The following is a 57,671-nucleotide window of genomic DNA, read 5'->3' as shown; positions in this document are numbered from 1 at the left end:
TCAGGTGGAAGCACAGGAACACCGAAACTGATTCCACGTACACATAATGACTATGATTATAGTGTGAGAGCCAGTGCTGAGATATGTAGTTTAAGCTCAGCTACTCGGTTACTGTGTGCACTGCCTGCACCTCATAATTTTATGTTGAGTTCACCTGGTGCATTGGGTGTTTTACATGCAGGAGGATGTGTTGTGATGGCACCTAATCCTGAACCGTTAAATTGCTTTGCACTGATCCAACAACATCAAGTCAATATGGCATCTTTAGTCCCTAGTGCTGTCATTATGTGGTTGGAAAAAGCACCTCAGTATCAGGCTCAAATCCAATCTTTGGCTTTGCTTCAGGTTGGTGGTGCAAGTTTTCCAGAATCTTTAGCACGTCAAGTGCCTAAGGTTTTGGGCTGTCAATTACAACAAGTCTTCGGAATGGCAGAGGGCTTGGTTAATTACACCCGATTAGATGATACAGATGAACAAGTTTTCACCACGCAAGGACGTCCAATCAGTCCTGATGATGAAATCAAAATTGTTGATGATCAGTATAGGGAGGTTCCAGAGGGAGAGGTTGGCATGCTTGCAACTCGTGGACCTTATACTTTTTGTGGTTATTATCAAAGTCCTGAGCACAATCGGCAGGTGTTCGATCAAGACGGATATTACTATTCAGGTGATCTTGTTCAACGTACTCCTGATGGTAATTTGCGTGTAGTAGGGCGGATTAAAGACCAGATCAATCGCGGTGGTGAAAAGATTGCATCAGAAGAAGTAGAAGAATTGATGCTTTTACATCCCGATGTTGTTCATGCAGCACTGGTCGCAATCAGCGATGAGAAATTTGGTGAAAAGAGCTGTGCATTCATCGTTTCTCGTGCTCCTGAACTCAAAGCCGTCATGCTTAGGCGTCATCTCATGGAGCTGGGTATTGCACAATATAAGCTTCCAGACCAGATCCAATTCATTGAAAGTTTGCCACTTACCGCCGTAGGTAAGGTGGATAAAAAACAACTTCGCACTATTTTAAATACATCTATAACATCTTAAATCAATATTGAGCAGCATATGGCTATTTCAAAAATTTCGACCTATCTCATGCCTCAACCAGAGAGTTATCCAAACAACAAAACAGATTGGCAATTAGATCCAGCTAGAGCGGTTTTATTAATTCATGACATGCAACGTTACTTTTTGAATTTTTATGATGCTGAAAGTGAGTTGATTAAAACAGTGATTGATAATCTGGTTCAATTAAAAAATTGGGCACATCAGCACAATATTCCAGTTGTTTACACCGCACAGCCTTATGAGCAACCAGCTGAAGATCGCGCATTACTGAATGCAATGTGGGGACCTGGTTTGCCAGCCTCGACAATTGATCAGCAGAAAATTATTGATCAACTCTCTCCAGATCAACAAGACATTGTCTTAACCAAGTGGCGTTACAGTGCTTTTAAACGCTCAGACTTGCTTGAGCGAATGCAACATTGGAACCGTGATCAGCTCATTATTGGTGGTGTGTATGCACATATTGGTTGCATGATCACAGCTGTTGAAGCTTTCATGAGTGATATACAACCATTTTTAGTCGGAGATGCAGTTGCCGATTTTTCAGAAGAAGAACACCGTTTGGCATTGCAATATGTATCTTCACGTTGTGGTCAAGTCATGGATACCGAATCTGTAGTGGGGCATGTGGCAACAGGTATTACACGACCTTGGTTAGAGCAAAAAGTCCAGCAGCTCATTGAAGAAGATGAATTAGATCCAGAAGAAAATCTGATTCTTTATGGATTGGACTCATTACGAATTATGCAGTTTTCTTCGGAACTCAAAGCACAGGGAATCAATATTAGTTTTGAAGAATTAGGACGCACACCCACCTTATCAAATTGGTGGTCATTGGTTGATGCAAGGCAAAGGATTGCGGGATAAATGATTGGATTTATGTGGTACGAGGCAAATCCTAGTCGCTAAATTTATATACAAAATTTACATCTTTGATAGCGACTCCTTAGACGACTTGTAATCGTCATAGCAACGGAGCAAAAAATGATTTTATCGCCTGCTGATCAAGACCGAATCGAAAACTTTTGGAATTATTGTTTGAAGCATCAATATTTTAATATTGGCTATCCTGAGTCTGCAGATTTCGATTATTCCTCATTATTTCGGTTTTTCAAATTCTCTATCAATAATTGTGGTGATTGGAAAGATGACAGTAACTATGCCCTAAATTCCTTTGATTTTGAAAAGGATGTTATGCGCTATTTTGCTGAGTTTTTTCAAATTCCATTTGAAGAAAGCTGGGGATATGTAACCAATGGGGGGACTGAGGGCAATATGTTTGGGTGCTATCTGGCACGAGAGTTATTCCCAGATGCCACATTGTACTATTCAAAAGATACGCATTATTCAGTTTTGAAAATTGCTAAATTATTGCAAATGAAATCTTGTGTGATCGAGTCATTAGATAATGGTGAAATGAATTATGATGATTTGATCAACAAAATCCAAACCTCAAAAGAAAAGCACCCCATTATTTTTGCCAATATTGGAACAACCATGACAGGTGCTATCGATGATATTGGGCTGATTCAAACGCGATTAGAGCAAATTGGATTTTTGCGGCAAGATTATTATATCCATGCTGATGCTGCACTTAGTGGCATGATTTTACCTTTTGTTGATCATCCTCAGGCGTTTTCTTTTGCTGATGGAGTCGACTCGATTTGTGTTTCTGGTCATAAAATGATTGGTTCACCTATCCCTTGCGGCATTGTCGTGGCAAAACGTCAAAATGTAGGACGTATTGCAGTAGATGTCGACTATATCTCCACTCGTGATCAAACGATTAGTGGTTCGCGTAATGGACACACGGTTTTACTTATGTGGGCTGCAATCCGAAGCCAAACATTTTTACAGAGACGGCAAAGAGTTCAACATTGCTTGAAAATGGCACAGTATGCAGTTGATCGCTTCCGAGCTGTGGGCATCCAAGCTTGGCGAAATCCCAATTCAATCACTGTGGTTTTTCCATGTCCTTCAGAGCGCGTATGGAAGAAGCATTATCTGGCCACTTCTGGAAATGTAGCTCATTTAATTACCACAGCACACCATCGTGATACTCGACAGATTGATCGCTTAATTGACGACGTCATTTTTGATCTTCAAGGCGCATCGAAACGTACTGTTGGTTTTTAATCGTCTCTACGAATATGTTCTGATCGAATCAATCTTTATTTTTAGCTAGAGCCAATCATCTAATAATACGCGGATAGCACCGCTAGGAAATAATTTATGCAATTAAATCTTCTAAAAAAACAGTTATTCAATGACGTTTTAATATCTTTATTATTCAGGATGAAAATAGGAATGCATAAGGATGGAGGCAACGACAAGCTCATTCAGAATGCGGTTATTTTATTCAGTACCAAGCGAGCTGAATATGTGTGATTTAAAATTATCTCAGGTGATGACAGAGCCATCTTTAGCCCCTGCACTAAAACCTGCATTTCCTAAACTATTGATCGGAACTTTAATTGCTGTGCTTTCAGGTTTAGCGATGCTAACTGCACTATGGGGAATGGTGCAACTCATTGGTAATTTGTCTGCTTATTGGGTCATTTTTTCTGTTACGTTTTGGGGTGTTGGTGCAGTATTCGCAGGACTTTCTTCTTGGCTAGTACACGATGCTGAAGCTGGATTTTCAGCTCGTTTACGCCGTCAAGTGGTTCATCATCTTACTCGTTTGCCTGCAACGACACTTGCTAAGCAAGGTGATCAAAAATTAAAGCGTTTAGTTTCAGATGATATTGCGACCTTACATCATATGGTGGCACATTTACCTTCAGAGATTGCAATTTTTGTTGTGATTCCTGTGGCTTCAATTGTTTTGCTGTTGCTATTGGTTGGTCCAATGGCACTTTGGGTGTTGTTACCCGGTGCTATAGCGTCCCTGTATTATTTGATCGTGGTACCCCATGTATCGAAACGAGATGGTGCTGCGCGGATGCAAGTTATGCTCGATATTATCGTCGCTGCTGATGATTATGCGCGTGGTATACGGGATAATCGAATCTATGGTCAACAGTCTGGTGCCTTAACCGCCTATACTCAGTCTGCACAACATTTTACTCAGAATATGGTTTCTTGGGTAAGCAAAGTGGCAACACTTGCTGCTGTCGCAATTGCCTTATTACAGGCCGTTGCAACTTTTGCAATTGCATATCTTGTAGCTTATCAATATGACAGCATGACATTGGCTGCAACGCTTTTTTTTAGTCTAGCGATCGTGACACCATCATTGCGCTTAGGGCATGGACTGGATTATGTGGCTGCTGGACGAGCAGCGGCTACTCGGTTAGCTCTATTTCTAAAGGAACCAATGCTCCCATCGGGACATATTCAACAGCTTAAAGACAATGCCCCTCTTGAAATTGTAGAGGCAAGCTTTGTTATTGATGGTCAATCAGTGTTTGAGCAAATGAGTTATTCATTCCCACCTCAATCAATCACGGCAATTACAGGACCTAGTGGTGTTGGAAAAACAACACTTCTGAGAGCACTTGCTGGTTTAGCGGTATTAGAAAAAGGTGTTGTCCGAGTTGCAGAAACGGATTTATCTGAATTACATGAAACGTTGCGACATCAAAAGATTTTATTTATCCCTCAAGGTGGCGATGTATTAGCAACTACAGTCAGACAAAACTTGGTCTTATCTGCAGTTGATGCAATTGATGAACAGCTTGAACAGGCGTTGTTCAAGGCTCAATTAAAAGTCGATCTGGATGCAGATGCAAGTTTACTTTCAGGTGGTGAAAAACAGCGTGTTGGCATTGCTCGTGCATTTTTATCATCAGCATCGGTTATTTTGTTAGATGAACCAACAAGTGCACTGGATGATGCCAATACTGAGAGGTTAATGCTTGAATTAAATGATCTCGCCAAAAAACAAAATAAAACGATTGTCATTGTCACACATGATTTAGCTTTGGCTGCTGGTGTAGACAGTAGGTTAGTGCTTGATGCAATCAATGATGCAGGGAGAACTCTATGAATACTGTAGCTAAATTAAACCATGAACAGATTTTTTCAAAGCTCCCACCTGCTGCCAGACATAAATTAATTGCTGTTGGAATGGGATGGGTTTTTGTTGCAGCAATTGAAGCAATTGCTTATACCGTACTTGCATTTGCTATGGTGTATCACTGGTCTCCTATAGGCGTTGTAATTAGTGCAATTGTCGCTATTTTGGTGACAGTGATGGTTACTCGTGCAGGTTTTCTTACTGGTGTTCGTTTGGCTGGAGATTTATTTGAAGAATTGGGTCGATCTTTAGCTCGTGCCAAACTTTCTTGGTTTAGCAATAAACAGCGAACTCAAGTTGCGGCGATGGCAGGTCAGGGAATACCTGGATTTATGAGCGTTCCTGCACATCAACTGCAAACATTTTTACATGCGCCATTTATGCCGTTGTTCTTATTGGTTGGAATCGCATTACTTGCGGGGTTACGAACTGCGCTGGTTGCTTTGGTTTTGGTTTTGCTCTCGTTATTGGCACAATTCCTTGCGCAACGTTCACTGATGCGTACCGATGAAAAACGTAATCGTGTTGATTTAGCTGCTTCGCAAGCAACTTTAGAGTTGGTGGATCATATTGAGTTATTGCGAACAGCAGCAGGTCCAGTCGGTGCGGTTCAACGAATTGAGCATCGTTGGCAAGAACAAGAAGAGACGTTATTTCGTATTAATCGTGCTGCAGCATTTGCAAATTTTGTTGCAACCTTTGCAAGTGTTTTACCTATTGCTGGGATGGCAATCTTTCTCGTACTGACAGGTAGTCTTAATGCTGCGCTAGTGCTGGCACTGTTGATATTGATCGGACGTGCGTCAGCCCCTTTAGCTGAACTCACCGTGGCAGGATTGCATATCAACGATTTGCTTTCGTCCTTACGAAATTTTAATCAGATCACACATCCACCCGAGTTACCTAAGCCATTGCAAGCTCAAACTCCTGTTGGTTTTGATATTTCGATAAAAAGCATCAGTTATGCGCCTGCACTTAAACATATTACTTTTGATATTCCATTCGGGAGTAGAGTATGGGTAACAGGGCCAAGTGGGAGTGGTAAAAGTTCATTATTAGAATTGTTGATGCGGTTCGATGATCCACAAAAAGGAAAAATTACATTTGGTGGAATAGCTTTAGATCAAATGAATGATGAGGATTTGGTCGCAAACATTGCTTATGTCACGCAAGAGCCGATTCTATTCACGGGAAGCCTCGCGGAAAATATTAGGCTGGGAAAACCTGACGCCAGCCCAGAAGAAGTGGAAACTGTGGCGAGAAGGGTGGAATTGGGAACGGTTATTGATCGTAGTTCAGAAGGGATCAATCAATCAGTTGGACAACAAGGTGCAGCATTGTCAGGAGGAGAGCGTCAACGTGTCGCGATTGCCCGCGCATTACTCAAAGATGCGCCAATTTTAATACTAGATGAAGCGACCTCTGCTTTAGATGAAAAGACTGAGCAAGCAATTGTTGCCGAAATTCGTAGTCTGTCTTCTACCGTTATTTTCGTTACCCATCGTGATGCAACGATTTGGCAACCAACCGAAACCCTAACTTTAACCGACCTGACTTAATTAATGTTCAACCCCTGAGTCTTGTGCAGCGCTTAGGGGCTGTAGGATCATTAAAATGAATAAAGATCAATATAATATGTTCTGCTTACCGCCTGCAGGGAGTAGTGCGAGTATTTATTATCCATGGAAGAAGCAGATATCTGACAATATTCGTATTATTCCTATTGAATATTCGGGTCATGGACTAAAAATAAATGAACCCTTGATGGATGATCCTGATCTATTGGCGATGCAAATTGCCAATGAAATACAAGCTTACCCCGAAAAAGCGTTTATTTTATTTGGACATAGTGTGGGAGGCGGTTTGATCTGGAAAGTACTCAATTATCTGAATGAAAAACCAGTAATTGATCAGTTGAAATTGATTGCAATCAGTAGTCGTCCAGAACATAGTTATATCCAACATATGCGTTATAAGCATGCGTTGACGGATAAAGAAATTATAAATGAATTGAAGCGATATAATAATTTCCCCGATGAAATCCTAAATAATCCTGAGGCATTGACTTTTTTCCTCAGAATTATTCGTAATGATTTTTATCTAAGTAGTCAATTGTTGGGTGAAAAACTGAGTAAAACGAAGGTTCCTGTCATCGCATTTTATGGTAAAGATGATCCTGATATTCCAAACAAAATAATGATGGATGCATGGCAGCAACACACAGACAATTGGTTAGGTAGTGTTGAGTTGGACGGAGATCATTTTTATTTTTTAGATCCCGAGACACGAATAAAAATGCTTAAAAAAATTTCACAAACAGTAGAAAAACTGACGTTGAATGTTGCTTGATATGCACGCAATTCCTGACATAACAGATTGGAATACACAGTCCATACAATCCTTGGATCATTTCAATATTCAACATGAAAAAATAACGTGCTTCGGATTAGAAATACATAATATTCAAGTTGAGCCATTAACAACGCTAGCTCAGCTTGATGATCTTTATCAGCATTTTAATATCTTTTTTCCTCTTAATATAAAGAATGCAGGGTTAATTCGACAGTTAGAGTTTTTTACGGGACGTCTGGCTGCGAAATATGCCTTACATGATTTGAATTTGCAGGATTATATTATTCATCAAGGTCACCAAGGTGAACCAATATGGCCTGACGCTGTTATTGGAAGTATTAGTCATGTCAGTCATCAGCGTTTATGTTGTGCTATTGCATATGCTCAAAATCATAATTGTGCTGATAAGACATTTGGAATCGACATAGAATCGAAAAAGTGCCAAACATTTTTTCAACAGAATGATGAAATTTACCATGTTTTTCTAAGTGAAGATGAGCAAGCAGCACTTGCAAATACAGGCTTTAAAAAACCTGATTTATATTTGCTCGTATTTTCTGCAAAAGAAAGTGTGATCAAAGCCTTTTATATTAAATATAAGCAAATAATTGATTTTAAATCAATTTGTTTTGATGGGATAGTAGATGATTTTATCTGGTTTCGTATTCATCTCGGTTCCTCACTAAAGAATACCATAGTTACCAAAGTTCATTTTTTCGATACAGATAACGAGATAATTACAATTTCTTGCATTTAAAACATCACACATTATTGATAATGATAATCATTTGTATTAATGTGTTTAAGCACTAATACATTTCCTATATTTAGAAGAAGCAACACTAAATCCGCTTGAAAATATCAATGCGAGAGGCAACTTAAACATGATGCAAACTACAACATCCGCAGAGCAAAACTTAGAGCATAATGATCAACATAAATTTTCATGTTTTTCTACGAAAAATTATCATTTAACGGTGAAAGACTTTGTTAAGACAATCAATACACCTGCTGCAAATATCACATTGTTTAATGATGAAATTGCCAAGTGTTTTGATGAGATGAAAAAACAGGGTAGTCGCAATCCGATTCTGATCGGCGCAATCCCTTTTGATATTACAAAGAAAAGTAGCCTGAATTTTTACGCTGATTATCAAAAAAAGCCACAGAAAACATCGGATTTTCATCCGTTGCGAGATCGTGATCAAGTTGAAGTTGTAAATAAATCACTATTAATTCAACGTCAAAAGTTTGAAGGAGCAGTGCAGCTCGCTTTAAATGCTTTTGAGGCAAAAAAGGTTGAGAAAGTAGTTCTTTCTCAAGCTGTTGAGTATGAATTTGATCATCAGCAAAAACCTGAAAATTTGTTAAGTGCGCTATTAAAACAAAATCCAAATGCCTATAATTTTGTGATTCCCGTAGAGCATAATCATTATATTTTAGGTGCCAGCCCAGAATTACTTTTATCGAAACAGGATCGCATTGTAAGTAGTAACCCTCTGGCAGGATCCAGACCTAAATCCAATATTTCAGAAAAAAATTTGTGTAGTAAACAAGAATTACATCATTCGGAAAAAGATCAGAATGAGCATCGAATCGTGGTCGAAAACATACTTAAAAATCTAGTGAGTTACTGTGTTGAGCTTAAAGTTTCTGAATTTCCCGATATCTTAGAAACCTCAACCATGTTGCATTTATCATCTGAGTTTCAAGGTGTTCTCAAAAGACAAGCACCCAATGCACTCAATCTTGCATTAGAGTTGCATCCGACACCCGCAGTATGCGGTTCGCCAACAGATGTGGCTAAGCAATTTATCTTAGATCATGAAGGTTATGATCGGCATTATTACACCGGTTTGGTGGGATGGATGGATGCAGATGGTAACGGAGAGTGGGTTGTCACTATTCGTTGTGGTTTGCTCAGTGAAAATAAAATGCGCGTGTATGCAGGTGCAGGAATTGTTAAGGGATCTGATGCTGAAGAAGAATGGTTTGAAACCGAAGCAAAAATGCAAACGATGTTAAATATTTTTAATGCAAACAGTACTGTTTGATGATGAGTCCTGATCAGTACACGCTGGGTGTAAAATTTATAATGAGAATTTGATTGTGAATATGACTGAGAAAAAGATTGCATGGGTTGTTGGAGTAAACCAAGGAATTGGACTAGAAGTCATGCAGCGTTTATATGCTGAAAATATACAGGTGGTCGGTATAGATAAAGCAAAAGATCAAGTCCCTGAGCATTTTAAGGAAATGATACATGTTTGTGATATACGTGATGAACAGCAAATCGCTAAACTCTGTCGTACCTTATTGTTAGAGAGTCCTCCAGACTATTTTATTCATGTCGCTGGGGTTTTACATTTAGGTGAACATGATGAAATTTCGTTTGCACAATGGAGAGAAACATTTGAGGTCAATCTGTTTTCACCATTTCATTTTTTTCGCCATTTAAGCCCATATTTTAAAAAGAAAAAAATGGGAAATGTAGTCATCATCTCCTCTAACTCAACAAAAGTACCCCGCATGAATATGTCCGCATATGGCGCATCAAAATCGGCACTCACATATTTCACCAAAACAGTGGCACTTGAGCTCGCTCAGTATGGTGTACGCGTTAATATTATTTCCCCAGGTTCAACAGCGACGGCTATGCAATATCAATTATGGGAAAATGCTCAGGGTGAACAGAATACAATTCTGGGTAATCTTTCGCAGTTTAAGGTGGGGATACCGTTAAAGAAAATTGCGAAAGTGAGTGATATTGCCAATGCAGTTCTGTTTTTTATTGGTGAACAATCATCGCATATTACAATGCACGATTTGGTCATTGATGGTGGAGCAACATTGGGCAGTTGATTTTATAGTAGCTTTTCCATTCAATCTCTCAACTATCTTATCGATGGTTGAGAGATTTTTTTGATGTTGTAGAAAAATCACAACTGCTTTAACTCTATATTGTGTTAATAAATAAACTTAGAAATTTTATCTGCCGTCTGAATGACTAGATCTGCGATTTCATTTTTAAAGTAATGTTCGTCATAGGTGCCTAATGGACAACTGACAGATAAAACAGCGGTCATTTTTCCAGTCGATTGTTTAAAAATAGGCGCAGCACAAGCAGCCATATCATGATTGAAATGTCCCCAACTGACCATTGATCGTTGTGTTTTTACAAAGCCTAGTCTTTGAAGCAGTTCTTTCATATTTTTCGGTGTTAATTCGGAAAAAGTATCCCATTGATTAAAGTGTTTGTATCGCTCACGAATTTCACTTTCACTTAAGTCAGCGAGCATCATTTGCCCAATCACTGTGGCGTGTGCAGGCCAGCGCGTTCCTAAACCAATGTTACTGGTGAATGTTCCATTGGATTGCACATTGTTGATAAAGACGATATGCGTACCTTCTAAAATGGATAAATGTACCGCAAGTTTGGTTTGATCACGCAGTTCTTTCATCAAAGGAGTGGCGAGATCTAATAAAGATTGTTTCGACAAGCTATTAAAGCCAAGCTCCATCACTTTTGAATCAAGCGCATAGGTTTTTTGAGAAGCTTTTCTCAGGAAGCCACATGATTCTAATGTGTAAATCAGACGGAAAGCACTAGAACGGTTTACATCTAAAATTTCGGCGATTTCCGTGATGGTCATTTCTTGGGTTTGCTGATTAAAAGCTTGCAAAATTGCCAAGCCACGTACCAAACCGGGTACTAAATAACGGTCGTCATTTTTTATGAGTTCAGATTCTTGAGAGTCTGTTTCAACACTAGAATTCATCGACTTAATTTTCCTATAAAACGCTAATTACTAAATTTCATTTTCTTAATAAGCCTATTGTAACTGCAAAACAGATGTAGATGATAGTTTTATATATAAAACTTAATTTTTTAAGTAAAACGTAAAATAATGTGTAATAAAATCAAGTTGCTGAAATTTAATGATTTATATAGTTTGACAAAAAAATAAGCATAGGAGTATTCTTAATTAAAGTTTGTTATATCAAATAATGTTTTATATATAAAACAAATGAGGATGCAAGGATGAGTTGGATCTCAGTTTGTCAGCAAGATGACGTAACCGAAGACGAGCCAAAAGCCATAGAAGTTGACGGTAAGAAAATTGGCGTATTTTTCATCGATGAAAAATATTTTGCTATCGAGAATGTTTGCCCACATGCCTACGCATTATTAACAGAAGGCTTTATTGAAGATCAGACCGTTGAATGTCCTTTGCATGAGGCGATTTTTGATATTCAAACAGGTGAGCTAAAGAGTGGACCAGGATGTCGTGATCTATGCACTTATCCTGTACGTGTTGAAGGGGAAGAAGTTCAAATTCAACTCTAGGTCTTAATGAGAAGGAAGGAATCGCGTGAAAACATTTAATGAGAAGCTAGCTAACTGGATCCATGCAGTGCCAGCAACCGAAGCAGGAATTAACAATATCCAAGTTCCAGGACAGCCAGAATTATTGATTTGGCAAACTCGTTATAAAGAACCAACGGTTTATGAGCAAGACTTTGTACAACATTTAATCAAAGCATTTTCAGCGGGTGTAACTGAGCTGAATGATCTCGTACAGACTTTAAATCAGCAAGGTTTCCGTTGTGAGTCTGGTGAGCTTTGGACTTCTGAAAGTTTTTCAGAAGAAATGCAACGTTTAGGTTATTGATTCAAGGAAGAACGATTATGAACGCAGCAGTATCAGCTACGCCGAGTGTCGAAGAATATTTAGATTTAGGTTTACGTGATCAATGGCATCCAGTGCTTGCAAGCTGGGAAGTCGCCGCAAATCCAGTGGGTATCACTCGTTTGGGTGAGAATATTGTGGTTTGGCGTGATGACCAAGGTCAAGTTCATGCTTTAGAAGATCGTTGTCCGCATCGTGGTGCACGTCTTTCTTTAGGTTGGAATCTTGGAAATCGTGTGGCTTGTTGGTATCACGGTGTTGAGGTTCGCCATGACGGTGTGGTTGAAGATGTACCAGCGGTACATGAATGTCCAATGAAAGGCACAAAATGTATTAAAAGCTATCCAGTGATCGAAGCACATGGTGCAATTTTCCTTTGGTTTGGGATCGACCCAAATGAAGAACCGAAAGCACTCGATTTTCCTGAACAACTTGCGAGTGAAGATTGGAGTGCATTTCTTTGCCAAGCAGATTGGAAAGTGAATCATCAATATGCGATTGATAATGTCATGGACCCAATGCATGGTAGCTATTTGCATTGTACTTCGCACTCAATGGCTGAAGGTGATCGTACCGCAGAAATGAAGCACCGTTCAACTGAACATGGTTTTGTTTTTGAGAAAGAAGGTCAAATTGGTGTCAATTTTGACTGGGTTGAATATGCCAATACAGGTGCAAGCTGGTTACGTCTCTCGATTCCTTATCGCAAAGATTTTGGGCCGGGTGGTGAGTTCTGGATCGTGGGCTATGCAACACCAATTGATGCTAACAATACCCGTGTATTCTTCTGGCGTTGCCGTAAAGTTAGTGGTTGGCAACGTAATGTGTGGCGCTTCCTTTACCGCAATCATTTAGAAAAATTGCATTGGGATGTATTGGAACAAGATCGCATTATTTTAGAAAACCTTGCACCGAATGCTCGTCAACAAGAATTCCTCTATCAACATGATGTCGGTTTGTCTCGTTTACGCCGTTTAATGAAAAAAGAAGCAGAAAAGCAGTTAAAGAAAATTGCAGCTTTGAATACCTCAAACCGTATTGAAATGCAGGAAGAAGCGCATGGCTAATGTTGCATTGTTACAAGGCAAAAGAGTCCTTGTCACAGGCGCGGCAAGAGGCTTGGGACGTGACTTTGCACAAGCAATTGCTGAGGCCGGTGCTCAAGTCGTCATGGCGGATATTTTAGATGAACTTGTTCAGAAAGAAGCGATTGAACTTCAACAACGAGGTTTAAAAGTTGAGGCTGTAAAAATTGATTTGTCTGATGCTGTTTCAATTCAGCAGGCTGTAGAACAGGCTGTTGAATATTTAGGTGGAGTAGACGGTTTAGTCAATTGTGCTGCACTTGCAACCAATGTGGGTGGTAAAAGTTTGATGGACTATGACGCTGATCTTTGGGATCGGGTCATGAACATTAATGTCAAAGGTACCTGGTTGGTCACTAAGGCATGTGTTCCATATCTCAAACAGGCGAATGCTGGAAAAGTGATTAATGTCGCCTCTGATACAGCGTTGTGGGGTGCACCAAATCTGATGGCTTATGTTGCGAGTAAAGGTGCATTGGTTGCCATGACACGCTCGATGGCGAGAGAGCTTGGGCAATTCAATATTTGTGTCAATACGCTTTCACCGGGTTTAACACTGGTAGAGGCGACTGAATATGTACCGCAAGAACGTCATGATTTATATGTGAATGGTCGTGCGATTCAGCGTCAGCAACTACCACAGGATTTAAACGGAACAGCGCTGTATTTACTGTCGGATTTGTCTTCATTTGTGACAGGTCAAAATATTCCAGTGAATGGCGGTTTTGTCTTTAATTAAGGAGTTTATCTCATGATTACAGGGATTGAGATTTTAAAGTTTGGTGTTGAGGACAGGGCTGCTTCCAATAAGTTTTTGGCAGACTTTGGATTAACTCAGAGAAGTTCAGATATTGAAGGTACTGATCTTTATCAAACCCAAAATGGTAGCAAGATTTATTTGTTTGATTGTGATGATACACGTCTACCTCAGGCCATTGAATCAGGCTCTACCTTGCGTGAAGTGACGTGGGGGCTTGATGACGCCGAACAAGATTTAGCAGATTTAGCAGATCGTTTGGCTGATGTGGATGGATACCAAGCCACCACTGATCTGGTGCAATGTATAGATCCAAATGGAATGACGATTCGTTTTCAACAAAGTTTCACGCATGAGTTACCTGCACTAAGAACTGAAGGGATCAATCAATATGGCAGTGTAAATCGTATTAATGCTGCTAGTCCTGTATACGAGAAAGGTCAACCTGTGGCGATTGGTCATGTAGTGTTCTTTACTCCAGATTTAGAAAAAACTGAGAAATTCTATATTGAAAAACTAGGTTTCTATCTATCTGATGCCTATCGTAATCGTGGTGCATTCTTACGCTGTCGTGGCAAGGGTTTTCATCATGACCTGTTTTTATTGTCGATCCCAAATAAACCTGCTGGTCTAAACCATGTTGCTTTTGTGGTACGTGATATTCACGAAGTGATTGGTGGCGGTTTGAATATGAACCGTTCTGAGTGGTCAACTTTTATAGGTCCTGGTCGGCATCCAATTTCTTCGGCTTATTTCTGGTATGTCAATTCACCATTGGGTGGTGCATTTGAGTATTACACCAATGATGATTATTTGACTGAAGAATGGCAGCCGCGTGTTGAAGAGCATCGCTTGGAACTATTCACTGAATGGGCGATCGAGGGTGGTTTAGATGACCATACCCGCCGTCAGGTTAAACCTGCATAAAGCGTGATGAAGCAGGGAGAAATGCTATGGAAAGAATCGTGATCGTTGGGGCGGGACAAGCCGCAGGTTGGGCTGTTAGTACGCTGCGTCAAAATGGTTTCTTAGGTGAAATCCATGTGGTTTCCAATGAGGATCAGGTGTTTTACGAACGTCCACCACTTTCAAAACAAGTACTTTCGAAAGAGGCGAGTTATGAAAGCTTAAATTTGTTTTCAACAGAGCAGATGCAAGAATTTAATATTCAATGGCATAAGCCTGCTGTGGCAGCCCAAGTCGACCGTCAGCAGAAGCAAGTGGTTTTAGAAAGTGGCCAAATATTGCCTTATGACAAGTTATTGATTGCAACGGGAAGTCGTGCTCGTGTGCCAGTTAACACATGGCAGTTTATTCCAAATGTCGTGACACTACGCAATGTACAAGACTGTGAACGCCTTGCAGAAATTTTACAACATGCTCAAAAGTTGGCAGTTGTTGGTGGTGGTTGGATCGGTTTAGAAATTGCAGCAACTGCTCGTAAACAGGGCAAAGAGGTTCATATTTTTGAATATGGTGATCGTCTTTGTGCTCGAAGTGTCAGTCCCGATGTATCTGATTTTTTGAAAGCGATGCATCAGCAACAAGGTACGCAAATTCATTTGAATAGTAAAAACTTACATTTGATTGAAGCAGGTCATCACAAAGTTGAAGTGGTAAATCATCCTAATACGAGTGAACTATTTGATTGTGTGGTGGTTGGTGCAGGTGCTGATATTGCAAAAGAGCTGGGTGTCAATGCCGGCTTGGATGTCAAAGACGGTATCGTAGTGAATTGTTTTGGTCAAACCTCTGATCAAGATATTTATGCTGCAGGTGATGTGGCGATCCATCCTAGTTTAGGTTATTGCATTCAGTCATGGGCAAATGCGCAGAACCAAGCAATTGCAGCCGCTAAATCGATGCTGGGTATTGAAACTGAATATACCGATATTCCATGGTTATGGTCGGATCAATATCACTTCAATATTCAGATATTAGGGACTTATCAACCAGAAAGAACCAAGCAGACAGTGGTACGTAGAAGTACGGATGATCAATGTAGTTATCTGTATCTGGATGATCAAAATTGTTTAATCAATATGATCGCAATCAATGACTCAAAATTGGTCAAATTGGCAAAACGTTGGATGCAGTCCAATACCGTATTAGACCCAAAACTATTAGCAGACCCTGAATTTAATGTCATGAAATTAAAACCATAAACATTAAATTCTGGTTCATGACTCAATCGAAGGAATGAAGTATGAGTAATGAAGAAAAAAGTGGATTTAAGCATTGGGTGCCTGCTTTTGTCCTGATGGTGTGTGTTGTACTCGCATTTTTTGACAAGATTAGTATTGCGGTTTTATTTGCTGATCCACATTTCCAAGGTGCAATGGAGATTGCGGAGAACAAAGCGAAGCTAGGATGGTTGATGACCAGTTTCTTGCTGGCTTACGGTTTTTCATCTGTATTTCTCAGTTTCCTAGGTGATATTTTCGACCCAAAGAAAATGCTGTTTTGGAGTGTTGCATCTTGGGGGGTGCTGATGCTGTGCATGGGCTTTACCACCAGTTATGCAGGAATGTTGTTTTTACGCGTTTTACTGGGTTTGGCTGAAGGTCCATTGTTTGCACTCGCATATACCATTGTTAAACAGACCTATACCGATCGTCAGCAAGCACGTGCGTCAACGATGTTTTTATTAGGCACGCCGATTGGTGCTTTTCTAGGCTTCCCGATTACAGCTGCTGTATTAGCAAAATATGATTGGCATACCACATTCTTTGTTATGGCTGCGCTAACACTTGTTGCTTTGGTTGCGATAGTCATTGGTTTGCGTGATTTGCAGCTGAAGAAAACCATTGAATTGGAATCGACCAGCAAACGCGTCAATTTCAAAGGTCATATTCTGAATACCAAAGTCTTATTACAAAACCGTTCATTCTGGTTGGTATGTATTTTTAATATCGCTTTGATGACGTATTTGTGGGGATTAAACAGTTGGGTTCCATCGTATCTAATCCAAGACAAAGGCTTCAATCTTAAAGAGTTTGGTATTTATTCAAGTTTTCCATTCATTGCGATGCTTATTGGTGAAATCATCGGCGCATTCTTATCTGACAAGACCGGACGCCGTGCGATCCAAGTTTTTGGTGGCTTATTGGTGGCAGGTATTTTCATGTACGTCATGGTGATTATGACCAATCCATTTTTGGTCATTGCTGCGATGTCTTTAAGTGCAATGGCTTGGGGATTTGGTGTGGCAGCAGTATTTGCCTTACTTGCTCGAGTTACGACGGCGGATGTCGGTGCAACAGCGGGAGGGATTTTCAATGGAATGGGCAATTTTGCCAGTGCAATTGCACCTGTTCTGATTGGTTACATCGTGATGCAAACAAACAGTTTTAATTTAGGAATTACCTTCTTAGCAGCAATCGCCGTGATTGGGTCGTTCTTCTTGCTTCCTTTATTGAAACGTTATTAATCAAACTATTCATCAAAAATCTAGGAGTTAAACATGTCTACTCAACAATTTGAATCATGGAAACAGCCTGAAGGCGCTAGTTTGGAAGATTGGTTAAACACACGTATCGCGCGTTTCGAAACACGTAAATATGATTTCGATGCGTTGAAATTCCAAGCGGATTATGACCCGAAATATCGTCGTGCTCAAATGCGTTATATGGGAACAGGGGCAACAGGTGTGGTTAATGATGGTAATACAGTTCCAGCTGAAAACTTTACTTTCTCAACCATGGTATTACCTGCGCAATGCGAAGGTCCATTGCATATCCACCACGATGTGGAAGAAGTGTTCTTCATGTTACGTGGCGAGATTGACCTGTTTATTGAACATAACGGCGAAAAATTTCAAACCAAATTGAAAGAGCGCGATCTGATTTCAATTCCACCGGGTATTTATCGTGGTTTGTTTAATCCTGGTCAGGAAGATGCCTTGATGTGTGTGATGTTGGGCGCTGGAAAACCAACCATTCCAAACTACCCACCTGAGCATCCATTGTCTCAAATCAAACGTTAATCAACGCGATTAATTGTAAAAAGGAATGAAATGATGACTTTGATTGACACATTAGCCAAATACCCAGTGAAAACCATTGAGATCAATGGTCGGGTACAAGCCTATCGCGAAGCTGGGCAAGGACAAGCACTGATTCTTTTACATGGTATCAGCTCTGGTTCTGCATCATGGGTCAATCAGCTTGATGTGCTTAGTCATCATTTTCATGTCCTTGCTTGGGATGCGCCAGGTTATGGCTTATCTGAGAACTTAGATACGGAACAGCCAAATGCAACCAATTATGCTCAGCGTGTGCTGGCGATCATGGATGCATTGGCGATTTCTAAAGCCATCATAGTCGGTCATTCATTAGGTGCATTACAGGCAAGTGCTTTTGCCCATCTATATCCTGAACGTGTTGAAACCTTAATCATTGCCAATGCAGCGCAGGGTTATCAACGATCGGATGAAGACACCAAAGCACAGGTTTATCAGAAACGCCCAAATCTATTGAAAAGCTTGGGCAATGCGGGGATGGCGGCAAGCCGTGGTCCACATTTAATTTATAAACAAGACCCTCAAGCACTGGCATTGGTTGGTGAAGTGATGGGGCAGCTCACTTTAGACGGTTTTACGCGAGCATCGTATTTGTTGGCGTATGACGAGATTAGAAATTATTTAACAGATATCAAAGTTCCATGTGTGGTGATTGCTGGTGACAAGGATGAAATAACGCCTGCTCAAGCCATCATGGAATTGGCGATGGAAATGCAATTGAGCCGATGTCATCTCATTACAGATGCAGGTCATCTGAGTTATGTCGATCAACCTGATCAGTTTAACGACATTGTTTTATCGGCAAATTAATTAAACGAGAGATATGGATATGAGCTTCCAAGTTGAAGGAAAAGTAGCAGTTGTAACAGGTGGCTCGTCAGGCATTGGTTTGGCTGCTGTGGAAATTTTAGTTGCAGAAGGTGCAAAGGTCGCGTGGTGTGGTCGAGATGAAGCGCGTCTAGCGGTATCAAAACTTTATATTTTAGAGAAATATCCTCATGCCAATATTTACACCAGTATCTGCAATGTTTTGGACAAAGAAGATGTCAAACGATTTGCACAAGATGTGAAGCAAAACTTAGGCAATGTTGACATGTTGATCAATAACGCGGGTCAAGGTCGTGTGTCAAATTTTGAAAATACCCAAGATGAAGATTGGATGAAAGAGATTGAGCTGAAGTATTTCAGTGTATTACATCCCGTTCGTGCATTTTTAGATGATTTAAAACAGTCTGCATGTGGCTCAATCACCAATGTGAACTCATTGTTAGCGTTGCAACCTGAACCGCACATGATTGCAACCTCATCTGCACGTGCGGCATTGCTGAATCTTACTCATTCACTGGCACATGAATTTACTCAATATGGTGTCCGTGTGAACTCCATTTTACTGGGTATGGTGGAGTCAGCACAGTGGAAACGCCGTTTTGAAACGCGTTCTGATCCAAATGCAACGTGGGAACAGTGGACCGGCAATATTGCTAAAAATCGTGGTATCCCGATGCAACGTTTAGGTAAGCCTGAAGAACCTGCACGGGCCTTGGTATTTCTCGCATCGCCTTTAGCATCCTATACCACAGGTTCAACTCTCGATGTCTCTGGCGGATTCAATAAGCATTTATAAGGTGTGCACATGAAACAGTTGATGATGATTGGTTTTGGCGCGATGGCAGCAGAAGTGTATGCCCATATGCCGCAAGACTTACAACTTAAATGGATTGTGGTACCAGCACGGAGTGTTGAAAAAGTTCAAGCGCAAGTTGCTCCTGATGTGCAAGTGATTAGCTCGATTGATCAATGTCGGGGCACACCTGATTACGTTATTGAAGTCGCTGGTCAGGCTGCGGTGAAAGAGCATGCGCAAAAGGTTTTGGAAAAGGGTTGGACTATTGGGCTCATCTCAGTTGGAACTTTGGCGGATAACGAGTTTCTGATCCAGTTAAAAAATACCGCTGAACAGCATGATGCCCATTTACATCTTTTGGCAGGTGCGATTGCCGGAATTGATGGGATATCAGCGGCGAAAGAAGGTGGCTTGGAAAAGGTCACATACAAAGGATGCAAGAGTCCAAGAAGTTGGCGTGGCAGTTATGCAGAGCAATTGGTTGATTTAGATCAGGTGAGTGAAGCAACCGTTTTTTTCCGTGGTACAGCCCGTGAAGCTGCATTGAAGTTTCCAGCCAATGCCAATGTTGCGGCGACGATTGCGCTTGCAGGTTTGGGAATGGATGAAACCATGGTGGAACTGACGGTTGACCCAAACATCAATAAAAACAAGCACACGATTGTGGCGGAAGGTGTGTTCGGTGAAATGACGATTGAGTTGGTCGGTGTGCCTTTGGCGAGTAACCCGAAAACTTCGACATTGGCTGCACTCAGTGTGATTCGTGCCTGTCGCAATAGTGTTCAAGCAATTCAGATTTAAAGGATTTGATCATGGTAAAGGAAATTTATATCGCTGGTGAATGGCGATTAGGTCGAGGTGACACGATTCAAAGTTTGTTTCCAGCAGATCAATCTGTGAATGCTGAGATTTCAACGGCGAGTTTGGATGATGTCAATGAAGCGATTGAAAAGGCGGATTTGGCATGGCGTCAGGCGGATTGGCGCAACAGCATGCCACACGAGCGTGCGCGCATTTTGTATAAAGTGGCTGACATTATTGAAGCACGTGTGGATGAGCTATCCAAGCTACAAACCAGAGACAACGGTAAACCACTGGCTGAGACGCGTGCTTTAACCTTGAGTGCGGCTGCAACAGCACGTTATGTCGCAGCGGCGTGTGAAACCTTAAATGATGAGTTAACCACACAACGTGCGCCAGATTATATGACCATGAGTGTGCATGAACCTGTTGGGGTTGTGGCAGCGATTACACCATGGAATTCACCGATAGCCAGTGAAGTGCAGAAGTTAGCACCTGCAATAGCAGGTGGTAATGCAGTCATTCTAAAACCAGCGGAAGTGACTTCTTTGATCGCGCTTGAATTAGCAAAAATCTTTGAAGAAGCCGGTTTACCTAAAGGTTTATTGAGTGTACTGGTTGGACGTGGTTCGGTGATTGGTGATGCAATCGTAAAGCATCCATTAGTACGCAAAATTTCATTTACAGGTGGAACAAGTACAGGGCGTCATCTAGCGCATATTGCTGCTGACAAGTTGATCACCACATCTTTAGAACTTGGCGGAAAATCACCAACGATCGTCATGCAAGATGCTGATATTGAGCTTGCCGCTAAAGGTGTGGCTTATGGCATTTTCAGTTCTGCAGGACAGGCATGTATTGCAGGATCACGTTTATTTGTACATCGCAGTATTTATGATCAATTCTTAACGCGTCTGGTTGAAATTACTAAAGGCTTGCGCGTTGGACATCCTGAAACCGCAGGCGTGCATTTAGGGTCTTTGATCAATCCTAAGCATTTAGCTTCTGTGGATGCTTATGTTCAATTGGCCAAAAAAGAAGGTGGACAAGTTCTAGTTGGTGGTCAGGCATTGACGGATGGTGAATTGGCAAAAGGTAGTTTCTATTTACCGACCATTATCACAGGCCTCGATAACTCAGCTCAAACCTGTCAGGAAGAAATCTTTGGTCCTGTATTAGTGGTGATGAGATATGACGATGAAGCAGATTTAATTGCACAAGCCAATGACAGTTGTTTTGGTTTAGCCGCAGGGATTTGGACTGAAAACTACCGTAAAGCTTGGCAACTTGCACGTGCTTTGGAAGTAGGAACAGTCTGGATCAATACCTACAAAAAATTCTCGATTTCTGCACCTTTTGGTGGTTTCAAAGAAAGTGGAATTGGACGTGAAAAAGGTCGTTTAGGCATCTTGGCGTATATGCAACAGAAAAGCATTTATATGGGATTAAGCGAACAGCCAAATCCTTGGTGCGATTAATAAATTCATGGAAAGAAAAAGTTTTTGAGGAATAAGACAATGACAGAACGTGTAAATGTAGGCGAAGCAATCGCTCGGGTTTTAGAGGCGCACCAAGTTGATAGTATCTACGGTGTTATTTCAATTCATAATTTACCAATTGCTGATGCAGTGGGTCGTCGTGAAAAAATCCGTTTTGTGGCGGCACGTGGTGAAGCAGGCGCAGTGACGATGGCAGATGGTCACTCCCGTTTTAAAGGACTTGGTGTCGCGCTTACCAGTACGGGTGCGGGTGCAGGGAATGCAGTGGGTTCATTGATTGAAGCAATGAATGCAGGCAGTCCAGTATTGCATTTAACAGGTCAAGTTGAACGTGAATATTTAGATCGTGATGCAAGTTTTATTCATGAAACCAAAGATCAACTGACTTTCTTACGTGCATCGAGCAAAGCTGCTTTTCGTATTACCAGCCCTGACAATGCAGTAGGCGTGATTCGTGAAGCAATTCGTGTCGCAACGACTGTCCCAATGGGGCCTGTTAGTGTTGAGCTACCGATTGATGTGCAAGCAGCAGAAATTGACCTACCCCTGAATCTAGGTCCAGTCAAAGCACTCGAATTGCCTCAGGCAGATCAAGTTGAAGTTGATTTGATCATTGATGAAATCAAAAAAGCCAAACGTCCAATTTTTTGGATCGGCGGTGGTACGCTCAATAGTGTGGATGAAGTCAAAGCAATAGCTGACTTGGGTATTCCAGTAGTGTCTTCAACCCATGCGCGTGGTGTATTGGCAGATGATCATCCGCGTAGCCTAGGTGCATTCCATAACTCCGCAGGCGTTGAACAACTTTTAAAAGATGCCGATTTATTGGTTGTTGTTGGTTCTCGTTTGCGTAGTAATGAAACTAAAACCTATTCAGTGCAATTCCCTGAAAATATTATTCAGGTCGATGCCAATCCTGTTGCACAACAACGTAATTACAAAATACGTAACTTCATTTGTGGCGATGCCAAAGATGTGTTGCAACGTGTTCTCACAGGTTTAGCAGATGTATCTAAAATAGATGCTGATTATGATGCAGCAGTTGTTGATGCGAAACAGGCAGCAATCAATGCTTTACGTACACAGCTTGATCAATATGCTTTGATCTGTGATCACCTTCGTACAGCTTTACCACAAGATGGCATCTTTGTTCGTGATATCACCATGTCAGGCAGTACCTGGGGCAGTCGTTTATTCCCAGTACAAGTACCAAACCAAAATATTCACTCTTTAGCAGGGGCGATTGGTCTTGGTCTGGCAACAGCAATTGGTGCCTCAATTGCCAATCCTGACAAAAAAGTGATTGGTTTAGTCGGTGATGGTGGTTTGATGCTCGGGATTGGTGAGATTGCGACGATGGCGCAAGAAAATACCAATATGGTGCTGATGATCATGAATGATGGTGGTTATGGGGTTATGCGCGGTATTCAAAATAATTACTTCGGTGGCCGTCAGTATTTTAACGAATTACACACACCTGATTACCGAGCATTGGGTGAGGCGATGGGCGTGAAAAGCTGGAAAGTCGGCAGTGCAGAAGAGTTTAGAACAGTCATTCAGCAGGCAGTTGAATTCCAAGGACCAAGCGTCATTGAACTGGATATGAACTCAATTGGACCACTCAACTTTGCAGGTCCTCCACAGAAGAAATTGTATTAATCCATTTCAGCATTGCTAGGTATTAGCACTGCTGAAGAACGATTTGGAGGCAAAAATTTTTGTCTACAAATCGATAAAAACTATGTTTTACAGGTAAAACAAAAAACAGAGCCAACAGGATGGTTGGTATCAAAGCGAAGGAACATGATATGAAAAAGACAATGATGGTCGCGATGCTTGCTGCATGTTATTTGGGTACAGCATCTCATGCATTTGCACAAAGTTCGGCACTAGAGTGGAAAAGTGAAGATGGGACGGATGCTGTCAAACTCGGTGGTGTAGTGCGTTTTAATCAACGTTACGAAAACTGGGAGGGGCCAAATGGTGGTTTTGGAAAACTCTATTTTGATATTTTCCGAGTTGATCTGAAAGGTAAGTTTGATGATGCCTATTTTAATGCCAGTTACCTCTTTCAAGATCAAGGTAAACGTTCGATAGAAAAAGCCTATGTGGGTTATCATTTGGATGAACATAACAGCATAGAAGCTGGTTTTGTTTATAAACCCTTTGCAATTTATCCTTATCCACAAAATGGTTGGACTTATCACATTCCATTTTTCTTGGGTTACGGTAATAACATTGCTCCAGGCTTGAATTGGAATTTTCAGAATAAAGAATGGGACATGAAGCTAGGCTATTATCCTGAAATGCTCGCAACCAATCTTCGTTATTCTCCTGAAAGTGCGACCTATGATGATTTGGCTGAAAATGCATTCCCAACACAACAAGGCTATCAAAATGAAAAACGTCACCAAGTGAATACAAGGATTGTTCGTAAGTTAGAAACCGAATTTGGCAAGCAAGAGTTTGGTGTATCAGGTGCTATTGCACAGCTACACAACAAGATTACTGATAAAAATGGTAAGTACTATGCTGTTGGACTGCATACAGATAATAATTACAAGCGTTTTAATTTACAAAGCTCAGTGATTCATTATCAATATGATGCAAAAAATCCTGATGGTGTAAACAACGATATGACTTTAATGGGAGCGAATGGTTTAACGCCAGCTTACTTCATTGCTTCCGAAGGAACCATTGCGAGTTTAAACCTCGCTTATACATTACCTGTACAAGACATGGGGAAACTAAAAGCGATCCGTTTCTACAATGATTATAGTTATTTCGATAAAAAACGTGAGGATTGGTCAGATTCTCAAATGAATACCACTGGCATGATGTTTATTGCCTCACCTTTCATGGTGTGGGCGGATTATACATGGGGTAAAAACGCCAATATTATCGGTGGTGCAACCAATGCCACGGGCTTTACCTCAACTGTTTCTCCAAACAGTGATAAATGGCTTTATCGTATCAACTTAAATATTGGTTTTAGTTTTTAAACTTCCTAAGTATAGAAAAATAAAAAAGCAAAGCCGAGGCTTTGCTTTTTTATGAATGAGTTGTCAGCTTAGATTTTGCTGATCAAATCATTGATTTGTTTTGCTTGTTCAGCAGCATTACCTGTATATGTTGCAGGTGTAAGCTCTGCTAAACGAGCACGTTCATCAGCTGGAACTTGAAGAAGCTCATCACCATTTACGAAGTTCACCATCATGTCACGTGTCATGGCTTGACCACGAGTAAGCGCTTTTAGTTTTTCGTAAGGTTTTTCAACGTTATAACGACGCATAACCGTTTGGATCGGCTCAGCAAGAACTTCTTGTGCTTGGTCTAAATCTTCATTTAAACGGTTCGCATTGAGTTCAAGTTTACCAATACCCTTTAAGCAAGCATCAAAAGCAATCAAGCTTTGCGCAAAACCAACACCCATGTTACGAAGCACAGTTGAATCGGTTAGGTCACGCTGCCAACGAGAAACTGGAAGTTTTTCACCTAAGTGACCCAATACCGCATTTGCGATACCTAAGTTACCTTCTGAGTTTTCGAAGTCAATTGGGTTTACTTTATGAGGCATGGTTGAAGAACCAACTTCACCATCTTTTAATTTTTGCTTGAAGTAACCAAGCGAAATATAACCCCAAACATCACGGTTAAAGTCGATCAAGATCGTGTTATAACGACGCAATGCATCAAACAATTCAGCCATGTAATCATGTGGCTCAATTTGTGTGGTGTATGGGTTGAAGCTTAAACCTAAAGACTCAACAAATGCTTGCGCATGTGCAGCCCAATCAATTTCTGGATAAGCAGAAAGGTGAGCGTTGTAGTTACCTACAGCACCATTGATTTTGCCCAATAATTCAACATTTTCAAATTGCTTGATTTGGCGCGCTAAACGATATGCAACGTTTGCCATTTCTTTACCCAAAGTTGTTGGGCTAGCAGTTTGACCATGTGTACGAGACAACATTGGTTGTTCAGCATGTGTGGTTGCCAAAGTAGAGATTGCATTCAGAATTTGCTTCATGCTTGCAACTAAAACTTCACGACCATTTTTAAGCATCAATGCATGAGACAAGTTGTTGATGTCTTCAGAAGTACATGCGAAATGAATAAATTCACCTGCATTTTTTAATTCGTCGATGTTGGCAATTTTTTCCTTAAGGAAATATTCAACTGCTTTCACATCGTGATTAGTTGTACGTTCGATCTCTTTAATACGATTGGCATCTTCTTCAGAGAAATCAGCAACAATCGCATCTAAAGCGGCATTGGTTTCAGCAGAGAAAGCTGGTACTTCGATAATTTCTGCACGATTTGCAAGTGCTTGTAACCAACGCACTTCAACAGTGACACGAGCGTGGATTAAACCAAACTCAGACAAAAAAGGGCGTAGTGCATCGCATTTGCTTGCATAACGTCCATCAAGTGGTGAGAGTGCGGTTAAAGCATTCATACAGATTCCTTAATCTTGGAATAAACATAAAAATAAATTCGTTGAAGCATCGGTTTAAACCACCTGATACTGCAAACGAGCGAGAGCTTGAATATCGTTCAACAACTTACGTTTTCTGAAAACCATCGTCCATGAACTACCACCGAGTTGTCGCCATAAATGCGCCAATTGTATGCCCGTAAACAAACATGCTCGGATTCGATTGGTATGATTAATATCTTTAAATGCTTCAGCATTACCACGAACGAGAATACGTGGATTGATTTGCCCAGCAGTTTCAACATACGTTTGTGCCAAACTGGCAATGACACTTGGATGCAAATAGTTGTTATCGAAAAAAGACAACTGTTTGAGGATTTTTTGTTGAGATTTTTCAATAATTTTAACGTATTCGGGATTGCTATAGACCTTTTTTTCCAACTGCAACAATGCCATCGCATAAGACATTGGCAGTTTAGTATTACTAAGTTTAGGAATTCGAGATTTTGGTGCAGTATTAAAAGGCTGGGTAATACAGCCTTCTAATGTTTTTAATCCTAAGGAAATATCGGCAAGCTGGTTAAAAAAATCTAAGGTCTGTTTTGCATTATTATTTGTTGGACGGATATTTAGGCTGGCTTTGACGAGGAGTTCAAAATAGAAGTTACCACTTTCCCCAATACTTTGTTGACCAGACATGGCTGTCATATGTGTCAACTGGGTTGCCTGAAAAACTGCAGCCAATGCCAAAGCACGGTTTTGTTGAACATTCAACGCTTGGTTGGGCTGAAATGGGAACTCCGCCATGCTACGCTTCCAATATCCTTAGATAAAATCGGGTTGAGGCGCATTGGTGTGGTGAATTACGCCACCGCCTAAGCAGACCTCTCCTGAGTAAAACACCACACTTTGCCCAGGAGTAACGGCTCTTTGTGGTTCGTCAAATTCAACACGAATACCATTTTCGTTGTGATCATCACGGTAAATTGTACACGCTTGATCAGGTTGTCGATAACGCGTTTTGGCAGTGCATCGGAAACCTGATGTTGGAATTTCCTGTTCACCAGCAACCCAGTCAATCGACTCACTCCAAAGCTGCGTACTTTGCATCAATGGATGTTCGTGGCCTTGTCCAATCACTAATCGGTTATTAGCAACATCTTTGTGTAATACGAACCATGCACCTTCTTGTGCACCTTTCATACCACCAATCCCGATACCGCCTCGCTGACCCAGCGTATAGTACATTAAGCCGTGATGTTCACCAACTTCTTTGCCGTTGTCTAAGACAATTTTTCCAGCTTGAGCTGGGAGGTATTGTTTTAAGAAATCACTAAAACGACGCTCACCAATAAAACAGATCCCTGTTGAATCTTTTTTCTTGGCTGTAGCGAGATCTAGTTCTTCAGCGATTTTTCGAACTTGAGGTTTTTCAATTTCACCAACAGGGAATAGCGTCTTGCTGATTTCACGGCCATGCACCGCATGTAAGAAATAAGTTTGATCTTTATTATTATCAACGCCGCGTAGTAATGGCGCGTAAGTTTCACCACGCGAATTTTGCATGCTGGCACCACGACGTGCGTAATGACCAGTTGCAATGAAGTCAGCACCTAATGTCATCGCATGATCAAGGAATGCGCGGAATTTGATTTCTTTATTACAGAGAATATCAGGGTTAGGCGTGCGACCAGCGGCATATTCTGCTAAGAAATGCTCGAATACACGATCCCAGTATTCCATTGCAAAATTTGCTGTATGCAGTTTGATCCCGATTTTATCTGCTACGGCTTGCGCATCCGCCAAGTCTTCAAGTGCTGTGCAGTATTCCGTACCATCATCTTCTTCCCAGTTTTTCATGAAAAGACCTTCAACTTGATATCCTTGTTGAAGTAAAAGCGCGGCAGAAACAGAGGAGTCTACACCACCAGACATACCGACGATGACACGTTGTTGCATCTAATTAAGCATCCAAATGAGAAGTGAATGAGGGAGAAAAAGGGTGCTCATAAATAAGCGATAAAGGATATTTCTTGCCAGCGAGGGCATCTTGAACAGCTTTTAAAACCAATGGGCTACGTGCACGAGCTGTTTCTTGTAGCTCATCCAAGTTCATCCATACTGCACTGACAATACCTGTATCCAGTTGCGCATTGTCTTCAACTGAAGTGACATGTGCTAAAAAGCAAAAACGGTAATAGGTACGATCAGGAAACATCGGTGGCGTATAGGTATAAATACCGAGTAAGTGATCAACTTCAACATGATGACCTGTTTCTTCTAAGGTCTCACGAATTGCTGCCTGGATAATGGTTTCATCACATTCAACATGACCAGCAGGTTGGTTAAACACAGTATGTACATAGCCCTCACTGTGTTCTTCGACAAACAAAAAACGTCCGTCTTTTTCGACTACAGTGGCGACTGTGACATGAGGTGTCCAAGCGGTCATAGAAAGCACCATGATTTTAAAAAACGTATTCTACAAAATTTGTGAGTTTTTGGCTATGGGATGGTATTGATTAACTTTTCAATCTACTAGCGCATTAAAACTAAAAATATTGATTTCTATATTTGATTAACTCTTTAACTGCAAACTTAACGGAATCGATTGGAACACTTTCGGCATAGACTCTACCAACGTCTAAGTTAGGGTATGTAAAAAAAGGATCTTCATGTAGTTGAAATAGAAAGAAAACAAACCTGTCATTTCTTGCTGCTCTTTTTGAGAAGTCATCAAATGTTTCTTCTAAAGTAAAATAGTAATTATCGATAAAATCATTGTTTATAAAAATTTTATCTAAAAAGTTGATTTTATTTAATTCATTGTTTAATAAATATTTATTTTCAATTAAAGATTTTAAGGATGCAATAAAACTCGGCATATATGTAGGTGAATCAAAGGTGCCAAAACAAAGTCCATTAATATTAATTTTAATAGGAAACAGGAATTTATTTTCAATTTTTTGCTCTAAAATAGAAAAATAAAAATCTTCTTTGCCAATATTCATTAATTTAGCCTAAAATTATTTTATTGAGAGATAATCATTCTTCACTTTTACATAATTCTGAGCTGAATAAGGTAAAAATGCTTTTTCTTTATCTGTGAGAGGGCGGACTTGCTGTACTGGACTACCCACATACAAATAACCACTTTTTAAGACTTTACGGGGAGGAACTAAACTACCTGCACCGATCATCACATCATCCTCAATAATCACGTCATCTAGAACCACGGTATTAATGCCGATCAGGACACGATTACCAATGGTACAACCATGTAAAGTCACATGATGTCCAACAGTCACATCTTCACCAATCACTAGCGGTGAACCGTTTGGTTTAGATTGGTTTTTATGGCTGACATGTAACATACAGTGATCTTGCACATTACTGTTTTTGCCAATCTGAATCGAGTTCACATCGCCACGAATGACCGCAAAAGGCCAAACCGAAACATTCTCAGCTAATTTGACATCACCAATCACGACAGACATATCGTCAATATAGCAGCTTGCATCAATATCTGGTGTTTGGTTTAAATAAGAGCGAATGTTTTTAGTCATAGGATCAACCAAGATAAACGATAGTGGAATTATAAAGTAAAAAAGCATTCAGACTAAACAGCCTGAATGCTTAAATTAACTATTCAAAAGTCAGGGCTTAGAAAAAGCTGCTAAAGAATAGCTTGATACGATCAATCATGCGTGCAAAGAAGCCAGCTTCTTCAACAGGTTTTAGTGCAACCAAAGGTTTTTCAGCGATGACTTTGCCATCAAGACTTGCAACCAATTTCCCGATCACTTGACCTTGTGCTAAAGGCGCATTGAGCTGAGGTTGAATCACAAGTTGTGTTTTGATTTTATCGGCTTGACCTTTCGGCATCGTCACATTGAAGTTTTCAGCTAGCCCAATCTGTACTTCATCTTCCTTACCAAACCAGACTTTTGCTTTAGCGATTGCTTGGTTGGCAGGTTGGACATTTGCAGTTTCAAAGTTCGCAAAGCCCCAAGCTAACAACGCACGTGTTTGATTTGCACGTTCGTTCATGCTTGGTGTACCAAAGATCACCGAGATCAAACGCATCGGACCACGTTTGCTTGAGGTTGTTAAGCAGAAGCCAGCTTCACTGGTGTGACCTGTTTTTAAACCATCAACACTTGGGTCTGTATAGAGCAAAGCGTTACGGTTACCTTGTTTGATCCCATTAAAGGTAAATTCTTTTTCAGAATAAATTGGGTAATATTTCGAACTATCTTTAATAATATGCTGAGCCAAGATCGCCATATCTTTAGCAGTCGAATAATGACCTTCCGCAGGCATACCCGTTGAGTTCACGAAGTTGGTATTGGTCATGCCAAGACGTTTGGCTTCTTGGTTCATCATGTGAGCAAATGTACCTTCATTGCCCGCAATGTGTTCAGCCATTGCTTTTGATGCATCATTACCAGATTGAACGATAATGCCGCGTAGCATTTCCAATACAGTCGCAGTGCCATTCAACGGAACATACATACAAGATTCAGCGCTGCTGCCACGGCACCATGCTGATTCATTCATGCGTACATGTTCGTCTTCTGTTAATTTGCCTTGTAATAATTTTTGTTCAATGATGAAGCTCGTCATCATCTTTGTCATAGATGCGGGTGCAAGTTTTTCATCTTCATTTTTTGCAGCGAGAATCTGTCCAGTTTCATAATCCATTAATACATAGGATTTATTATTTAATTCTGGTGGAGCAGATAGGACAGTCGCTGCATATGAAAAGCTTGGCAAAAGTAATAATGCAGCAAGAGCGCTTTTTCGAGTCATTCTAGGTAGTTCCAATATCTTATATGGTGCAGATGAGCCTAGCATTTTAGGGCAAAGCAAAGCCGACTTCTATGGGGGAAGTCGGCTTTTTCATACAGTATTGTAACTAAGACTTATGGAGCGCTGATTCCAGATAAGGTGTTATCAATATTTCATTTATAGTTTTGAACATCTTCGCAAATTTGACGATTTTGCGCTTGAGTTGCGGCACTTGCATCTTTGCGTGCTTCAACGAGGAATTTTTGGAAATCTTTAGCTTTGGCTCGTGTATTTAATACATCCACAGCTTTAGATTCTTTAGGTAAATATTCTTTAACTAAGCGTTCATAACCTTGGCTAAATTTTTTATCTTCATCAATCAATTTTGGACAAATTTCAGAAAGTACATAGATTGCTGCAAGTTCTTCTTGCGTTGTACTTTGTACCGTTGAAGTGACATCAATATTTTCTGACTCTTGTTTTGCATTGGCTGCAAAAGTAGTTGATGCGAATGCACTTGAAGCAATCAGCAAAGACAAACTTAGCGTTTTAAAAACATTTTTCTTCATAACAAGCTAAACTCAAATCAGGGTTTACATAGTTTGCATAACTTAGCATAGCCGAAAAATAAAATTGTATACTTGCTGTAGGAACAATGGAGGAAATGTGATTTTAAATCCAATCTTGGCGTTTGATATTGACAAATCCTAGTAAAAACAAGAAAAAAACCTTAATGAGGAGCAGTATAATGACAACTAAATTTTGTGGTGGTGTTGATATTGCACTGAAGCTTCCACCACATCAATTTGAAGCAACAGTTGCTTTTTATCGTGATGTGCTTGGTCTTAAACCAATTACGGATAAAGGATCAGAGATTGGTTTTGAGTTTGGTCCAGTAAAATTATGGATCGATACGGTAGCTAAAATAAGTCAGGCAGAGCTTTGGCTAGAACTATTTACTGATAATTTTTCAGAGGCTGCAAAATATCTTAATGATGCTGGCGTTGTGCGCTGTGATGAAATTGAACCTTTGCCAGAAGGATTTAAAGGAGGATGGATTAGCAGTCCAGCCAATATTATTCACATGGTTCGAGAACCTAATGCTTGGTAATTGAAGAGATGAATAAATAAGGCTTGGATTCAATATTCTGAATCAAAAATAATCAAGCATTTTAAATATGATTTTCTATTTATATAAATTGGTAGCTTGGTTTTAGATTGCTAAACTAAGCTACCACATTCAAGGTTAATTAACCTTCAAAATTAAGTACATCTTCACAAACAGACTTCTGTTCAGCTTGATCAACTTCTTTCGCTGCCGCTCGTGCTTCTTTTAATGATATTTTAAAATCATTATCCGTTTGAAGGCTTTGCAATGATGCTGATTTATTTGAATATCCTTCTAAATACGATGCAATGATCTGATTGATGTTTTGATCAAATTTAGCATTTTTCCCAATCAGTTTTGGGCACATCTCGATCAAAACTTGAGCGTTCGCGATATCATCTTTAATCAGCGCATCCGCTTCTTGAACCGAAATTGCTTCTGCAAAAATTGCTTGAGCTGTAAAAAGTGAGAAGCTAACCCCAATAATACGAATAAATTTAGATAAATGTCTCATGGCTGCATAAATTTCTAATACTATGAAGTGGTAAATATATATAATTGAAGGAATAATTCAATTATGAAAACTGAGTAGTAAAAGGGCTATTGACATATTCTACCGATAGGTTTGAAGTAGCAATCGCCCAAAATTGAAGAGATGAGAACGTAGTGAATATTTTGATTGCAAATGATGATGGTGTTTTTGCCCCAGGGCTTCAAGCGTTGGCTCATGCATTAAAACCATTAGGCCGTGTTGTTGTAGTTGCACCTGAAAGTGAGCGAAGTGGTTATTCAAGTGCCTTAACACTCGACCGTCCTTTGCGACCTGTTCAGATTTCCAAAGACGTATGGGCAGTAAATGGGACACCAGCAGATTGTGTTTATTTATCCATGAATGGTTTATTTGATTTCGAATTTGATCTCGTCGTGAGTGGTATCAATAGCGGTGCAAATTTGGGTGATGATGTATTGTATTCTGGAACAGTAGGGGCTGCATTTGAAGGCCGTTTAATGAAGCATCCTGCAATTGCTGTCTCACTTGCTGGTTCAAATGTACGCTCTTATGAGCAGCCGCAAGATTACGCTAGAGCTGCACAATGGGTACATGATTTTATTGCCCAAGGCTTACCGATTTTACCGCCTCGTCATATTTTTAATATCAACATTCCTGATGTTGAACAAATTAAGGGCACCAAAGTAACTTATCAAGGACGCCGAGGACAATCCAAGCCGATTAGTAGTCATGTGGATCCTCGTGGACGTCAAGTATTTTGGATCGGTTTGGCAGGGGAAGCTGTACTGGAGCGACATCCTGCATCGAGCAGCCATATTCAATCTGACTTTTTTGCTGTTTCAAATGGCTATGTCAGTATTACTCCGATTCAAATGGATGCAACCAACTATGAGGTGTTAGATAATTTGCATAATCACGTGAATGGTTAGTCATGTGAATGTTATAACTTTGTGAATATCGTGCGTGAATACTCGTTTTTTCTCACTTTTTTGGTACTCTAAGGCGAAAATAGATTAAGGATTTTTCGATGAGGGCGAAGATGCACTTAAACCACGTCTCGATTTTTCAGTCAAAAAAAATGGTCAAAACAATCGTATTGTCTGTGGCTGTTGTTACGGCGGCTATTGTCAGCGGTTGTGCATCTAAACCTCAAGTAAGTGGTGGTGGGGCAAGCCATGTGAATGCTCCAAACTATTACACAGTTCGTTCTGGTGATACTTTGAGTGGGATTGCAAATCGTTATGGTATGAACTATCTCGATATCGCAGCACTAAATGATATCGCACCGCCATATCGAATTTATGTTAATCAATCCTTACGTTTAAAAGGTTCAGCCGCTCAACGCACCACATCAACACAAGCAATGAATCAGGCAGCACCTATTCAGCGTCAAAGTATTAATATTCCGACACAACAGCAAGTTGCGCCACCACCAGTTAGACCTGTTACCCCAACACAACAACGCCCTGTTGTTCCAGTAACACCACCATCAACATTGGCAAGTGGTCTGCGTTGGGTAAAACCATCAAATGGTCCAGTGATTCAAGGATTTAATCTGGCGAGTAACGTGAAAGGTACGCGCTATGGAGGCAACGTTGGTGATCCTGTGTTTGCTGCTGCAAATGGACAAGTGGTTTATGCTGCTGACGGCTTAAAAGAATACGGTAATTTGGTCTTGGTGAAGCATGTTGATGGTTACATCACTGCCTATGCACATAACAGTAAAATGTTGGTCAAGAGTGGTGATAATGTGACTGCAGGGCAAAAAATTGCCGAAATGGGGTCATCTGGAGCTTCACGTGTCATGCTAGAGTTTCAAGTCCGTTTAGATGGTAAACCAATCAATCCAACAACGGTTGTACCAAACTAATTTTATTGTTAGGGCCTTTTAAAAGGCCCTAACAAACTTTCAACAAATTGTTAATAATCACTAGTCTATCAATAGACTTCTCTGTATACTCAATGTGTTTGCTTTTATTAGAACAATAAGCATATTAATAAATTGAGAGGGATGTGTATGTTAGATCAATTGCGTGCAATGGGGGTTTTTGCTTGCGTTGTAGAAAAAAGTTCATTTAGCGGGGCAGCTAGAGACTTAGGAATAACAACAAGCGCAGTGAGCCAGCAAATTCGCTCATTAGAGCAAGAAATGGATGTTACCTTACTTCATCGTTCCACTAGAAAGTTGAGCTTAACAGAGGCAGGACAAGCATTTTTTTTAAGTTGTCAGGAAATGTTGGCAGCAGCAGAGCGTGGAAAAATTAGAATTAATGAGCTGCGTGATGATCTTGTTGGGGATTTACGTATTGCGACAACACCAGAATTGGGTGCATTGCATGTGGTTCCCGCGCTGTCTCATTGGATGTCCGCTCATAAAGGTTTAGCGGTTCATTTTGAAGCGGATCATCGCTATATTGATTTAATATCAGAAAGAATTGATATTGCGATTCGGATGAGTCTTAAAGTAGATGATCCACAATTGACGGTCGTTCCATTGGCACGTGTAGATCAGATTTTGGTTGCCTCCCCAAGCTATTTAAATCAATCGCCTCCGATTACGCGACCAGAAGATTTGATTCACCATGAATTACTGCCTGTCACTTTAATGCAGAACTTTCAGCATTTCACTTTTCGCCATGGTTTGAGTGGGGAAAATGTGAATGTGGAAATGCAAACCCGTTTAGGAACAAATAATGTTTTTGTCGCTAAATCATTATGTCAGCAAGGCTTAGGGATCGCACGTATTCTGTATATGGATGTGCAAAAAGAATTAGTGAGCGGTTCTTTGGTTGAAGTTCTACCTGATTGGCAATTACCGACGTATACATTACAAGCATTAACTTCAAAGCGTGAACAATACCCAGTCAAAGTCCATCGTTGCATTGATGCACTGAAGCAATATTTTGCGCAACTTCCAGGAGGACGTTCCTTACAAGGAGTTGCTTAGTCATCAGTGAGATGTCGCTCTAAATTTTAAAAGCCATGTTTCCTTGGAAACATGGCTTTCTTACTTATTTGCGTCTAGCTTTTACTTTAGCATGAGACTTAAGTGATTTTACTTCAACTGTTTCATCCACAGATTTAGACTCGGTTTGGTCTTTCTTGGTTTTTTTACGCTTTTTCTTTTTCTTAGGCTCATCATCTTCGACAGCTTCGCCATCTTCAATTGCTTGCCAATATTCCAGTTGCTCCATAACTGCGGCATAGATGGAGTTTTTACTATATCGACCTTTTTTATCGAGTGTTCCCACTGGTCGAGCCATCAGAATTTCTAATGCTTGATCAATTGTATCAATCGCATGCACATGGAACTGTCCAGCTTCTACAGCTTCAATCACATCTTGGCGTAACATGAGGTGTTGCATATTCTGACGTGGAATAATCACACCTTGCTTGCCTGTTAATCCTTGAAGTTTACAAGCATCATAGAAGCCTTCAATTTTAGCATTGACGCCTCCAATTGGTTGGACTTGACCCAATTGATTCATTGAACCTGTAATTGCCCATGATTGGTCGATTGGGATTTGGCAGATTGCAGAAATTAATGCAGATAACTCAGCAACGGTGGCACTGTCACCATCCACCTGTCCGTAGCTTTGCTCAAAGGCTAAAGCAGCAGAGAAGTGCAGGATTTGCTCTCGGCCAAAGTGTGCTTTAAGGAAGCTCGACATCAATAACACACCCTTGGCATGTAAAGAACCACCAAGTTCTACACTTCGCTCGATATCGAGAATATCGCCGCCACCTTGGTAGACAGACGCTGTTAGACGAGAAGGTAAACCAAACTCTACATCAGCATAATGAATCACTGAAAGCGCATTGATTTGTCCTAGACGATGTCCAGAAGTTTCGATCAGTTGTGTACCGCGAGATAAATCTTGCCAATACAATTCGCGTAAATAGCCTAAACGATATTGGCGATGGTGTAATGCTTGATTAACATGATCATGCGTAACAATTTTGTCGTCTGCTTTAAATGCATGATGATGTGCTTCGCGAATTAAATCACCCAACGTAGAGGCATGTAAGGATAAGGAGCTTTGGTCCTCGGCTTGACGACTTGAGTCTGTTAGCAATGCAGCAAGTGCTGAACGATCAAATGGTAACAGTTTATCTGCTTGTACGTAGTCAGCAATCAGTTGCATATATGCTTGTTCATTACTGTCATTACGTTGTAATGTATCAGTGAAATCAGCACGTATTTTGAAGACACTGCCTAGCTCTGGTTCTACCTCTAAAATTTCATAATAAATCTCAGGTTCAGCTAATAAGACTACTTTGATTTCTAATGGTACTGATGCAGGTTCAATCGAAATACTACCCGTCAACGTTAGCATATGTTCTAAAGATGATAGTTTTAGATGACCTGACTTTAATGCGCGCTTTAAGCCTTGCCATGCATATGGTTGTTCAAGTAGTTGCTCTGCTTCGAGCATCAAAAAACCACCATTCGCACGATGTAAGGAACCTGGACGAATTAGGGTGAAATCAGTCGTAATCGTTCCGTTGTGCGTGAGTTGCTCAACATGTCCAAGTAGATTGTAGTGGGTTGGAAAGTCTTCAAAAATGACAGGTGCGCCGCTATTTGGTTTGTTTGCAATGATGACATTGGCTTGATAACGAGCTGGTACGCGATTAAACAAAGCAGGGGTAAAGTCATCCTCTTCTTGTTCTAAAATTAATTCAACATTTTCGATGATGTCTTCAGCATAATGCTTTAAATATAATTCGAGACCTTTGACCTCTTTATTTTTATTTAGAATAGATTCAATACGAGGCATTACGACCTGAGAGGCAATATCGCGATTTAAACTGGAGACTTGGTCGCGTGCATCATCTTCTAAATCACCAAGATGAAGACCTAAGCGTTCAAGTTTTTTCTCCATATAACGAATATTGGAAGAAATGTCAGATCTTTCTTTACTACTCAGCGTACTGAGGTCTTGTTGGGTTAATTCATGATACTCATCATCTTTAAGTAACATCGGAATAAAGACATGCTTATCATTTCTAGAAACTAATTTTAAGTCGAGCCCTTCACCTTCTTTGGTTAGTTCTGCTAAAGCTTGTTGTTGTACTTCACCTGTGGCTTGGCGTATGCGTTCGATGCGATTGTGATAGCTTTCTGCACTAAATCGACGTTCTAGCTGTTTTAAGATAATTTGCCATGTCTGTTGTAATGCATTTTGAAATTTTGAACCTTGTCCTGCTGGAAAACGCAAGGCGATCGGTTGTCTTGGATTTTTGAAATTATTGACATATACCCAATCATCAGGTGTTTGCATGGTTTTGGCATGCTGTTGCAATAGACGCTTAATCATCGTGCGTTTGCCTAGACCAGCCGTTCCTACTGCAAATATATTATAGCCCGAATAAGGCAATGAGATACCTGCCTCTACTGACGCTCGAGCGCGATCTTGCCCTAAAAAATTATTGAGCGGTTTGATCCGTTTAGTCGAGCTTGGGATTTTAGCCAAGTCGGGAATATGTGTAAGCTGATTTGCTTTTAGTGCTGTTTTTGTGAGTGTTGCTTGTATATCGGCTTGTTCAAAAGCACTTGGAATTGCAGTGATATTTGCTGTAATCGTGTTTGTTGGTGTTAAAGATAAAGTTGTTGCAGTCATTTGATCAAGTTTTTGGGTCACTGTTGCTATCCAACAAATAAAACGAAATGTAAGTCATTAACGTTATACGGGTTTAACCTCAAAGATCAAGCGAACTTGTGTTTTTTATCGACAAAACAAAACAATGGTTGCATAAAGCAACTTGCAAGCAAGGACAAGAAACGATTGAATAGGCAGATTCTCGCATGTTCATGGAAAATAATAAGCAATGACGACACAAGCCTCTGGGTGGGCATCTGCATTTAAAGCATTTTTAGACCGCCGCGCTCTGATTATGTTATTTCTTGGTTTCTCCGCAGGGATACCAATTTTATTGATTTTTTCAAGCTTATCTTTATGGCTAGGTGAGGCTGGAATCGATAAAACAGCAGTCACTTTTTTTAGTTGGGCGGCATTAGGTTATTCTTTTAAATTTGTATGGGCGCCGTTGATCGATGAGCTACCTGTACCATTTCTAACCAGAACGCTTGGGCGCCGTCGAGCATGGTTGTTAATTGCTCAGTGTTTGATTATCTGTGCGATTTGTATAATGGCATTTTCAGATCCTTCATTGGGTCGAAGTTATTTAGTACAAATGGCTGCTGGTGCAGTTTTATTGGGCTTTTCTGCTGCGACCCAAGATATCGTTATTGATGCTTATCGTATTGAACTAGCAGAAACTGAGATGCAAACCATTTTAGCGTCAACTTATAATGCAGGTTATCGCATTGGGATGATTGTCGCGGGTGCTGGAGCTTTATTCTTAGCTGCCTATTTGGGTACAGCAAAAGGTAATTATATATACGAAGCATGGAAATATACTTATTTGACCATGGCGGCTGTTATGGTCGTCGGAATTATTACCACACTGGTTGTTCGTGAACCGAAAGTTGATCGTGTCTATAAAGATTATAAGAAGACTGATTACTACCGCTTGGTATTGGTATTTTTTCTAGCAGTCACAACTTTTGTAGTGACGTATATTTACTCTGGTCATTTAACACAAGCATTGATTGAAGCAACCGCGATTAAAGATACTGCCGCACTTTTTGGTTTAGAAGCACTGCGGTTTTTGACAGCGACAGCAACCGCTATTTTTATTGGCTTTAGTCTTGTTAAAATGGGTGTTGTAAATCAAGAAATGGCAAAAGAAACATGGGTCGCGCCTATTCTTGATTTCTTTAAGCGTTATGGTGTAAAACTCGCATTAGTTTTATTGCTGTTGATCGGCTTCTTCCGCGTATCCGATATTATTGCTGGTGTGATTTCTAATGTGTTCTATCAGGATCTGAATTTCAGTAAAGAGCAAATAGCGGAAGCCGTGAAAGTATATGGCGTACTATTTAGTTTACTGGGTGGCTTTTTAGGCGGCTTGCTTGCACAACGGATGAACATTATGAAATTAATGTTTATCGGTGCGGTACTTGCAAGTTCGACAAATCTAATTTTTATTGGTTTAGTAAAATCTGGAAAGCCATTGGATCAGGTTCAGATTCAGGTTGGGCAACATTCTTATCAAGCGGAAACAGATGAAGTCGGTTATTGGAAAGTCCATGTGCCTACACAGGCACTCGTACAGGCGGATTCGGTGCAAGTAGCTGCACAATTCAAAAACCAAGTTGAGTCTAAAATTCAACTAGAATTGCCATATTTAATCGCAACACAACAGCCTCAAATTCAATTGCTACCGATTAGTCATGACGATCATCTTAACATCAATGAATTAAAGCAGAGTTTGGTGATTAAAGGACAGTTGGCAGGTATTGATGCTGATCAGTTAGATGTTGAACGACCTGTTGTATTGAAGTTAGATGGTCAAGAGTTCATCGCTAAAGTTGATCAGCATGGCCTATTTAGTGGTGTGATTAGTGGACAAATACTACAATCGTCAACCAGCAAAACGATCACTGCAATCGCAAATTTGAAAAATTCTGGCGAACAAAGTTTCGTCGCAACGCGACAGTATTATGTTGAGTCAGCAACTCCTGTTGCGACAACTTTAGATGTTGATATTCAGCCAATTGCACCAATTAGTCCAGATTCGCAAGGTAATACAGAGCTATCAGGTAAAGTGATCAAGCAATACAGCTCGCTATGGCTATATTTCGCGATCATCGTGGATAATCTTGCGGCAGGTTTGGCTGGTGCTGCATTCATTGCATTTTTATCGAGTTTAACCAGTGTCTCTTTTACAGCGGTTCAATATGCTATTTTTAGCTCATTAATGACTTTAACCCCCAAATTATTAGGTGGTTATTCGGGTACGATGGTGAGCAATATGGGCTATCCGAATTTCTTTTTAATGACGACTTTAATTGGTATTCCGATTTTAATTTTAGTGGTTTGGGTCGCGAAATTATTACGTGATCATGAAAATCAAACAACACAACAGCAGACAGGTGAATAACGATGCGCATGTTACATACGATGTTACGAGTAGGTAATTTAGAACAATCTTTAAAGTTCTACACTGAGGTACTTGGTATGAAATTGCTACGTCAACGTGATTATGAAGAGGGGCGTTTTACCCTTGCTTTTGTTGGCTATGGTGATGAAGAAAATAATACCGTACTTGAGTTAACCCATAACTGGGATACCAGCAGTTATGATTTAGGCAATGGCTACGGTCATATTGCGATTGGTGTAGAAGATGCTTACAAAGCATGTGAAGAGATCAAGGCACGTGGTGGTAAAGTTGTGCGTGAAGCTGGACCAATGAAGGGCGGTGTAACGGTTATCGCTTTTGTTGAAGACCCTGATGGTTATAAAATTGAACTCATTCAACAGGATCAAAATGCTCGTAATAACTAATTTGAATTCATCTTAAGCTGAAGATTTCTCATTTAAAAGCGCTAGTATTATTTATATAGCCCAGTATGATGTGTCGATCAAATGGTCAACAATATCATATTGGGCTTTATCATAATTAATGGGTGAATAGGAATAAGTTATGTTCAAAATTTTGGCATTGGATCGCTTTACTCTTCTCTTGGTGGCGATGGTTGTACTTGCAACATTTTTACCCGTTTCAGGTCAAATAGCATCTTATTTCAATATCCTAACCACAGTCGCTATCGCAATACTTTCTTTTTACATGGCGCAAAATTATCACGCGAAGCTGTGATGGAAGGGATGCTACATTGGAAAATGCATGCCTTGGTCTTTGCCTTTACCTTCTTAATTTTCCCTGTACTTGGTTTGATGGCTAAACCTGTTTTAGAACCATTATTGGGGCAACAATTGTATTGGGGCTTTTTGTTTATGTGCTTCTTGCCATCAACAGTACAGTCTTCGATCGCCTTTACTTCAATGGCTAAAGGTAATGTTGCTGGTGCGGTGTGTAGTGCATCTTTTTCTAATATTATCGGGATGTTTATTACCCCGATTTTGGTTAGTTTTTTTATTCTAGGGCAGAGTCAACATGGTTTTGACCCTACCAAATCAATTATACAAATTACCTTGCTATTATTAGTCCCATTTATTCTCGGGCAGATTTTACGTCCGTATATTTTTCCATATATGGTCAAAGTGCCGAGTATAGTTAAAGCATTTGATCAAGGGTCGATCTTAATGGTGGTCTATGGCGCATTTAGTAGTGCTGTCGTTGCAGGTTTGTGGCAGCAGGTCAGTGGTATAACTTTACTTTACCTTATCATTGCTTGCTCAGTGTTATTGACCATTGTGATGCTATTGGCTTTTTATGTCCCGAAATGGTTCGGATTTAATCGAGCTGATCAGGTTACGATTTTCTTTTGTAGTTCAAAGAAAACCTTGGCGAGCGGTGTGCCGATGGCGCAGATTTTATTTATTGGGCAACCTTTGGGGATGATTGTTTTACCGATCATGATTTTTCATCAGATCCAGTTAATGGTATGTGGTGTAATTGCAAATCGTTGGTCAAAATCAACACAAGAATAATTCGCTAAATTTGATTTATTGGCGTATAATGCTCGCCACTTGTTGGCTTTGCTCTGACTTTTAGGGTCTCGGTGGGTCAAAAGAAATGGTCTGTTGTCGTGTTGGTCTGCAAGTTTAGAACACTTTGCCTTCCTCATATTTTGAGAGTGATCAATTGCGATAACAGCTTAAGCCTTTCTTACTATTAGGAGCATCGAGCATGCGCGCCGATATTCATCCAAAATACGAAACTTTAGTTGCTACTTGTTCATGTGGTAACGTTATCGAAACTAAATCTGCTTTAGGTAAAGAAACACTTTATCTAGATGTATGTTCTGCTTGCCACCCATTCTATACTGGTAAACAAAAGAATGTGGATACTGGCGGTCGTATCGACAAATTCAAACAACGTTTCTCTGGTATGTCACGTTCTATCAAACGTTAATATCAAGAAAACAAAAAACGGGCTTTATGCCCGTTTTTTTATGCCTACTGAGTTCCTCACCCATTTAATAAAGGATAAGGAACATTTCAAGTTGTGTAGAGAAGGATTTTTTATTGATCTTGCACATCTGTTAGACGATCGAGTTTTTTCTGGAAGTAATTTCCTTGCAGAAAGCGTGTTTCAACATTCCAAGCATTGGCAAATAAATTCATATCGTTCAATTCGGTCAAGAATATTTCAATTGGTTTCTGTGCAATGAAATGTAGAACTTTCTCTTGTAAGTTGGCTATATCTTTCTCAGAAGAAAGCATCTTTGAAAGGTTGGGATGAAAACTAATATATTGCGTATCGATTTGCTGTAGGATCGTGTCGCTATAAAGAGAATTACCAAAACCACGAATAGCAACTTCAGCACCATGTTGACGTAACAATGCGATTTGAGGTTGTGCTTGAGATAGATTTTGTTGGAGTGCTTGTTCGGAGAATTGTAAGATAATAGGATGAGCCTGTTTGCTACCAATGATCGTAAGTAGCTTTGCAACCAGTTCAGGTAACTTCTTATCATTCAGCAAAATGTGATGATTTAGATTAATAATCAATTTTGCTTTTGGATATTGCGTAATGAAGTTATGCAGCTGTTTACACGCTTCGACTAAGATCCAGCGATCCAATTGAACTGATAACTCAGGATCATCTTTTAAATCTGAAAGATCACTGATTTCTTGCCATTGGTTATTATGTATAAAGCCGCTAGAAACTTCATAAGTGTGCGTATATTGATCCTGTTTATCATAGGTTTGCTGATATTTTAAATGGATATCACCTGCTTCCAGTTTTTGTTTCAGATCTTGTAATAAACTCAACTGAACTTGCTTTGGAATGTGTTCCGTGGTTATACCAATATTGGCATCAATTTTTGGCGTATTGATGACTGGCAGTGATTTTAGGAATGCCTTAGAAATAATTTGCTCAAAATGAGCTTCATCAGGAATTTGCTTGTTAAGTTCGCAATAGCCTAATTTTAGATGTAATGGAAATGTAGATTGTTCAGTTGCGAGGAGTTGGGGTTTTTGTAGGTTATTCAGACTGATCAATAATGAGTTTAAAACTGCTTTTGATTCAGCTTGAAATAAGCCCGCATAGACACCTGTATCTATTTGATAGACAGGGGCGTTGACCTGCTCTTTAATAAAGTTAGGAATGCTAGAAAAATATGCTTTTGCGCCCCGCCAGTCTTTTTGAAACACCTCATTTGGAAAGCTATTCAAGCTAAACAAAACCAAGGCATTGTCATTGGCTGGATGATTCAGCATCTGGCGATTAATTTGTTGTAATGCATTAAATAAGTTTGAACTTTTCTCTGTGCTATTCGATGCGGTATTGGCAACGATTGCAGGTTGAATAGCAGTTCCACATTCAATATTGAGTTGTATTTCATCTTCGTTGCCTGAAGGTAAGAATTCAACTTGTAATGGATTGTTTTGAATCGTTGGATTTTGAGTACGAAGTTCAAAACGTGCTTGATCAAATTGACCTTGTGAAATCTTTTTAAATCGTAATTTAAACTGGGCTAGGTCTTCTGGTTGTAATACATCAAGAATGGGTAGACCAACCAGATCATCTGCACTTTCAAAACCAAAAAGATTCGCATATTCAGCATTTACACTGATATGTATGCCTTCTTGAAGCATGGCTACAGCTTTATGGCTTTCAGCGACAAGTGATTGTGCTTGTGTTTGAGCTGCTTCTAGTTCGCTGAGTAAGCGATGTTCACCTTGAACCAAGCGACTGTAAGAAAGTGCTCGAACAATATGGATATAAAACTTTTCAGATGATTCTAGATTTAATACGTCATAAATTCCTTTATGAATATAGGACTGATATTGATCTGCTTTGAAATCTTCGGGTTCAAGTAATAAAACTGGGAGGCTCGGTTGAGTCGAAGCTTGAATAAGAGAGAGGGTTTGTTCAATTTTTAAATCGTAAGCACGTCCAAAAATCACAATATCCCAAGGTAAATTTAACTGCTTTTCAAATGTTTTTAGATCATCTAATAAAGTCGCTTGGACTTGATGATCTTGAGCCGAAAATAAAGCTAAAATTTGATTATAACGTAATTGGTTATCATCAATAATTAATAAGCGTGTTTCAGTCCGTTTTAGTTTTTTAGAGAGTAAAGAATTTCTCACTTTAATGCTTCCCATAAATCTTGATCAATTTTGTCCATATTTCTTTGTGCCATAAATTTGCGAAGAACCGGTTGTTCTTCGTCATTCAGTAGTTCAAAGTCAAATTGAACAAAACTTTGGGTGATTAATTGTGCGTTTAATAGATACACTTTTACTTCCTCTTTCCCCAATCTTAAATGAACAGCTTGGTGTTCTCGAAAAATTTGTGAACCTGGTAATATTAAAGTCGTTTTGGTTTCATCCAAATTTTGATTTTTTAATAAAAGCGCTGGGTGATAATTACTAATATGTCGATCTGCTTGAATACGAACAGCACAAGGGAAAATCTCTTGTGCTAAAACCTCTAAACCGAGTTCCAAGCTTTTCTCGGTCGATTGTTTCAGCCAACGAATCACACCACCGCGCCAATGCCCATGTGATGTTTCTTTAACTAAGATGTATTCTCCTGTTCTTAAATTTTTAGGGGCTTCACCTGACCATTTAATACGATAACCGTTGACACTAATATCGAGTATATCGGCTTGATGAACGGTTTTACTTTCGCGGTTTAAGCGTTGAATCGCAGACTCTTGATTTTCAGTTGTATTTTTCTTATCCCAAGAAGACATAAAGCGTGATTCATTTTGTAAATTATAGCTATGCTCTAAGAATAAAGTTTCAGCAAAGTTTTTTGCTTTTGATAAATAAAAATGTGCGGTGAGCAAACCAAAACAAATGTGTAGCTGAGCATTGTATTCATAACGTTCATGGCGACGTTCGGCAATGGTTCCTAAAATAGTTTGCACATGAAATTTTAAAGCAGGTGTTAAATAAATTTTCTCGTTTTTAGAGACATATTCAGGGTTTTTATGCAGTGTAGCGGTAACATGATCTAATAAAGAATGTGTGCTGATAAAAACATTAGGCAAAAAGCCAGAACTTTGTTTCTTATTATAAATGGGTGGGTGATCTTTACTGGTATCAATCACATATTTGGTTAACTCAGTTTCTTTAGATAGAACTTGAACCATTTTTGCCCAATCAAAGCTACATTGGAATAAAGCTTGTATTTCAGATTGGCGAATTTGATTGGTGTTGAAAATATCCATCAGAATCAATTGAGCATAAGCCTGAGATATTGTACTCAAGGGATTAGGTGTGCCTAAAACTTGCTCCAAATTACTATGATGGTATTTGTGTGTAACGGCGGCATCGTAAAGTTGATGAGCGATTAACCATTGTCCTGCAACAGGTTCACTATAGAGCATATGCTGTTGATACAATAATTGAGTCAACTGTTGTAATGCTTGGAAGGTCGCAAGTGTACGCGCAGTTTGTAAGTTCTTCTTTTGACTCAATGCAAAAATCGAAAATTTTTGCTGATCAAGTTGGTCATTACTGCGACGGACAATATTGATATAAACTGCTGCGAAGTAGCATCTTAACAACATCGCAAGCTCAATTATGTGTTCATTTCGATCAGAACTAATCACACCTTGATTGAAAAAGTTTTTCTCTAAACTGCCTAGAACATTTTCAATTGTTGGATGTAATACTTGAACCAAGTCAAAACGTAAAGTTTCAGAGCACTCTAACTCACTGAGTTCTAATAATGCGGCAAATAGGGCTTTTGATGTATCACCCAATTGCATAATCGATAGATTAGAAATCCACTCATTTAAACTTTTGGTATTGGTATCACAAAAGCTGAGTTTGTCCCGTCTTAAGACAGTTGGAATTTGAAAAATATCCGAAAAAGCATTATTCATCATTGTGTTATCAATCTCAGAACGTTTGAACCCCAAAAAGCGGTGTTTTATTTTTTTCGCCCGCAATTTCCCTCACAAGTTTAGGCACTAAATAGCCTGGCAAACTTGCTAATACATCACTGTATATATGGTCTATCTCTGAAGACCTTAGATCAAAATGTTGAGCACCTTTTACTTTATCCAAAACATGTAAGTAATAAGGCATTACTCGTGCATCAAATAAACGGTTACTCAACTCAGTCAAAGTTTTTGCAGAATCATTCACACCTTTGAGCAAAACCGCCTGATTTAGCACGGTAATGTGATGTAATGATAACTGTAATAACTTAGAGCAGGTGAAATCATCAAGCTCAGCTGCGTGATTTGAGTGTACCACTACTATAATGCGTAGCCTACTGTTTTTTAATATAGAAATCAGCTCTTCATCGACGCGGTTTGGAATAACAATGGGAACACGTGAATGAATTCTCAATATCTTAATTTGAGGGAGAGATGCTAGGCGTTCTAACCATAATGAAATTTTTCGATTGTTTAGCGTCAGTGGATCGCCACCACTTAAAATTACCTCATTGATGAGAGGATTTTGTTCAATATAGTGCTTTATATTTTCCCAATCATCGTTTTTCGGTAAGTTTTCTTGGTAGGGGAAATGACGACGAAAACAATAGCGACAATGAATCGCACATGCACCTGTTAATGTTAGTAAAAACCGGGATCGGTATTTATGCAAAACGCCAGCCATTTGATTGGCTGCTTCTTCGCCTAAAGGGTCGGTTACAAACTCAGGATGTTCTTCCAGTTCAAGATGATGCGGTAGAACTTGTAGTAAGAGGGGATCAAGTGGATCACCAATGCTCATTTTTCCGACGAATGCACGTGGGACACGCAATTTAAACTGTTCAGAGGCGAGGATTGCCCCTGATAATAGTTGATCGGTAGATAACTTAAGCAGATTTAACAGCTCTAAAGGATCAGTAATTAGGTCACTGAGTTGTGATTGCCAGTTTTGCTCTTGATGTAAATAGTTTATCATGCCATACGTTAAAATAGTGTTAGCCGCAGCTGTTTGCTTAGTCTAGCATTAATAGATTTGAGTTTTAAGTTTGGAGTGCGCCTTTCATGGCCTATTATTCTACAAATGATTTTAAAGCTGGCCTTAAGGTTATGCTTGATGGAAACCCATGTTCAATCATGGAAAATGAATATGTAAAACCAGGTAAGGGTCAGGCATTTAACCGCGTAAAATTGCGTAACCTTCGCTCTGGTAAAGTATTAGAAAAAACTTTTAAATCAGGTGATTCTTTAGAAGCTGCTGATATTGTAGAAGTTGAAATGGATTACCTTTACAACGATGGTGAAATGTGGAACTTCATGGATCCAGTTACTTTCGAGCAAATCGCTGCTGATAAAACAGCGATGGGTGATGCTGCGAAATGGTTAAAAGATGATTCAAATGAAAAATGTACAATTATGTTGTTCAACGGTGTACCTTTAACGGTTAGCCCACCAAACTTCGTAGTACTTAAAATCGTTGAAACTGATCCGGGTGTACGTGGTGATACTTCAGGCGGTGGCGGTAAGCCTGCGAAACTTGAAACAGGTGCAGTTGTACGTGTTCCATTATTCGTACAACAAGAAGAAAGCGTTCGCGTAGACACTCGTACTGGTGATTATTTAGAACGTGCATAATTGATTCTAAATATGCGATGATCGAAAGGGATGATAAAAATCATCCCTTTTTTTATGCCAAAGTATTAGATAAATCAACTTTTAAAAACGATAAACTTACGAAGATATTTCCGAAGAGAAAATATAGGTATGGAAAGCCATGTAACAGCTAACGAAAAGTTATGTATTTGAGAGGTTCTGAATGGAAACAACACAAACAAAATCATCACTTCCCTCTAAGCTCTTATGGAGTTTGGTTGCCATTGTAGGTGCGATCTCATTTGGGATACTTGCAGTGAGTCGAGGTGAACATGTCAATGCAGTTTGGCTAGTGCTCGCTGCAGTCTGTGTGTATAGCATTGCTTATCGGTTCTACAGTTTATTTATTGCCAACAAGGTTTTTGAATTAAATCCCAAGCGATTGACCCCAGCGCATCGCTTAAATGATGGTTTGGATTATGTCCCAACCAATAAATATGTGTTGTTTGGACACCATTTTGCTGCAATTGCTGGAGCTGGTCCTTTAGTCGGTCCAATTTTAGCCGCTCAAATGGGTTACTTACCAGGAACGATATGGCTTTTGGTTGGTGTTGTGATTGCTGGTGCGGTACAAGATTTCCTTGTTTTGTTTATCTCAACACGTCGAGATGGTCGCTCATTGGGTGAAATGGCAAAACAGGAATTGGGTACCTTTGCAGGTGTGATCGTCATGCTGGGTACGCTAGGTGTGATGGTGATTATTCTTGCAGTGCTGGCTTTAGTTGTGGTCAAAGCCCTCGCTGAAAGTCCATGGGGCGTATTTAGTATTGCAGCAACTATTCCGATTGCTCTGTTCATGGGCATTTATATGCGTTATCTGCGCCCAGGGAAAATTGCAGAGGTTTCAATAATCGGCTTTGTCCTGATGATGGCTGCCATTGTATTTGGTGGTGATGTTGCAAAACATCCTTATTGGGGTGAGTTTTTCACCTTAACTGGAACGCAACTCACATGGGGACTGATTATTTATGGTTTTATTGCCTCAGTGTTGCCCGTTTGGTTGTTACTGGCGCCACGTGATTATCTCTCGACCTTTCTTAAAATTGGTGTGATTGCGGGTCTGGCAGTTGGTATCTTATTTGCAATGCCTGAACTGAAGATGCCTGCGGTAACACATTTTATTGATGGTACGGGACCTGTCTTTTCAGGAAGTTTATTTCCTTTCTTATTTATTACCATTGCTTGTGGTGCGATCTCTGGTTTCCATGCTTTGGTTTCTTCAGGAACAACCCCAAAACTGGTTGATAACGAAGTCAATATTCGCATGATTGGTTATGGTGGTATGTTGATGGAGTCTTTTGTGGGCATCATGGCAATGATTTGCGCCACAGTTTTAGATCCAGGTATCTATTTTGCGATCAATGCACCAGCTGCGGTATTGGGTACAAGTGTCGAATCTGCTGCGGAGGCCGTACGCAATCTAGGCTTTGTGGTGACGCCTGAAATGTTGACTGTTTTGGCCCAAGAAGTGGGTGAAAATTCTGTTTTATCTCGTACGGGTGGTGCACCGACATTTGCAATTGGTATGGCGCACATTATTTCAGAAATTTTCAATAATCGCTCGATGATGGCATTTTGGTATCACTTCGCGATTTTATTTGAAGCTCTATTCATCTTAACAGCAGTAGATGCTGGAACTCGTGCTTGTCGTTTCATGGTTCAAGATACAGTGGGCATCGTTGTCCCAGCAGTGAAAAACTCAAGTTCATTTGTTGGAAATCTGATCGGTACTTTTGTTGCTGTTGCAGGATGGGGGTATTTCGTTTACCAAGGCGTGGTTGATCCTCTCGGTGGGATTAACTCCTTATGGCCATTATTTGGTATCGGCAACCAAATCCTCGCCTCAATGGCATTGATTTTGGGTACGGTGATTTTGTTTAAGATGAAAAAGGAAAAATATGTTTGGGTGACGATCATTCCAACGATTTTCCTTGTCATCACCTCAATGACTGCAGGTTGGCAAAAGATTTTTCACGATAATCCCAAAATTGGTTTCCTTGCTCAAGCCAATCGTTTTTCAGATGCGATCGCCCGTGGTGAAGTTCTCGCACCAGCAAAATCGATCGCTGAAATGCAAACCATTGTATTGTCGAATCAAATCAATGCTGCACTATGCGCCTTCTTTATGATTGTTGCTGTGGTTATGATTATTGCATCAATTGGTGCAGTTCGTAGAGCCTTGGCAAGCCCAACGCCAACAGCAAAAGAAGCGCCAGCGGTATTTACTGAAACCCCAATGACTGCAAATAGTCTAAAAGGAGGTCATGATGGAGTTTAAGATAGCGCGTAAAAGCGGTTCGATCATTGTAAAGATCATTAAATTTACGATCATGTCGCAAAAACAATTGTTGTTATCCCCACGAAATTGGTCTCGGATCGCAGTGTTGTGGCAACGTTTGCAGCAAAGTTTTCGTTTAATGGTAGGTGTGCCTGACTATGAAACGTATTTACAGCACATGAAAACACATCATCCAGATCTGACCCCTATGGATGCAAAAACGTTTTATCGTCATTGTGTCGATGCACGTTACCCAAGTTCGGGAAATATGAAAAAATGTCCTTGCTAGAAATTATTTGATTTCTTTGAAAAAATTATAAAACAGTGTATGTTGAATCATGCACTGTTTTATTTTTGGGGAGATAGAATAATGTGGGGTCTGGAAAAAGTTTCAGCTCAAGATCATATGCAGCAACATCAAAAAATAAAACAAGATATTCAGGGCTATGGCACTAAAATCGAACGTTTTTTAGTTGAAGTGAATCAACTGATTCTTGATAAGCCACAACAAACCAAATTGGCACTGACTTGCCTATTGGCAGGTGGTCATGTGCTATTTGAAGATTTACCGGGATTGGGGAAGACCACATTGGCGAGTGCCTTAGCACGGCTAGCAGGTCTGCATTTTCAACGTATTCAATTTACCAATGACATGTTAGCCAGTGATGTGATTGGTATTAATATTTTTAATCAAAAAGAACACGTTTTTGAGTTTAAAAAAGGACCTGTTTTTACCCAGATATTGTTGGGTGATGAAATCAATCGTTGTAGTCCCAAAACGCAAAGTGCGTTGTTGGAAGCAATGGAAGAGGGCGCAGTCACGGTTGATGGTATCAATTATGAATTGCCACAACCTTTTTGGGTCTTGGCCACTCAAAATCCACTGTTTCAAAGTGGGACTTATGCTTTGCCTGAATCGCAATTGGATCGTTTCCTGATGCGTTTATCTTTGGGCTATCCATCTCGTCAGGCTGAAAAATTGTTATTACAGCAAAGTTCAAGACAATTGCTGATTCATCAATTAGATGCGGTTTTTGATCAAACCGATATTTTGCAGTTACGTGAACTTGCGCAGCAGGTTTATCTTAGTGAAGCTGTTTTAACTTATATTTTAGATCTTGCTGCTGAAACAAGAAAACAACCGCATGGGCTGTCTACGCGTGGCGTACTGGCTTTGAAAGCTGCATCACAAGCATATGCATTAGTAGAGGGGCGTAGTTTTGTGAGTACAGACGATGTGCAGGCAGTATTTGTTGCGGTGGTAACGCATCGTTTAGGGGTGTCAGAAGCAGAAGTAGAAAGGATTTTGCAATCGGTTAATGTGTTGTAGTCGAGAATGAACACATGCAGAACAGATTAAAGCGCAGACTACAACAGTGGGTATCAAAGCGATTTCAGGTGGAACAAAGTAAAACCTTCTTGCAAAAGGATGTTTTGGTATTTATTCATACTCATGGTCTTCTATATATCGTTCTTATTCTGATTACCTTTATTGCAGGCATTAACTATGCAAATAACCTGATTTTGGGTCTTTGTTTTTTAATGAGTGCAATTTTATGCATTAGTTTTTATCTCACTTTTAAACAATTACATGGTCTGCATGTTGAGCTAATAACGGCAGAGGTGGGGCAAGTCGGTCAGGTTTTAATACTGAAACTAAATTTTAAGCAACCTGCAAAGACGAATCGATATCTGCAAATCCAATGGCAACAACAGCAACAGATTCTTTATTTAAATCAAACTCAGCAGAGTATTGAGTTGGCATTTTTTCCACAACAGCGCGGCATTTATCAGTTTGATGCAATTAAAATTTATTCTACCTACCCCTTAGGGTTGGTGCGTGCATGGACATATTTAAATTTAATGGAAAAAGTTTGGATTGCGCCCAAAGCTTATGAATGGCAAAAAGAACATAAAAATCAGCCGAGTGCTGCGCATGATCGTTTAGATGAATTTCGTGAGCTAAGAGCATTTCAGCATGGGGATTCTTACCAAAATGTTGCATGGAAACAGGTGGCTAGAGGGCAAGGATTTTTTATTAAAATGTTTGAGGCACAAGCAACACAACAGTATTTAGAAATTGATTATCAGCATATTCCAGCACAGAACCATGAAGAAAAGCTGAGCTTTATGATGGGGTTGATCGAACAGTGTGAGCAGTATGGTGATGATTATGCCGTGATTTTGCCGCATATACGTTTGGATAGAGGTCAGGGGAATACGCAATTGATCCAAGCAAAACGCTTGTTGGCACAGGCGTAATGACATGATGACAAAGCAAAATTATTTTTCTGTTTTGACCGCATTGATTTGTATCTTGATTGGACAGCTGGCTTTTATTCCTGTCACCTTGAGTGGTTTTTGGGGAATTGTATGGCTATTAATGTTGTGGCGTTATCACAAGCAGGATTTAACACCGATATCTAAATTTATCCTCCTTGGGTTTATTGCCATCTCATTTGGTCTAATTTATTTCCATTATAAAAGCTTGCTGGGGGTGGAACCCGGCGTTGCTCTATTAAGTACGTGTTTATTTGCCAAAAGTTTGGAAGCGAAAACAACACGTGATTTATTGATTGTATTTAATTTTGCTTTATTTGTAGCTGCAAGCTTGCTGTTACATAGCCAAGCATTTTGGATGGCCTTGATTGTCCTCGTAACATTTGTCATATGTTTGATGGGGTTATATCGTATTCAAACGGGTTTGTTTAACCAAAATAGATTATCTTCAAATCAGTTAAAGCAAGATGCTAAACAAATTTTTAAATTCATTGGCATTGCCACACCATTTTTTATTTTGTTATTCATTTTCTTTCCTCGACTTCCGCCACTTTGGGCGATTCCGATTCAAAATGACCAAGCGATAACAGGTATCAGTGATCGTATGTCACCTGGGGATATTGCCCGTTTATCGCAGTCCACGGCGTTGGCTTTTCGAGTTGTTGCAGATATGCAGCAGTTTCCAACACGAAAAGAATTGTATTGGCGTGCTTTAGTTCTGGATGAATATGATGGTGTAACTTGGACCAGTAGTTATGTTAATCAACAGATAAGAGGGATACCTAACAGTTCACGCCGTGTGGCATATCAATATTTACCCGCAGACGAGCAAAGTAACTGGATTATGGGTTTGGAATATTCTATTCCGCAAGAAAGATATTTGCAGCTCTATCACGATGATAGTATTCGCCCAATTAAATTGATCAAACGTAACCAACCTATACAAATGCAATGGTTGGGTCGTACAAGTGCAGAGCGTCGCGTTTTATCAGCCCAACAATTTGAGTTAAATACTCGATTTAATGAGGATTTGGATAAAAAGGCGCAAGAATTAGCAAATGAATTGTTTGAACAGAGTCAGCGTCATCCTGAACGATACGTTCGAGCAGTATTGACGTGGTATAGGCAAAATGGCTTTGTTTATACTTTAACCCCCGGTACATTGAGCGGAAATCGCATCGACCAATTCTTATTTTCTAGTCGAACAGGTTTCTGTGAGCATTATGCATCAAGTTTTGTCATGTTGATGCGATATGTGGGTATTCCTGCGCGAGTCGTCACTGGCTACCAAGGCGGACAACGTGCTCTTGATGGGAAAAGTTGGGAAGTTCGTCAGTTAGATGCACATGCATGGAGTGAGGTGTATCTGGATGGACGGTGGGAGCGGGTAGACCCAACGGCAATCATCGCACCACAACGTTTAGACACCAGTATGCAAGATTATTTAACTCAGGATCAGCGGATTTGGGGAGATCAGCAGACCAAAGCTTGGCAGGTGCAACAATTTAAATTTTTGAAAAATGTCCGTATTTGGAGCGATTATCTGGGTTATCAATGGCAGAGTAAGGTTGTCGGTTATGATGTTGATAAACAGAAAAGCTGGTTATCTAAAATAGGATTAGATACGACTTATGGTTATGTTGTCATGTTGATTTGTGGCGTAGCAGGAATATTAATTCTTTATATATTTTTCTCATTATGGCAACGAAATCAACAGCAAGCACCATACCACCGAATGATTTTAAAATTTCAAAAAACTGTTCCCAAGCATATGCAGAAAATGCCCGCTGAGACATTTCAAGTTTGGATGCAGCGTTTATCGGCTGATCTTGAAAATCATGAGGCTTTTGAACAAGTGGTTGTGTTGTATCAGAAAATCGTATTTTTGGAGCAGGGCAATGCTAAAGATCTTGTGCAATTTAAGAAGTTGCTTAAAGACTGTGCGATTGCAATCAAACAGGCTCAAAAAAACTTGTGATCAGTCTGAAAAATGCATATCATGCTTTTCATTCTAGGTGTATAGCTCAGTTGGTTAGAGCGCTACGTTGACATCGTAGAGGTCAGCAGTTCGAGTCTGCTTATACCTACCAAAATTTTATACTTAATTATCAAGTAGTTAAGTCGCTAAAATTAAGGTAATTTAAGAGTTTTTAATGCTAAATTGGTCAGCTTGATGGTTTAAAATCGTCAAAATCTGCGTCAAAAACACCTTATTATTTCCGTTTTAGCACCAAAACGCCCCCAAGTTTACACTTGGGTTTTGTGTTTGGTGCTGCTACGACACCAAGGTGGATTTATGCAAAAACCAGTGAAGCGCGGCAATGCTTGGCGTATTCAAGTACGCTATAAAAATCTTAGAGACAGTGTCACACGTGATACTGCACGAGAGTGTGAACAATGGGCTGCTATTCGTTTACTTGAAATGAAAGCTGAGTATGATCCTAAAAAAACTCAGATGCAAAAACCATATTTTTCATTCTTTGTCCTTTGTCAGAAATATTATGATGAAGTTGGATATAAGAAAAGAGGTAAATCCTTTATAAAGCAACAAATAAAAAGAGAAACATTTAAAAATTATTTTGGTGAACTTGCTGAAAAGTCAATTTATGAAATTAAACCTATTGACGTAAAAAAATGGCGAGATAAACGTTTAGAGAAAGTCGCACCTGGGACAGTACATCGACAAATGTGTTTATACACATCAGTTTTTAATTACGCCAAAAATGAACTTTTCTTGATTGAAGACAATCCATTCGCACAGGTCACTAAGCCAACTAAGCCTCCCGCCCGTAATCGACTAATAAGTCATAGTGAAATTGAAATCATACTTAAGGCGCTTAATTATAAAATTGGAACAAGGCCACAAACACCAAGACAGTATGTTGCATGGACTTTTCTTTTTGCGATTGAAACTGCTATGAGAAAAGGGGAGATTCTAGGGATTACGTGTAACAATATCTATCCTGACTACATACATTTGCCAATCACAAAAAATGGTGATGCTCGTGATGTTCCCTTATCTAAAGAAGCCCGTGATCTTCTAATCCTTATCCCTTACATGGATAGAGTAAAATTAATTCCACATAATTCAAATTCATTTAGATTAATTTGGCAAAGAGCAATTGGGAAAACAGAATTGCATAATGTAGTTCATTTTCATGATACACGGCATGAAGCTATTACTCGATTTGTGAATAAACGCAAATTACCTGTGGAAATCTTGGCTAAAGTTACAGGACATAGGGATATTAAAACTCTGATTAATACATATTATAATCCGACCGCTTCAGACATTGCTAAAATGATGAACGCATCTTAAATAAAATAGGGAGCAATTGCTCCCTTATTTCTTTCGATGTGCGCCACGTCTACTGGTGACATTAAAATTCTCTAAAATTGGTATGACTTCTTTCGGATCGTAAAGATGTTTAGTATCAGTACCTCTGTTAAAAATTCTCAATTTTTCAATAAGTGCTTTGCGCGAGATACTAAATCTTTCTTGTAACCACGCTGCATCTACACGGTTGGGTAGTTGCTCTGTTTTAAGTTCAATGACTTTCCCGACTTTTGGAATAGTATCATTTAGGAAAACTTGTGGAGGTTCATCAGATTCAATCACCATGACATATTTGTTTATAATTCCCATATTATTTCCAATTAAAAAAATAGATTTAAAAATAATTGCAGAGGGTCAGCAATACAATTACTTATAAAATATAATTTAACAAATTAATTAAAAAAAAGATGAGATATGTTTAAAAAATCAAAAAAAAGACTTATTTTTTTATTATATCAGTAAATAATCTTTTGTTCGTTGTTGGTAATAACAACGTCGACTGCTTAGCTCATCTAAAATAAATGAGTTAACGTATACTGCTTTATCTTTTAATTTTATTGTTTATTTTTTAAAAGGATTTTTAGGATCAGATAAAATCGCGTTTTTCTTGTCGTTAAAGCTTCTACCTTGCTCTGAAAATTTAAATTCTTTGATTTCTGATTCTAAAAACAGCTCTTTTCTAAAATAATTTTTTATTTGATAAAGCTCTATCATTTTAAGTGTATTCTCAAGATAATTCATTTCAATATTTTGTGATTTAAAAAATGATATAAGCACACTTCCAAGAAAAAATTTCTCATGATTCTCTTGCTTTCGATCTTTTATCTTTTGTTTTACTTGTCTATAAGAACTATGAAATGAATTTTTGATTTCATCATGTGCTTTTTGTTTTATTAAATCAGGAACTCTTCGATTGTAGTTTTTTAGCATCCTTAAGGCTATTTTTAATCTTTCATCAGTCTGAGAGAAAGGGTCTTCATATCCACTAAAATCAACAATGTCTTTTTCAATATCAGAGCGATCACTTTTTTTGATTGAGCAGATAGTGTCCATTACTTCTTCTAATCTATTTAATTCTAAAACTTTATGATATTTATTCCTCAAATTTTTAATGTCTTCTTCTGTAAATTGATTTGCAGTTTTTGATCGAATCAATTGTAGTATTAACTCATCTGAATGAGTGCGTCTTGCTATCTGTTTTAAGTGCTTTTCAACACCTAAAATCATTTCATCTACTGTTAATCTAGTTCTAGCCATTTTTAAACCATCTGCATTTAAGAAAATGTTGGTATATCACAGAGTCTAAAAAAAAATCGTCATAAGTTGAGGTTTTCAAAAAAAACTACTCTTCTGTTAGTTTTAACTGTTAATTTATGGCTGTTAATGGTGGGGCAGATAAAAAATCTTTTATAGTATAAGTAATTAA

Annotated in this window: 52 protein-coding genes, 1 tRNA gene and 2 pseudogenes (1 of these 55 only partly in view); 39 read left to right on the top strand and 16 right to left on the bottom strand. The window is 39.6% G+C overall.

All coding sequences use genetic code 11. From position 1 onward, the window contains the following. From basE to dhbA, 9 genes are all read left to right on the top strand, one after another. Nucleotides 1–1,041 carry the 3' portion of a (2,3-dihydroxybenzoyl)adenylate synthase BasE gene (gene basE / locus HMPREF0023_RS09960; RefSeq protein ID WP_005089791.1) on the top strand. 600 nt of this gene lie to the left of the window's left edge, so only the last 1,041 of its 1,641 coding nucleotides appear in the window; its start codon lies off the left edge, out of view; its stop codon occupies nucleotides 1,039–1,041. An 18-nt stretch (nucleotides 1,042–1,059) separates the two neighbouring features. Beyond that, nucleotides 1,060–1,929, top strand: a complete 870-nt coding sequence (locus HMPREF0023_RS09955) for an isochorismatase (RefSeq protein ID WP_005089792.1) — start codon at nucleotides 1,060–1,062, stop codon at nucleotides 1,927–1,929. 117 nt (nucleotides 1,930–2,046) lie between these two features. Next, nucleotides 2,047–3,198 (top strand): histidine decarboxylase, encoded by a 1,152-nt coding sequence (locus HMPREF0023_RS09950; RefSeq protein WP_005084750.1) that lies wholly within the window; start codon nucleotides 2,047–2,049, stop codon nucleotides 3,196–3,198. Between the two features lie 244 nt (nucleotides 3,199–3,442). Next, entirely contained in the window at nucleotides 3,443–5,053 is a 1,611-nt protein-coding gene (locus HMPREF0023_RS09945; protein ID WP_017396773.1) for an ATP-binding cassette domain-containing protein, read from the top strand. Continuing rightward, nucleotides 5,050–6,642: an ATP-binding cassette domain-containing protein gene (locus tag HMPREF0023_RS09940; protein WP_005089796.1), complete on the top strand. Its 1,593-nt coding sequence runs from the start codon at nucleotides 5,050–5,052 to the stop codon at nucleotides 6,640–6,642. The genes HMPREF0023_RS09945 and HMPREF0023_RS09940 overlap by 4 nt, the downstream gene beginning before the upstream one ends. A 55-nt stretch (nucleotides 6,643–6,697) precedes the next feature. Then, nucleotides 6,698–7,432: a thioesterase II family protein gene (locus tag HMPREF0023_RS09935; RefSeq protein WP_005089798.1), complete on the top strand. Its 735-nt coding sequence runs from the start codon at nucleotides 6,698–6,700 to the stop codon at nucleotides 7,430–7,432. Then, nucleotides 7,422–8,192, top strand: coding sequence for a 4'-phosphopantetheinyl transferase family protein (locus HMPREF0023_RS09930; protein WP_004639813.1), 771 nt, complete (start codon nucleotides 7,422–7,424; stop codon nucleotides 8,190–8,192). Before HMPREF0023_RS09935 ends, HMPREF0023_RS09930 begins: the two co-directional genes overlap by 11 nt. A gap of 127 nt (nucleotides 8,193–8,319) precedes the next feature. Next, nucleotides 8,320–9,489, top strand: coding sequence for an isochorismate synthase (locus HMPREF0023_RS09925; protein WP_004639811.1), 1,170 nt, complete (start codon nucleotides 8,320–8,322; stop codon nucleotides 9,487–9,489). 61 nt (nucleotides 9,490–9,550) lie between these two features. Then, the gene (dhbA, locus tag HMPREF0023_RS09920; protein ID WP_005089802.1) at nucleotides 9,551–10,297 is read left to right on the top strand and encodes a 2,3-dihydro-2,3-dihydroxybenzoate dehydrogenase; all 747 of its coding nucleotides are present in this window, start codon (nucleotides 9,551–9,553) and stop codon (nucleotides 10,295–10,297) included. A 104-nt stretch (nucleotides 10,298–10,401) separates the two neighbouring features. On the opposite strand, the gene HMPREF0023_RS09915 is transcribed toward dhbA, so the two are convergent. Continuing rightward, a complete protein-coding gene (locus HMPREF0023_RS09915) occupies nucleotides 10,402–11,214 on the bottom strand; it encodes an IclR family transcriptional regulator (RefSeq protein ID WP_004639807.1) in 813 nt (270 codons plus the stop codon). 263 nt (nucleotides 11,215–11,477) lie between these two features. Here HMPREF0023_RS09915 and HMPREF0023_RS09910 point away from each other — a divergent pair, with 263 nt between their 5' ends. The 14 genes from HMPREF0023_RS09910 (at nucleotide 11,478) to HMPREF0023_RS09845 (ending at nucleotide 24,915) form a co-directional block, all read left to right on the top strand. Beyond that, nucleotides 11,478–11,783, top strand: coding sequence for a non-heme iron oxygenase ferredoxin subunit (locus HMPREF0023_RS09910; protein ID WP_004639804.1), 306 nt, complete (start codon nucleotides 11,478–11,480; stop codon nucleotides 11,781–11,783). A 25-nt stretch (nucleotides 11,784–11,808) separates the two neighbouring features. Then, the gene (locus HMPREF0023_RS09905; RefSeq protein WP_004639801.1) at nucleotides 11,809–12,108 is read left to right on the top strand and encodes a recombinase-like helix-turn-helix domain-containing protein; all 300 of its coding nucleotides are present in this window, start codon (nucleotides 11,809–11,811) and stop codon (nucleotides 12,106–12,108) included. Between the two features lie 17 nt (nucleotides 12,109–12,125). Further along, the gene (locus tag HMPREF0023_RS09900; RefSeq protein WP_005089805.1) at nucleotides 12,126–13,193 is read left to right on the top strand and encodes an aromatic ring-hydroxylating oxygenase subunit alpha; all 1,068 of its coding nucleotides are present in this window, start codon (nucleotides 12,126–12,128) and stop codon (nucleotides 13,191–13,193) included. After that, nucleotides 13,186–13,950, top strand: coding sequence for an SDR family oxidoreductase (locus HMPREF0023_RS09895; RefSeq protein ID WP_005089806.1), 765 nt, complete (start codon nucleotides 13,186–13,188; stop codon nucleotides 13,948–13,950). Before HMPREF0023_RS09900 ends, HMPREF0023_RS09895 begins: the two co-directional genes overlap by 8 nt. A gap of 12 nt (nucleotides 13,951–13,962) precedes the next feature. Then, nucleotides 13,963–14,895: a VOC family protein gene (locus tag HMPREF0023_RS09890; protein ID WP_005089809.1), complete on the top strand. Its 933-nt coding sequence runs from the start codon at nucleotides 13,963–13,965 to the stop codon at nucleotides 14,893–14,895. Nucleotides 14,896–14,921: 26 nt separating this feature from the next. After that, nucleotides 14,922–16,133 (top strand): NAD(P)/FAD-dependent oxidoreductase, encoded by a 1,212-nt coding sequence (locus tag HMPREF0023_RS09885; RefSeq protein ID WP_005089811.1) that lies wholly within the window; start codon nucleotides 14,922–14,924, stop codon nucleotides 16,131–16,133. Nucleotides 16,134–16,174: 41 nt separating this feature from the next. After that, nucleotides 16,175–17,398, top strand: coding sequence for an MFS transporter (locus HMPREF0023_RS09880; protein ID WP_005089813.1), 1,224 nt, complete (start codon nucleotides 16,175–16,177; stop codon nucleotides 17,396–17,398). 33 nt (nucleotides 17,399–17,431) lie between these two features. Further along, complete coding sequence (locus HMPREF0023_RS09875; RefSeq protein ID WP_004639794.1) at nucleotides 17,432–17,953, top strand: cupin domain-containing protein; 522 nt, start codon at nucleotides 17,432–17,434, stop codon at nucleotides 17,951–17,953. A gap of 30 nt (nucleotides 17,954–17,983) precedes the next feature. Beyond that, the gene (locus HMPREF0023_RS09870; RefSeq protein ID WP_005089817.1) at nucleotides 17,984–18,799 is read left to right on the top strand and encodes an alpha/beta fold hydrolase; all 816 of its coding nucleotides are present in this window, start codon (nucleotides 17,984–17,986) and stop codon (nucleotides 18,797–18,799) included. 19 nt (nucleotides 18,800–18,818) lie between these two features. Next, complete coding sequence (locus HMPREF0023_RS09865; RefSeq protein WP_005084791.1) at nucleotides 18,819–19,613, top strand: SDR family oxidoreductase; 795 nt, start codon at nucleotides 18,819–18,821, stop codon at nucleotides 19,611–19,613. A gap of 9 nt (nucleotides 19,614–19,622) precedes the next feature. Then, nucleotides 19,623–20,414 (top strand): aspartate dehydrogenase, encoded by a 792-nt coding sequence (locus tag HMPREF0023_RS09860; RefSeq protein ID WP_005089819.1) that lies wholly within the window; start codon nucleotides 19,623–19,625, stop codon nucleotides 20,412–20,414. Nucleotides 20,415–20,425: 11 nt separating this feature from the next. Then, nucleotides 20,426–21,892, top strand: a complete 1,467-nt coding sequence (locus HMPREF0023_RS09855) for an aldehyde dehydrogenase (RefSeq protein WP_005089821.1) — start codon at nucleotides 20,426–20,428, stop codon at nucleotides 21,890–21,892. A 39-nt stretch (nucleotides 21,893–21,931) separates the two neighbouring features. Next, nucleotides 21,932–23,572 (top strand): thiamine pyrophosphate-binding protein, encoded by a 1,641-nt coding sequence (locus HMPREF0023_RS09850; protein WP_005089823.1) that lies wholly within the window; start codon nucleotides 21,932–21,934, stop codon nucleotides 23,570–23,572. A 149-nt stretch (nucleotides 23,573–23,721) separates the two neighbouring features. Next, a complete protein-coding gene (locus HMPREF0023_RS09845) occupies nucleotides 23,722–24,915 on the top strand; it encodes a hypothetical protein (protein ID WP_026056351.1) in 1,194 nt (397 codons plus the stop codon). A 68-nt stretch (nucleotides 24,916–24,983) separates the two neighbouring features. Here HMPREF0023_RS09845 and purB read toward each other — a convergent pair whose 3' ends face one another. The 8 genes from purB to HMPREF0023_RS09805 all read right to left on the bottom strand — a co-directional run bounded on the left by purB (nucleotide 24,984) and on the right by HMPREF0023_RS09805 (nucleotide 31,711). Beyond that, nucleotides 24,984–26,372: an adenylosuccinate lyase gene (gene purB, locus HMPREF0023_RS09840; RefSeq protein ID WP_005084804.1), complete on the bottom strand. Its 1,389-nt coding sequence runs from the start codon at nucleotides 26,370–26,372 to the stop codon at nucleotides 24,984–24,986. Between the two features lie 54 nt (nucleotides 26,373–26,426). Beyond that, nucleotides 26,427–27,158 carry a high frequency lysogenization protein HflD gene (hflD, locus tag HMPREF0023_RS09835; protein WP_004639780.1) on the bottom strand — a complete coding sequence of 244 codons (732 nt, stop codon included), beginning with the start codon at nucleotides 27,156–27,158 and terminating at the stop codon, nucleotides 26,427–26,429. 18 nt (nucleotides 27,159–27,176) lie between these two features. Then, nucleotides 27,177–28,310 carry a tRNA 2-thiouridine(34) synthase MnmA gene (mnmA, locus tag HMPREF0023_RS09830; protein ID WP_005089827.1) on the bottom strand — a complete coding sequence of 378 codons (1,134 nt, stop codon included), beginning with the start codon at nucleotides 28,308–28,310 and terminating at the stop codon, nucleotides 27,177–27,179. Nucleotides 28,311–28,314: 4 nt separating this feature from the next. After that, nucleotides 28,315–28,803, bottom strand: a complete 489-nt coding sequence (locus HMPREF0023_RS09825) for an NUDIX hydrolase (protein WP_017396771.1) — start codon at nucleotides 28,801–28,803, stop codon at nucleotides 28,315–28,317. 100 nt (nucleotides 28,804–28,903) lie between these two features. Next, nucleotides 28,904–29,362, bottom strand: coding sequence for a hypothetical protein (locus HMPREF0023_RS09820; protein ID WP_005084811.1), 459 nt, complete (start codon nucleotides 29,360–29,362; stop codon nucleotides 28,904–28,906). 15 nt (nucleotides 29,363–29,377) lie between these two features. Beyond that, complete coding sequence (locus HMPREF0023_RS09815) at nucleotides 29,378–29,917, bottom strand: gamma carbonic anhydrase family protein (RefSeq protein WP_017396770.1); 540 nt, start codon at nucleotides 29,915–29,917, stop codon at nucleotides 29,378–29,380. A 97-nt stretch (nucleotides 29,918–30,014) separates the two neighbouring features. After that, a complete protein-coding gene (dacC, locus tag HMPREF0023_RS09810) occupies nucleotides 30,015–31,163 on the bottom strand; it encodes a D-alanyl-D-alanine carboxypeptidase PBP5/6 (protein WP_005089835.1) in 1,149 nt (382 codons plus the stop codon). A gap of 152 nt (nucleotides 31,164–31,315) precedes the next feature. Next, complete coding sequence (locus tag HMPREF0023_RS09805; protein ID WP_005084819.1) at nucleotides 31,316–31,711, bottom strand: MCR_0457 family protein; 396 nt, start codon at nucleotides 31,709–31,711, stop codon at nucleotides 31,316–31,318. Nucleotides 31,712–31,890: 179 nt separating this feature from the next. Here HMPREF0023_RS09805 and HMPREF0023_RS09800 point away from each other — a divergent pair, with 179 nt between their 5' ends. Continuing rightward, entirely contained in the window at nucleotides 31,891–32,253 is a 363-nt protein-coding gene (locus tag HMPREF0023_RS09800; protein ID WP_008942005.1) for a glyoxalase/bleomycin resistance/dioxygenase family protein, read from the top strand. Nucleotides 32,254–32,392: 139 nt separating this feature from the next. On the opposite strand, the gene HMPREF0023_RS09795 is transcribed toward HMPREF0023_RS09800, so the two are convergent. Further along, the gene (locus HMPREF0023_RS09795) at nucleotides 32,393–32,764 is read right to left on the bottom strand and encodes an MCR_0457 family protein (protein WP_005084823.1); all 372 of its coding nucleotides are present in this window, start codon (nucleotides 32,762–32,764) and stop codon (nucleotides 32,393–32,395) included. A 152-nt stretch (nucleotides 32,765–32,916) separates the two neighbouring features. Between HMPREF0023_RS09795 and surE the strand changes: the two genes are divergently transcribed. The 3 genes from surE to HMPREF0023_RS09780 all read left to right on the top strand — a co-directional run bounded on the left by surE (nucleotide 32,917) and on the right by HMPREF0023_RS09780 (nucleotide 35,708). Further along, nucleotides 32,917–33,690: a 5'/3'-nucleotidase SurE gene (gene surE / locus HMPREF0023_RS09790; RefSeq protein ID WP_004639644.1), complete on the top strand. Its 774-nt coding sequence runs from the start codon at nucleotides 32,917–32,919 to the stop codon at nucleotides 33,688–33,690. 110 nt (nucleotides 33,691–33,800) lie between these two features. Then, nucleotides 33,801–34,631, top strand: a complete 831-nt coding sequence (locus tag HMPREF0023_RS09785; RefSeq protein WP_017396769.1) for a peptidoglycan DD-metalloendopeptidase family protein — start codon at nucleotides 33,801–33,803, stop codon at nucleotides 34,629–34,631. Nucleotides 34,632–34,778: 147 nt separating this feature from the next. Further along, nucleotides 34,779–35,708, top strand: coding sequence for a LysR family transcriptional regulator (locus HMPREF0023_RS09780; protein WP_005084828.1), 930 nt, complete (start codon nucleotides 34,779–34,781; stop codon nucleotides 35,706–35,708). A 64-nt stretch (nucleotides 35,709–35,772) separates the two neighbouring features. On the opposite strand, the gene HMPREF0023_RS09775 is transcribed toward HMPREF0023_RS09780, so the two are convergent. Continuing rightward, entirely contained in the window at nucleotides 35,773–38,406 is a 2,634-nt protein-coding gene (locus HMPREF0023_RS09775; protein WP_005084830.1) for a Lon protease family protein, read from the bottom strand. Between the two features lie 170 nt (nucleotides 38,407–38,576). Here HMPREF0023_RS09775 and HMPREF0023_RS09770 point away from each other — a divergent pair. The 4 genes and pseudogenes from HMPREF0023_RS09770 (at nucleotide 38,577) to rpmE (ending at nucleotide 42,706) form a co-directional block, all read left to right on the top strand. Then, nucleotides 38,577–40,771, top strand: a pseudogene (locus HMPREF0023_RS09770) (AmpG family muropeptide MFS transporter). 2 nt (nucleotides 40,772–40,773) lie between these two features. Then, nucleotides 40,774–41,175, top strand: a complete 402-nt coding sequence (gene gloA / locus HMPREF0023_RS09765) for a lactoylglutathione lyase (protein ID WP_004639634.1) — start codon at nucleotides 40,774–40,776, stop codon at nucleotides 41,173–41,175. 139 nt (nucleotides 41,176–41,314) lie between these two features. Continuing rightward, nucleotides 41,315–42,282, top strand: a pseudogene (locus HMPREF0023_RS09760) (bile acid:sodium symporter family protein). 199 nt (nucleotides 42,283–42,481) lie between these two features. Next, nucleotides 42,482–42,706 (top strand): 50S ribosomal protein L31, encoded by a 225-nt coding sequence (gene rpmE / locus HMPREF0023_RS09755; RefSeq protein WP_004639630.1) that lies wholly within the window; start codon nucleotides 42,482–42,484, stop codon nucleotides 42,704–42,706. A gap of 110 nt (nucleotides 42,707–42,816) precedes the next feature. On the opposite strand, the gene HMPREF0023_RS09750 is transcribed toward rpmE, so the two are convergent. The 3 genes from HMPREF0023_RS09750 to epmB are packed head-to-tail and all read right to left on the bottom strand — an operon-like array spanning nucleotide 42,817 to nucleotide 47,676. Further along, on the bottom strand, nucleotides 42,817–44,910 hold the full coding sequence (locus tag HMPREF0023_RS09750; RefSeq protein WP_005089850.1) for an EAL domain-containing protein: 2,094 nt from the start codon (nucleotides 44,908–44,910) through the stop codon (nucleotides 42,817–42,819). Further along, entirely contained in the window at nucleotides 44,892–46,646 is a 1,755-nt protein-coding gene (locus tag HMPREF0023_RS09745; protein WP_008941999.1) for a hypothetical protein, read from the bottom strand. Before HMPREF0023_RS09745 ends, HMPREF0023_RS09750 begins: the two co-directional genes overlap by 19 nt. A gap of 13 nt (nucleotides 46,647–46,659) precedes the next feature. Then, nucleotides 46,660–47,676, bottom strand: coding sequence for an EF-P beta-lysylation protein EpmB (gene epmB / locus HMPREF0023_RS09740; protein WP_005089852.1), 1,017 nt, complete (start codon nucleotides 47,674–47,676; stop codon nucleotides 46,660–46,662). An 86-nt stretch (nucleotides 47,677–47,762) separates the two neighbouring features. On the opposite strand from epmB, the gene efp reads away from it, so the two are divergent. From efp to HMPREF0023_RS09700, 8 genes are all read left to right on the top strand, one after another. Next, the gene (gene efp / locus HMPREF0023_RS09735) at nucleotides 47,763–48,332 is read left to right on the top strand and encodes an elongation factor P (RefSeq protein ID WP_004639622.1); all 570 of its coding nucleotides are present in this window, start codon (nucleotides 47,763–47,765) and stop codon (nucleotides 48,330–48,332) included. A 181-nt stretch (nucleotides 48,333–48,513) separates the two neighbouring features. Then, nucleotides 48,514–50,628, top strand: coding sequence for a carbon starvation CstA family protein (locus HMPREF0023_RS09730; RefSeq protein WP_004639620.1), 2,115 nt, complete (start codon nucleotides 48,514–48,516; stop codon nucleotides 50,626–50,628). Beyond that, nucleotides 50,615–50,917 carry a YbdD/YjiX family protein gene (locus tag HMPREF0023_RS09725; protein ID WP_008941998.1) on the top strand — a complete coding sequence of 101 codons (303 nt, stop codon included), beginning with the start codon at nucleotides 50,615–50,617 and terminating at the stop codon, nucleotides 50,915–50,917. The genes HMPREF0023_RS09730 and HMPREF0023_RS09725 overlap by 14 nt, the downstream gene beginning before the upstream one ends. 81 nt (nucleotides 50,918–50,998) lie before the next feature. After that, nucleotides 50,999–51,958, top strand: a complete 960-nt coding sequence (locus HMPREF0023_RS09720; RefSeq protein ID WP_005089856.1) for an AAA family ATPase — start codon at nucleotides 50,999–51,001, stop codon at nucleotides 51,956–51,958. A 14-nt stretch (nucleotides 51,959–51,972) separates the two neighbouring features. Then, the gene (locus HMPREF0023_RS09715) at nucleotides 51,973–52,890 is read left to right on the top strand and encodes a DUF58 domain-containing protein (protein WP_005089857.1); all 918 of its coding nucleotides are present in this window, start codon (nucleotides 51,973–51,975) and stop codon (nucleotides 52,888–52,890) included. 4 nt (nucleotides 52,891–52,894) lie between these two features. Further along, nucleotides 52,895–54,886 carry a transglutaminaseTgpA domain-containing protein gene (locus tag HMPREF0023_RS09710; RefSeq protein ID WP_005089860.1) on the top strand — a complete coding sequence of 664 codons (1,992 nt, stop codon included), beginning with the start codon at nucleotides 52,895–52,897 and terminating at the stop codon, nucleotides 54,884–54,886. 35 nt (nucleotides 54,887–54,921) lie between these two features. Then, nucleotides 54,922–54,998 (top strand) — tRNA-Val (locus tag HMPREF0023_RS09705). Nucleotides 54,999–55,204: 206 nt separating this feature from the next. After that, nucleotides 55,205–56,227, top strand: a complete 1,023-nt coding sequence (locus HMPREF0023_RS09700) for a tyrosine-type recombinase/integrase (RefSeq protein WP_008941997.1) — start codon at nucleotides 55,205–55,207, stop codon at nucleotides 56,225–56,227. 24 nt (nucleotides 56,228–56,251) lie between these two features. On the opposite strand, the gene HMPREF0023_RS09695 is transcribed toward HMPREF0023_RS09700, so the two are convergent. Next, a complete protein-coding gene (locus HMPREF0023_RS09695; RefSeq protein ID WP_008941996.1) occupies nucleotides 56,252–56,554 on the bottom strand; it encodes a hypothetical protein in 303 nt (100 codons plus the stop codon). A 252-nt stretch (nucleotides 56,555–56,806) separates the two neighbouring features. Continuing rightward, the gene (locus HMPREF0023_RS09690; RefSeq protein WP_008941995.1) at nucleotides 56,807–57,502 is read right to left on the bottom strand and encodes a hypothetical protein; all 696 of its coding nucleotides are present in this window, start codon (nucleotides 57,500–57,502) and stop codon (nucleotides 56,807–56,809) included. Between the last annotated feature and the right edge of the window lie 169 nt (nucleotides 57,503–57,671).

It is taken from the genome of Acinetobacter sp. ATCC 27244, from assembly GCF_000156555.1.
GTDB classification, from domain to species: domain Bacteria; phylum Pseudomonadota; class Gammaproteobacteria; order Pseudomonadales; family Moraxellaceae; genus Acinetobacter; species Acinetobacter haemolyticus.
This window is presented reverse-complemented; position numbering and strand designations above follow the sequence as displayed.

What these genes read in the sequence shown, in the direction of transcription:
- HMPREF0023_RS09880 (WP_005089813.1), top strand. Translation starts at nt 16,175, where the DNA reads ATGAGTAATGAAGAAAAAAGTGGATTTAAGCATTGGGTGCCTGCTTTT.
- HMPREF0023_RS09720 (WP_005089856.1), top strand. Translation starts at nt 50,999, where the DNA reads ATGTGGGGTCTGGAAAAAGTTTCAGCTCAAGATCATATGCAGCAACAT.
- HMPREF0023_RS09745 (WP_008941999.1), bottom strand. Translation starts at nt 46,646, where the DNA reads ATGATGAATAATGCTTTTTCGGATATTTTTCAAATTCCAACTGTCTTA.
- dacC (WP_005089835.1), bottom strand. Translation starts at nt 31,163, where the DNA reads ATGACTCGAAAAAGCGCTCTTGCTGCATTATTACTTTTGCCAAGCTTT.
- gloA (WP_004639634.1), top strand. Translation starts at nt 40,774, where the DNA reads ATGCGCATGTTACATACGATGTTACGAGTAGGTAATTTAGAACAATCT.
- HMPREF0023_RS09910 (WP_004639804.1), top strand. Translation starts at nt 11,478, where the DNA reads ATGAGTTGGATCTCAGTTTGTCAGCAAGATGACGTAACCGAAGACGAG.
- HMPREF0023_RS09715 (WP_005089857.1), top strand. Translation starts at nt 51,973, where the DNA reads ATGCAGAACAGATTAAAGCGCAGACTACAACAGTGGGTATCAAAGCGA.
- hflD (WP_004639780.1), bottom strand. Translation starts at nt 27,158, where the DNA reads ATGGCGGAGTTCCCATTTCAGCCCAACCAAGCGTTGAATGTTCAACAA.
- HMPREF0023_RS09845 (WP_026056351.1), top strand. Translation starts at nt 23,722, where the DNA reads ATGAAAAAGACAATGATGGTCGCGATGCTTGCTGCATGTTATTTGGGT.
- HMPREF0023_RS09785 (WP_017396769.1), top strand. Translation starts at nt 33,801, where the DNA reads ATGCACTTAAACCACGTCTCGATTTTTCAGTCAAAAAAAATGGTCAAA.
- HMPREF0023_RS09800 (WP_008942005.1), top strand. Translation starts at nt 31,891, where the DNA reads ATGACAACTAAATTTTGTGGTGGTGTTGATATTGCACTGAAGCTTCCA.
- HMPREF0023_RS09710 (WP_005089860.1), top strand. Translation starts at nt 52,895, where the DNA reads ATGATGACAAAGCAAAATTATTTTTCTGTTTTGACCGCATTGATTTGT.
- HMPREF0023_RS09915 (WP_004639807.1), bottom strand. Translation starts at nt 11,214, where the DNA reads ATGAATTCTAGTGTTGAAACAGACTCTCAAGAATCTGAACTCATAAAA.
- HMPREF0023_RS09860 (WP_005089819.1), top strand. Translation starts at nt 19,623, where the DNA reads ATGAAACAGTTGATGATGATTGGTTTTGGCGCGATGGCAGCAGAAGTG.
- dhbA (WP_005089802.1), top strand. Translation starts at nt 9,551, where the DNA reads ATGACTGAGAAAAAGATTGCATGGGTTGTTGGAGTAAACCAAGGAATT.
- HMPREF0023_RS09855 (WP_005089821.1), top strand. Translation starts at nt 20,426, where the DNA reads ATGGTAAAGGAAATTTATATCGCTGGTGAATGGCGATTAGGTCGAGGT.
- HMPREF0023_RS09900 (WP_005089805.1), top strand. Translation starts at nt 12,126, where the DNA reads ATGAACGCAGCAGTATCAGCTACGCCGAGTGTCGAAGAATATTTAGAT.
- HMPREF0023_RS09820 (WP_005084811.1), bottom strand. Translation starts at nt 29,362, where the DNA reads ATGAATATTGGCAAAGAAGATTTTTATTTTTCTATTTTAGAGCAAAAA.
- HMPREF0023_RS09870 (WP_005089817.1), top strand. Translation starts at nt 17,984, where the DNA reads ATGATGACTTTGATTGACACATTAGCCAAATACCCAGTGAAAACCATT.
- efp (WP_004639622.1), top strand. Translation starts at nt 47,763, where the DNA reads ATGGCCTATTATTCTACAAATGATTTTAAAGCTGGCCTTAAGGTTATG.
- HMPREF0023_RS09805 (WP_005084819.1), bottom strand. Translation starts at nt 31,711, where the DNA reads ATGAAGAAAAATGTTTTTAAAACGCTAAGTTTGTCTTTGCTGATTGCT.
- HMPREF0023_RS09815 (WP_017396770.1), bottom strand. Translation starts at nt 29,917, where the DNA reads ATGACTAAAAACATTCGCTCTTATTTAAACCAAACACCAGATATTGAT.
- epmB (WP_005089852.1), bottom strand. Translation starts at nt 47,676, where the DNA reads ATGATAAACTATTTACATCAAGAGCAAAACTGGCAATCACAACTCAGT.
- HMPREF0023_RS09955 (WP_005089792.1), top strand. Translation starts at nt 1,060, where the DNA reads ATGGCTATTTCAAAAATTTCGACCTATCTCATGCCTCAACCAGAGAGT.
- HMPREF0023_RS09690 (WP_008941995.1), bottom strand. Translation starts at nt 57,502, where the DNA reads ATGGCTAGAACTAGATTAACAGTAGATGAAATGATTTTAGGTGTTGAA.
- HMPREF0023_RS09725 (WP_008941998.1), top strand. Translation starts at nt 50,615, where the DNA reads ATGATGGAGTTTAAGATAGCGCGTAAAAGCGGTTCGATCATTGTAAAG.
- HMPREF0023_RS09875 (WP_004639794.1), top strand. Translation starts at nt 17,432, where the DNA reads ATGTCTACTCAACAATTTGAATCATGGAAACAGCCTGAAGGCGCTAGT.
- HMPREF0023_RS09865 (WP_005084791.1), top strand. Translation starts at nt 18,819, where the DNA reads ATGAGCTTCCAAGTTGAAGGAAAAGTAGCAGTTGTAACAGGTGGCTCG.
- HMPREF0023_RS09700 (WP_008941997.1), top strand. Translation starts at nt 55,205, where the DNA reads ATGCAAAAACCAGTGAAGCGCGGCAATGCTTGGCGTATTCAAGTACGC.
- HMPREF0023_RS09750 (WP_005089850.1), bottom strand. Translation starts at nt 44,910, where the DNA reads ATGGGAAGCATTAAAGTGAGAAATTCTTTACTCTCTAAAAAACTAAAA.
- HMPREF0023_RS09795 (WP_005084823.1), bottom strand. Translation starts at nt 32,764, where the DNA reads ATGAGACATTTATCTAAATTTATTCGTATTATTGGGGTTAGCTTCTCA.
- HMPREF0023_RS09925 (WP_004639811.1), top strand. Translation starts at nt 8,320, where the DNA reads ATGATGCAAACTACAACATCCGCAGAGCAAAACTTAGAGCATAATGAT.
- HMPREF0023_RS09940 (WP_005089796.1), top strand. Translation starts at nt 5,050, where the DNA reads ATGAATACTGTAGCTAAATTAAACCATGAACAGATTTTTTCAAAGCTC.
- HMPREF0023_RS09885 (WP_005089811.1), top strand. Translation starts at nt 14,922, where the DNA reads ATGGAAAGAATCGTGATCGTTGGGGCGGGACAAGCCGCAGGTTGGGCT.
- HMPREF0023_RS09825 (WP_017396771.1), bottom strand. Translation starts at nt 28,803, where the DNA reads ATGACCGCTTGGACACCTCATGTCACAGTCGCCACTGTAGTCGAAAAA.
- HMPREF0023_RS09935 (WP_005089798.1), top strand. Translation starts at nt 6,698, where the DNA reads ATGAATAAAGATCAATATAATATGTTCTGCTTACCGCCTGCAGGGAGT.
- HMPREF0023_RS09780 (WP_005084828.1), top strand. Translation starts at nt 34,779, where the DNA reads ATGTTAGATCAATTGCGTGCAATGGGGGTTTTTGCTTGCGTTGTAGAA.
- HMPREF0023_RS09895 (WP_005089806.1), top strand. Translation starts at nt 13,186, where the DNA reads ATGGCTAATGTTGCATTGTTACAAGGCAAAAGAGTCCTTGTCACAGGC.
- HMPREF0023_RS09890 (WP_005089809.1), top strand. Translation starts at nt 13,963, where the DNA reads ATGATTACAGGGATTGAGATTTTAAAGTTTGGTGTTGAGGACAGGGCT.
- mnmA (WP_005089827.1), bottom strand. Translation starts at nt 28,310, where the DNA reads ATGCAACAACGTGTCATCGTCGGTATGTCTGGTGGTGTAGACTCCTCT.
- HMPREF0023_RS09695 (WP_008941996.1), bottom strand. Translation starts at nt 56,554, where the DNA reads ATGGGAATTATAAACAAATATGTCATGGTGATTGAATCTGATGAACCT.
- HMPREF0023_RS09950 (WP_005084750.1), top strand. Translation starts at nt 2,047, where the DNA reads ATGATTTTATCGCCTGCTGATCAAGACCGAATCGAAAACTTTTGGAAT.
- HMPREF0023_RS09945 (WP_017396773.1), top strand. Translation starts at nt 3,443, where the DNA reads ATGTGTGATTTAAAATTATCTCAGGTGATGACAGAGCCATCTTTAGCC.
- HMPREF0023_RS09930 (WP_004639813.1), top strand. Translation starts at nt 7,422, where the DNA reads ATGTTGCTTGATATGCACGCAATTCCTGACATAACAGATTGGAATACA.
- HMPREF0023_RS09730 (WP_004639620.1), top strand. Translation starts at nt 48,514, where the DNA reads ATGGAAACAACACAAACAAAATCATCACTTCCCTCTAAGCTCTTATGG.
- HMPREF0023_RS09850 (WP_005089823.1), top strand. Translation starts at nt 21,932, where the DNA reads ATGACAGAACGTGTAAATGTAGGCGAAGCAATCGCTCGGGTTTTAGAG.
- rpmE (WP_004639630.1), top strand. Translation starts at nt 42,482, where the DNA reads ATGCGCGCCGATATTCATCCAAAATACGAAACTTTAGTTGCTACTTGT.
- purB (WP_005084804.1), bottom strand. Translation starts at nt 26,372, where the DNA reads ATGAATGCTTTAACCGCACTCTCACCACTTGATGGACGTTATGCAAGC.